Below are 56,326 nucleotides of genomic sequence, written 5' to 3' on the forward strand. Positions count from 1 at the left end.
TTACTGCGTTGATAACGCTTGGGCTCATCGCCACGATGTCAGCAATACTGTTCTATTTGCATCCTCAGGCACTGGTATGGCTGTGGTTAGCAGTAGCCATTTGCTCGCTTATTTTTCTCTACGGTGGCATTACTGGTCCGAAATATGTCGGGCGCATGACGGCGTTCGGCGGTGGACCGAATGTCTTTGCCCGTTTCATGCTGTACGGCATCGCGGCAGCTGTGTTTTTCATGCTGTGGCGTAAGTTCATGTGGGCAGTTCTCTTGTTCGCTGCACCATTTGCTTACGGTCTCGTTGCGTCGGGAAGCCGCGGTGTACTGGTTGCTACCACCGTGGTAGTCCTCTTTACCGCAATAGCTGTGTTTTTTCACTGGGGTTGGAAGTGGGCGACTGTTTTTTACGTCGCAGTCGCCGCAGCGGTCGCGTATGGATACTCGCGGTTCATCGCAGGTACCGAGATTGAAGAATACTTTAAGACGCGCTTTATCCAATTGACCTTCGAAAAAGAACATGATTCCGGACGCGGTTATCTCCATGATGAAGCTTTCCGAATCATGAGTGAACACCGCATCTTTGGTGGAGGCCTGCATAGCTTCGTTGTGCTGTCGACACCGAGGTCTTCACGTCCACTGGAGCATCCGCACAATATCTTCTACACAGTCGGATCTGAAGCGGGTGTCATAGGTATCGGCCTGTTTGTGATTGTGCTGGTTGTGCTGGCAATCGCCTGTCGCCACCTATTCAAGTTTCTTCAAGCTGGTCTGACCGCAGCTGTGGCGTTAGCGGTTCTTGTGGCACAGGTTTTTTCCGGCTACTACTACGATTCCCGTTCGCTATGGCTATTTGGCTTTGCAGCAGCATTTACAATGCTGAGCCTACGGCGCAAGGCCGCAGCATCGGCAGAACCAGAGCTGGAGCCGCAACCAGAACCCGCAGCCGAGCCCGAACCAGTCATGGTCACCGATACCGCGGAGCCGGTTGTGCCGGAGCCGGAGCCAGCGGTGGCCGTCGTCAAGCAAAGTGCGTCTGACAACAAGAACGACAACAAGAAACTGCGCGTTGCGGCAGCGTCGTTTGCCGCGGCCGGTGCAGTGGGTGCGATCGGATGGCTGGTCAGGAACCGTTCCAATGCGGAAGTCGATGCGCGTGCCGAAAAGCTTCTGCGCGAAATGTTCAACGAAAAGTAGGAGATGACCAATGGATTCACCGAGCATCCGCGCGCAACGGGTAATTAAGCGTGGCATCGACATCGCGGCATCTGCAGCAGGCTTGATTGTGCTGTCGCCAGTTATGGGCGCTACGGCTCTGGCAGTGCGACTTTCGATGGGAAAGCCAGTCCTATTCCGCCAGGAACGCCCGGGCCAGGATGGTGAGCCGTTTAATATCCTCAAGTTCCGGACGATGCACCACGTCAATCCGGCAAAGGGGCTTGTCGACGATGCGTCCCGCCTCACCGAGGTGGGAAAATTCCTTCGGTCCACAAGCTTGGATGAGCTCCCGGAGCTCTTTAACGTTCTGCGTGGCGACATGAGCCTCGTTGGCCCGCGTCCGCTGCGCATGAAGTACCTAGAGCGCTATTCGCCGCGCCAAGCACGCCGCCATGAGGTGCCACCGGGAATTACTGGGCTTGCCCAGGTCTCGGGCCGCAATGGCATCACCTGGGAAGAACGTTTCGAGTACGACGTGCAGTACGTGGATAATTGGTCGCTACTGCTCGATGCAAAGATTCTGCTCGACACGATCTTGGTGGTGCTCAAGCGTGAAGGGATCTCGGAAGAGGGGCAAGTGACTATGACCGAGTTCACCGGTTCGTCGGAGAAGGACGTCTCGGCTAGCGCAGGTTCTTAATCACACTTGCAGGAACACCGGCGACAACGGTGTAGTCATCGACATCGCTAGTAACTGCGGCTCCGGATCCGATGTACGCTCCCTCGCCAACGGTGAGGCCGGGGTTGATTACGGAGTTGGCGCCTAGGGTGCAGGCTTCGCCAAGCGTGACAAAGCCCGACACGGCATTGAGCGGGAAGATTGTGCAGTAGTCCCGCAGCACCGCATCGTGGCCAATCGTGACATTCATATTGATTTGGGCGTGCTTGCCTACCTCAATATTGCAGGTCAGGCGCGCTCCGGGGCAGATGACCGTGCCCTCTCCGAGCGAGACCAGCGCGCCAATGCTGGTGTCTGGGTGGACCAGAGTCGCAGGCACGAGCCCCTTGGAATCTGCGTGCTGTGCAATCGAACGTCGAGCAGCGCCGTTGCCGATTGCGACTGTGTAGTAGACCCCCTCGGGCAAGTCCGCGAGGATTTTGGTTTTGCCCAAGAGTTGCACGCCCATTTTGTGGAAAAAGGTCATATCTGGGGTGCCATCATCAATAATGCCTAGGATTTCCCACTGCGGTGGTAGGCCGTTGGCTGCTGCGTAGTCGTTGATGTCCTTGATGAAGCTGACCACGTTTCGCCCAAAACCACCAGCGCCGACGATGACAATCTTTTCGGTCGTCGTGTTGTTAATCCACTGCTTTGGCATGAGTGTCATTATCCCACTGATAGCCGTATTTAGCCGGAGTGCGTGACCCCGAATCCACCTACCACCAGTATGTGGGATAGCGGAGGCCGCGCAGTCGATTTGCGAGGATGCCAAGCATCACGATCATGATCGACGAAGCGAAAATGAAGCCTATGAAGCGGAAATCGTTGGCAAGCCCATGACCGTGTGGCATCAGCACAGTGACCATAGCGGTAGCGGTGGCAGGGGAGTGCGCCGCGCGAGCAAGAAGCATGAGCGCGAAGGCGACGCCGGCGGCAACCGCTGCAGCAATGATGGTCGAACCCAACATGTGCAGAATTGCGATGCCAGTCGTGCAGCCGATGAGGTGTCCGACCACGACATTTCGTGGCTGAGCCAGAGGCAAGTTGGGCGCACCGACAATAAGCGCCATGGCAGCGCCAATAGGGGGCAAAAATAGCAGGTCAGAGACAGAAGTTGAGATGAGTGCCAGGGTCATCAGCGGCAGGCTCACGGCTACCGAGGCGGCGATAATATGGCGCAGCGGAGGGCGGGGTGGCGCTTCGCTGGCAATCCGGAGCCACTTCGGGGACCGTGAATTAGACATGAGAACGATGTTAGGGTGTGCTGCCTCATCCGCGTCGCGGTTCGAGGTTTTTATCGAAACAGAAGTTTAAATGGGGTGGCGCCCAGGTCTCCCAAGCCTCCAAACCCGAACCAGACCCGAACCAAACTCCGACCATTTTCACCGGGTATGACACACTTAAGGACATGGAGCCTATCGATGTCGCAATCCGGGACGAGTCTATCCGTCTCGGGCAATTCCTGAAGTTGGCAAACCTGGTGGAAACGGGCGGTCTGGCCAAGGAACTCATTGCCGAGGGCCAGGTCAGCGTGAACGGTGAGGTCGACACTCGCCGTGGCAAGGTGCTGCGTCCAGGGGACGTCGTCTCTGTTGCCGGTATGTCGGCACGCGTGGCCACCGCCGATGAAGTCGATGATGACTACTTTGATGAGGCCACCGCCGACGATGACTTTGATCCTGAAAAGTGGAGGAACTTGTAACTCATGCCCGCATTTCCCGCCGAATTTGGCATGCCCCTGCGCGTAGATCTGCTCTCCGCCGCACCGCGTAAGACCGAGCGCTTCTACCGCGGCGTTCTCGGGTGGGCTTATCGCAATACCGCGCCAATCCATGAGGATGCCCGCGAGGCATCCGCTGGTCGCCGCGTTGCCATGCTGTCCGGAATGCCGGTGTCGGTGCTGCTTGAGGCCGATAAGGACGCTGAGGATGCCTTCGTCAACCAGTGGCGCGTGAATTTCCATGTCGACTCCGCCGCTGGTGCCGTCGAGAAGGCGCGTGAGCTCGGCGCCGAGGTCTTCCAGGAACCGACCCCGCTTGTCGACGGATCCACGATGGCTGTCGTTTCCGACCCCGCCGGTGGCCTCATCGGGCTACTGGAACAGCCGGGTGAGCAGGCCTTCATCGCAGCGGGCGAGCCCGGCACACCAGTGTGGTTCGAGCTGGTCGCAGGCCCGGAGGAGACCTTCGAGCAGGTCGCGGACTTCTACCGCAACTTCTTTGGCTGGGAAATCGCAGTGCGCAACAAGAACGAGCACGGCACTTTCGCAGTTGCGATGGAAGACGGGGCGCCGTTCGCTGGCTTGGTAGCCAGCTCGGTTGCTGCACAGACCGATGCGGCAGATAAGAGCTTCGTTGGCTGGCTGGCCTACCTTGGCGTGGAGAACATCGACACCGCTGTCGCCAAGGCTGAGGAACTGGGCGGTTCCGTGCTCGTTGCCCCGCAGGCCACCGAGTTCGGCCCGCTGGCAACCGTGCAGGATCCGTGTGGTGCGGCAGTTGTGCTCTGCGAGGTGCCGCTGCCACCGGAGGAGGACATCCGCGAGTCCGACCCGCTGGAAGGCATTGACCTCAGCCAGTTCCAGTAGGGGCTAGAGCTCTTCTTCGTCGTCCTCAGGGTCCTGTTTTCCGGTGTAGTTAACGTGTAAAGGATCGTCTTCGTTTTTGGGTGGTTTGCTTACGCACTCGCGGATGCCATCAATGTGTTCGCTAAGGCTATCGGTAATCGGGGCCCACATCGGGTCGAGAATGAAATCTATCCCAGATCTGCGGGCATGTTTGGCTGCAGGGACGAAATCACTGTCGCCCGAAATCATGATGATTTGATTTACATGTCGTTGTTCAGCAAGAGAAGCGATGTCGAGACCGATTCGCATGTCCACTCCTTTCTGAGAAATATCAAGGGTGAAATCATTTTCGGTCAGCTGTGAAACATCGATAGTGCCACGGCAAAGCTTCTTGAGCGGAGCCTCTTTTAGGGTGTACCCACCTTGAGTTTCAAGAGGCTCTCCTCTTCTAATCGCAACCTTTCGTTTTTTAGCCAATGCAGCGAAGAAGTCATTGGTCCAGGTAAAAAGTTCACTTTTACCAAGGTTGACTTGCTGCTGGAGCAATGGGTGATAAACAACCCGCTGTGACGGTGGGCAGTCGTAGTAAAAGATTCGGTACAGTCCAGCGCGCGATTCACGTATATGGCGATGGCAGTACTTGACCAGTTCATCAGCGCGATCCTCTGCGGTCTTATGACCAAACAGTGTTGCCGCACGTTTGCGGTAAAAGCCACCATCAACAAGCACTGCTGTAGTGATCTCGCGTAAAGGCACAGCTCGCGCAGCACTATATCTGTTTCTACTCATATTTCTTGGCCCTCCCCCTATGAGTAATCCCAGTCATCGGCGCTCTCCTTATCGGCGGAGGGTCAACGGCTGGGATTGATAGCAACCACTTTAATTGCGCTTCGTAATCGAGTCAATGCCTACAACCCCAGCTCCGCCCGCACTGCAGTCACAAACTCGCTGGTAGTCGCGGTGCCGCCGAGGTCTGGCGTCGGCGCGGTGCACTTGGCGGCGTAGACGGCCTCGCGCAGCTTGGCTGCGGGCGCAAGTTCCGAGGTCGGATGCCCAAGGTGCTCCGCGCACATTGCCGCAGAGAGCAAAAACGCAGCCGGGTTGGCGATGCCGCGCCCGGCAATGTCCGGTGCCGAACCGTGCACCGGCTCGAAAACCGCGAAGTTGTCGCCCACATTCGCCGATGCCGCCAGCCCCAGCCCGCCAATCAGGCCTGCGCCGATGTCACTGAGGATGTCACCGATGAGGTTCTCCGCGATGATGACATCAAAGCGCGCTGGGTCGGTCACTAGCTGCATTGCGACGGCATCCGCATTGGCAAAATCGAATGTGACCTGCGAATACTCCTCAGCCACCTGCTCAACTGCCCCGCGAATCACACGCGCAGAGTCCCGCAGGATATTCGGTTTGTCCGCCACCGTCACCGTCGGCGTGGCCTCCGAATCGGGGTTTGCCGCCTGCCGCGCGAGAGTCAACTTGGCCGCCTGTCGCGCAAGGCGGTGCCACGCAAAGGACGTCGTCACGCGCAAAGAAACCGCAACGTCGCCACGCTTATCGACGGCGCGGGCCACCGTCGAGTCCTCTGCCACCTCTGCCCACAGGTGGTGGTGCGGGGAGTCGGCCGGGGCGTCGTGAGGCGGAAGGAGATAGTCGTGGCTGTAGAGGCCCTCGGTGTTTTCGCGAACGATGGTGAAGTCGGCAGTCGCGCCGGGCAGGGTGACCGGGCGGATGTTGGCGAAGAGATCGAGGCGCTGGCGCAGCTGGAGAACAGGGGAGCGGTAGATCAGGCCGGTACCGCGCAGATGCGGTGCTAGTTCTTCCTCGGCCTCGCGAGCAGGCTTCGAGGTAATCGCCGCGAGCAGAGCGGCGTCGCTGCGTCCGAGTGTTTCCCAGGTTTCCTGCGGGACGGGATTGCCGTGCGCGCACCACTGGGACCAGCCAATTTGTGCCTCTGTCAGCTCCCAGTGCGGGAAGACATCGGCGATGAGTCCTCGGCAGGCATCGGTGATTTCAGGGCCGATGCCGTCGCCGGGCAGGAGTGTGATGCGGCGCGGTGCCGCTTCTAAAGCAGTCGCAGGCTGGTCGGTTTCCATGGCTCTTAGCCTAGGACTGCGACGCCTGCGCGTGTGTGGTTTGGCTACTTTGCGAAAGTAACCGGGATCTCGGTGATGTCCTCGAAGCCCTCGCTGTGGTCACCGAAGAGCTTCAGCACGCAGTCCTGCTGGGTGCAGTCCACGGCCTCGCCGCTGGGCACGACGCTGAGCTCGAAGTGTGCGGTGTTGTCGTCGGCGATGGTGGTGGTGCCGCCGGACTTCTTGGTAATCCACTGCTGCGACTGGGTGCCGGCACTGCGGTCACCGGTGCAGTCCGGGACGGGGTTGCCTGGAGCCTTCTCGGCGGCGCAGAGTGCGGCGTAGTAGCCGTAGTCGGGGTCGAGACCAGACAGGTCGACGGAGATGACATCGCCCTCGGAGAGGTCGTTGACCGGCTCGGCCTCCATGGTTACTTCGCCGGCGCTGGCGTCGGTGTCGGTTTCTTGATCTGCAGCCGAGCTGGTGGTTTCCGAGGCGTTGGCAGCATCCTGCGCGGCATCGGACGCGTCATCTGCGCCACAGGCGGCGAGAAGTGGAAGTGCGGCGACGGCCGGAATAGCCAGGAAAGCCGCGCGACGCTGGAGTGTACGAGTAGTCATAGGAGGTAACGTCCTTCCGAAAAACTGTAGAAATTACTATCTTTATTTAAGGGTAGGCTAACCTAGAACTAAAAGATAGCCTAAGATTCTTTGGGTGAGTAGAGCAAAGTCCTTTTTAAGCTCTTTGTTACTAGTGTTAGTCGTTATTTAGTCATTCTTTTTGTCGTCTATCTCCGTGCAGCGTCAGCTCACAGAGGGGGAATATGTTCACCGTGCCTGCCTGTCGCGTTCGCAGTCTTGCCGGAACACTGCTGAGTGTTGTCCTAGTCGCAGGACTAGTCGCCTGTGGTTCCGATGATGCCGCGAGGGAGGGGGCATCGTCGTCAAGCGCTGGCGTGACGACGGTTCCGCGCGCCGACAACATTTCCGCTCACGGTGCCGCGCATGCGAACCTGCCTTCGGAAAACCCCGAAGTGCTGCTGAAAGACCCGAAACCGGCGGCGGACAAGGACTACCAGCGTATTCTCACGCTTGACCGGGCGGGAGCACTCAGTCGTGCGGTCTACACGCTTGGTCTCGGAGACCGTCTGGTGGGGCGCGACGCCACCTCCGATTTCCCGGCGGTAAAGGATTTGCCGAACCTCACCATCGGCGGGCATGCGGTCAATGCTGAGTCGGTGATGAAGCTGAAGCCGGAGCTCATCATTACCGATGGCTCAATCGGCCCCAGCCGCGTGTTCGACACGTTTGAAAAAGCGGGGATCACCGTCGTCCATGTGTCGGACGAGCGCACTCCCGAGACCATCAACACGCTTATCGACGAAGTTGCGGGCGCAGTCGGCCTGGCTGACCAAGTTCGCCCGGTGAAGGAGCACCTGGACAAGGAGCTGGCGGCTGCGACCGAGTACGCGCAGGCCAAGGCCGATGGCCGCAAGATGATGATCCTGTATGTGCGCGGAACCGGTGTGGCCATGATTGCGGGACCGGATTCTGGTGGGCGTTCTCTGATCACTCGTCTCGGCGGTGTTGATGCCGGTGAGGGCGTGGGTATTGAGGGTGCGTTCACGCCTATTACTCCGGAGTCCCTGATTGCTGCGGCTCCCGACACCATCCTGGTTATGTCTGGTGGCCTGGAGTCCGTCGGCGGGATTGAAGGCTTGAAGGAAATCCCGGGTATCGCACAGACCCCGGCGGGCCAGAATGAGTCCGTTGTGGACGTGCCCGATTCGCAGCTGCTGTCCTTTGACTCGCAGTCGCCGCGTGCGATTCGCGCCATTGCGGATGCTCTTTACGGTGGCGGTGCTGGTGATGGTGCAGGTGATGGCGCTGGTGCAGGCTCCCGTGTGAGTGCTGATAAGACTGCGGGGAAGTGACTGGCTGAGCAATGCAGACAACCGCGAACAAAACTAGTCCGTTCAGACAGGTGGCCGTTTTCATTGGACTCGCCCTAGCGCTGGTGCTGGCAATAGGTTGGTCGGCCTCCGTGGGGCAGTTCGGCGCCACCATCGGCGAATCACTGAGCTCAATGGTGAGGCTAGTGTTCAATGGCGGTCTCGGTGACACGCCAGAGCCCATCGATACTGTGCTGTGGCAAGTGCGATTGCCGCGCATCGCGCTGGCCTGCCTCGTTGGTGCGGGACTAGCCCTCGCGGGTGTGGCGCTGCAAGCGGTGTTCGGCAACCCGCTTGCCGAACCCGGCCTCATCGGCGTTTCCTCCGGCGCCGCCGTCGGTGCTGCCACCGCCACAGTTTTGGGCACCGCCGCCGGGCTTTTCGGAGTGCTCGGCGGAGTGTTGAGTGTCTTCGCCAGCAGCTGGGCCATTGCGGTCTCAGCTTTTATCGGTGGTGCGGTGGCCACGGCTATTGTGGCCGCCAATGCGCACGGTGGCCGCGATATCGCCCGAATCATTCTGGTCGGTGTGGCTGTGAACTCTATCTGCGGTGGTCTGGTGTCGCTCCTGACATTCGTAGCCTCCACGGCTGCCCGCGACCGCATTGTGTTCTGGCAGATGGGCTCGTTTGCCAGCGCCACCTGGACGCAGGTTGTCATCATTACGCTGGTGACAGTTCCGGCCGTAATTGCCATGTGGGTCAGCTACCGCAAGCTGGACATTCTGAGTCTTGGTGAAGCGCAAGCCCGCCACCTGGGTATTAACGTCGTCACGCTGCGTCGCGCCATCATTTTTGGCACGTCCCTGGTCGTGGCGGCTGGAGTGGCATTTTCCGGCATCATCGTCTTCATCGGCCTGGTCGTGCCGCACGCTGCACGACTGCTGCTGGGACCAGCGCATCGCACGCTGATTCCCGCATGCATCCTCGGTGGCGCGCTAGCCACAACGCTGGCCGACCTCGCGGCCCGCACCATGATCACCGGTGCGGACCTGCCGCTGGGAATGCTCACCTCGATCGTCGGTGGACCACTGTTCTTCTGGCTGCTCCTGCGTTCGAAGAGGGCGGTGCACTAATGGAAATTCACTCTGGCCTGGGTATTTCTGCCGAAAATGTCAGCATCACCCTGGACGGTCACCGCATTCTCAACGATATTTCCGTGGTCGCCGAGCCCGGAAAAGTCACCGCGCTGGTCGGCCCGAATGGTGCTGGAAAGTCGACACTCCTCGCAGCGCTTTCCGGCGACCATGAGCTCAGCGGCGGCGACGTCCGGATCGGCGAGCACTCCATTACCGAGCTCTCCATCGCCGACCTGGCCCGCTACCGCGCCGTCCTGGTACAGAGCCAAGAACTGTCCGTGCCATTCACCAGCCGCGAAGTCATCGACTTCGGACGCAACCCCTGGGGCGGCCCGAACGAAGAGCTGCTCGAGGAAGTCATCACCGAATGCGACGTCGCGCACCTCCTTGACCGGGAAGTCCCGACCCTCTCCGGCGGCGAGCGCGCCCGCGTCCACAGCGCCCGCGTGTTCTACCAGGACACTCCCGTCGTGCTTCTCGACGAACCGACCGCGGCCCTGGACCTCCACCACGCCGAAAAAATCATGGGAATGATGCGCGCCCGCGCGGCGGCGGGCAAAGCCGTGGTCGTGGTCCTGCACGATTTGTCCGCCGCAGCGGCGTATGCCGATCACGTTGTGGTGGTGGCGCAGGGGCGCGTCGTAAAGCAAGGTCTGCCTGCGGAAACCCTGGATGCACAGACCGTCAGCGAAGTCTATGGCATCGGTGTGGAAGTGCTTCAGGACTCCGCGGGCAACCCCGTGCTGGTGCCTCAGCGCGGACAGTATCTCTCACCCCAGTCTCCGAACCTCACAGAGAAAGAAGAAAATCATGGTTGAAAACACGATTAAAGAAGGTGACAAGCAGGCTGCTCAGCCCCTGGCAGAGCGGCTCAAGGTGGAGACTGCGGGTGTCCACAGTGAAGCGGAGAACTCCGACTTCATGTCGAGGCTGCTTGCGGGTGAACTGAATGCGCAGGCGGCCATCGATCTAACTGGTCAGCTGTACTTTGTGTACGAAGCGTTGGAGCAGGCCGTGCGGTCCACTGCGGAGTCGCCGCAGGTCAGCGCGGTCTACGATGCGCAGCTGGAGCGCCTGGAGGCTCTGGCGGCCGACCTTGAACATTTGGTGGGGCCTGATTGGCGGGAAAAGATCTCGCCTGTGGAGGCGACAAAGAACTACGTGGCCGAGCTTCGTGAAATCGAAAGCAACGGCAACGCCAACGCCGCATTGGCACACCATTACGTTCGCTACCTGGGCGATCTTTCTGGTGGTCAGGTGATTGCGTCCATGCTGGCCAAGCATTACGGCATCGGTGCGGAGGGAACCCGATTCTATGACTTCTCCGCGATCGGAAAAATTAAGCCCTACCGCGACGGCTACCGACAGAGTCTGTCTGAGCTGGGCATTTCGGATGCCGACAAAGATGCCGTGGTTGACGAGGCGAAAAAGGCATTTCGTCTCAACCGGGCCATTTTCCACGACCTAGCTGGCGGCCTAGACGACGCAGTGGCGTAGGTCGCGGACTGGAGTGCTGTGACCGTGGCGGTGGGCGGTATGCGTTAGCCGATGTACACCACTGCGTTACGGCCGCCCGTGCACTTGATGTTGCCGCCAGCAGGACGGCACCACATATTGTAGGTCAGGCCAGTCGTTGGGCTGTAGGCCGTGATGGTGCCGGATTCCGCACCAGTGGAATTGCGATAGCGGACGTAGGCGCTGTGTACATTTCGAACGAACGGATCGCTCGTTGAGGACGTGCCCTTCCATGCGCTGGAGAGGTTGCCGCCAGCCAGGCCCGATGAGCGAGACGAGCCCGAATTACCGGATGAGCCACTCGAATCTTGAACAACCACGGTCTCAGTCTGCGTGACCGGTGGGTTGGGCTGGCTCGAAGCATCGGCAGCGGCCTGTGTAGTGGCAGCCGTCTGTGTGTCGGCCGCAGTTACCGAGTCATCTTTACTCAGGGTGACATAAAGTACCGCGCCAACCAGGCCCAGCAGGACCACGACCAGCACTGAAATGAGCGCAATCATTGCGCCGGAAGTACCTGATCTTTGCTGCGGATACGCCGGGGCTGCGTAAGCGAAAGTTGGTGCCGGCTGCGCAGCGAATTGGGGCTGCGGCTGTGGTTGGGGTTGAGGTGCCTGGTTCGGGTACACGGGGCCGAAAGAACCGGTGGAAGGATTCGAATTGTAGTTGGGGTCTGAGCTGGGGAACTCGTTATGCGACATGCTGGACGTACCAATCACGAGGAGGAAGTGTTCCCCCCTGTGATGAGCCCAACCCGCGTAGCGAATGGTGCTCCATCCCCTGGGGACACGGTTAACGGCTTTTATTGTATTACTGGGAAAACTGTAAAGCATGTTAGGAGACGCATGTCGTCCGCAAAATGCGGCCAGAACGGGTTTAGCTAGACCCGAAATGAGGTGGTGAGCTTCAAATGAGGCTGTGACCATCGAGAAACTGCCTAAGTTTATGTCAGTTTCGGCACTAATTTCTGCTTGTTTTTGTCATAAACCTAGTCAGTAACTCATGAGCCGGTCCAAGACTCCGGGCTGCATATGTGAAACTGGGGCGCGCGTGAAACCCCACGGCCATTTTTCGGCCGTTTCGTTCATGCGCACCCCAGTTTGTTGCGAGGTGTAGCTGGTAGCTGGTAGCTGCTTAGTGGCTACATCCCCAGGATTTCCTTGAGCTCGGCCTTAATCTGGTCGAGCCGCTCGGCCGCGGCCACGTGTGGAATCGCGGACGAAGCGACCGGCAGCACGACTTCCAGGTAGCACTTCAGCTTCGGTTCCGTGCCGGAAGGCCGGGCAATGACGCGGTCGTTGGCCTCGGTGAGGATGAGAATGCCGTCGGTAGGAGGGATGTGATAGCTCTCGCCCTTGGCATCGACCATGTCTAGGCCATCATTCATGTCCGTGACCTGCGTGACCTTCGAACCAGCCAGTTGTGCAGGCGGGTTGGCGCGCAGAGTGTCCATGCCCTTGGTGATCAGCGAGCGGTCCTCGACACGGAAGGTCAACGGTGCGGTCTTGTAGAGACCATGGGCACGGGCGACATCATCCAGAAGGTCCTGGATGCCAAGACCCTGGCCCTTCAGTCGCGCCACCGCGTCGGCGACACGCACCGCCGCAGATACGCCGTCCTTGTCTCGCACGACTGCCGGGTCAGTGCAGTAGCCAATGGCCTCCTCGTAGCCGAAGACGAGCCCGTCCACACCAGCAATCCACTTAAAGCCGGTCAGTGTAGCGCGATAATTCAGTCCGTGACCTGCGGCAATCTTGCCCAGCAGGCGTGAGGACACAATCGAGTTAGCCATTGTGGCCGGAAACTCTGCGCCCTCATCATTGGTCACGGTCGCAATCCCACGGGCCTCGGCATCCGCAGCGATGACTTCACCCAGAAACGCACCGATGTCGTCGCCGGAGAGCTGTCGCCAGCCGCCATCGACGCCGCTGTCCGGAATAGCTACCGAGCAGCGGTCCGCATCCGGGTCAGCCGCGATGATGACATCCGCGTCTTCGGCACGTGCCAGCTCAAACGCAAGATCCAGCGCGCCGGCTTCCTCCGGGTTCGGGAACGATACCGTCGGGAACTCCGGATCCGGCGCGAACTGCTTTTCGACCACGCTGACATTCGAGAAACCTGCCGCGTTCAGTGTGCGCACGATGGTCTCGCCACCGACACCATGCATCGGGGTGAGAACAATCTTCGCTGCCTGCTTCTCTTCGCTTGACGACGTCGTTGCGAGCGCAGCCGCCCGTTTCACATAGGCGTCCAGTAGTTCAGGACCAACCTGCTCGACGGCATCGAAGTCACGCGGGACCTCATCAGCCGGTGGAGCAGCGGCGATGGCGTCCGCAATTTGCTTGTCATGGGGCGCGATGATTTGGACGCCTCGGCGGGAATCCGACTCCACCGCGCGGCCACCGAGGTAAACCTTGTAGCCGTTGTCCTTCGGTGGATTGTGGCTGGCCGTGACCATGATGCCGGCATCGGCATTGAGGTGGCGCACGGCAAAGGCGGTCACCGGTGTGGGCAGCTGCTGTGGCAGAGCCAGGGCCTTGCCACCGGCTGCGGCGACAACCGCGGCGGCATCGCGGTGAAAATCGGCGGAGCCGTGGCGGGCATCGCAACCAATGACCACGGTGAAGTCGTCGCCCACAATGTTCTTCAGATGCGCAACCAGGCCAGCGGTGGCACGGATGACCGTGGCACGGTTCATGCGAGACTGACCAGCGGCAACGACACCGCGAAGACCTGCAGTGCCGAATTCGAGTGGCCCGGCGAAACGGCTTTCCAGCTCGGCAATCGCATCGGGGTTGGCGGCCTTGGCTTCGTCGTAAAGCGAGGAGAGCTCAGCGGCGGTGGCCGAGTCCGGATCGTGGGCGATCCAATCGGTGATGGTGGCTTGTAGCTGTTCGGAGAGCATCGGGGTTAGCCTACTTCAGACCGTCGAGGACAGCGGCGGAGGAAGAAAGGCCCAGGCGAGAGGCGCCAGCGGCGATCATTTCCTCAGCGGCAGCGGCATCGCGGATACCGCCAGAGGCTTTGACTCCAAGGCGGTCGCCCACGGTTTCGCGCATGAGTTTCACGGCGTGAGCGGAAGCGCCGCCAGCTGGGTGGAAACCTGTGGAGGTCTTGACGAAGTCTGCGCCTGCGGACTCGGAGGCCTTGCAAGCTGCGATGATTTCCTCATCGGTCAGGGCGGCCGACTCGATGATGACCTTCAGAACCTTGCCCGGAATGGCATCGCGAACAGTCTTGATTTCGGCCTCAAGGTCGTCGAAGCGGTGCTCCTTGGCGAAGGCGATGTTGATGACCATGTCAATCTCTTCGGCACCATCGACCACGGCGCGGGCGGCCTCGGTGGCTTTGACCTCGGCCTTCACCGCACCGGAGGGGAAGCCTACGACAGTGGCGATGTGCAGGCCCTCAGGCACCTCGACTGGGAGCTGCGAGGGGGAGATGCAGATGGAGTAGGTGCCGAGCTTGGCGGCCTCGGCGATAAGAGCCTTGACCTGGTCAGAGGTGGCTTCTGGCTTGAGCAGGGTGTGGTCAATCATCTTGGCAACATCAGCGCGGGAAGTCATGGGAGAAATCAAGTCCTTTCGGAAATTTGGGAGAGAGCGTCAAAGTAGGGAGATGGCGGGCTCGGGGCGGGGAAGTGGCGCCGGCGCGAGCCCGTCAGAAATTTTCTAGGACACGCGATCGAGGATAATCTCGCGCTCGGCTGTCGGCGCGGTGTCGCCGATTTCAATGCCCGGCTCGATGGACTCGAGAGCGCGCTCGAACTTATCCGGAGTTTCAGTGTGCAGCGTGAGCAGCTTCTGACCCTTGACCACCTTGTCTCCCGGCTTGGCGAAAATCTCAATACCGGCAGTGGCCTGCACCGGATCATCCTTACGAGCACGTCCTGCGCCCAAGCGCCAGGAACCAACGCCGAGAGCCAGTGCATCCAGCTTGGTCAGGTAACCGTCAGCCTGCGCAACCACATCGTGCGTGTGAGGTGCCACCGGCAACGCGGCATCCGGATCGCCGCCCTGAGCGCGGATCATCTTCTTCCACGAATCCATTGCGCGGCCGTCCTTCAGAGCCTGCTCCACGTCAGCATCGTGTACGCCGGCCAGCTCCAGCATGTTTCGGGCCAGCTCACAGGTCAGCTCCACGACGTCTGCGGGGCCGCCGCCGGCGAGAACCTCCACCGATTCGCGGACCTCGAGGGCGTTGCCGATGGTCAGGCCCAGCGGCGTGGACATGTCCGTCAGCAGCGCGCGGGTGTTCACGCCCGCGTCGTTGCCCAGGTCAACCATGGTGCGGGCCAGTTCGCGGGCCTGATTCAGATCCTTCATGAAGGCGCCCGAGCCGACCTTGACATCCAGCACCAAGCTGGAGGTGCCCTCCGCAATCTTCTTGGACATGATCGACGAGGCAATCAGCGGAATGCAGTCCACCGTCGAGGTGATGTCACGCAGCGCGTAAATCTTCTTATCCGCAGGTGCCAGGCCCGCACCGGCTGCTGCGACGACCGCGCCGGAATCCTCCAGGACCTGCATCAAGCGGTCATTCGGAACATCAGCCTGCCAGCCCGGAATGGATTCCAGCTTGTCCAGGGTGCCGCCGGTGTGGCCGAGGCCACGGCCAGACAGCTGCGGGACGGCCACGCCGTAGGAGGACACCAGTGGGCCCAGCGGCAGTGTGATCTTGTCGCCGACACCACCGGTGGAGTGCTTGTCCGTGGTGGGCTTGCTCAGCGATGCGAAGCTCATGGTCTCGCCCGAGTCAATCATCGCCTGAGTCCAATCCACAATCTCGCGACGGTTCATGCCGCGGATGAAGATGGCCATGTTCAGCGCCGCCATCTGTTCATCGCCCACGACACCGCGAGTGTAGGCATCAATGACCCAGGAAATCTCTTCCGGACTGAGCTCACCGCCATCACGCTTTACCTTGATGACGTCAACTACATCGAACTTTTCAGCCATTGTTCGCTCCTTTTATAGGCGATCGTGCTTAGCGATATTGGTCTTGTGAACTCTGCTGATTCCGATTATCATCAGCACTAGAACAAATGTCAATAGGCAACTTTCCATTTGTACCCACATAAGTATGTTTGCATAAACACCTCGAACAGGCTCGGGGAGGGAGAGCACAATGTCCTACATTTCAGACGAAGAACTACTGGCTAAGGCCTACGCAGCCACGGAAAACTCGTACGTCCCCTATTCAGGTTTTCCGGTCGGTGCCGCACTTCTGCTTGACGACGGCACGGTGGTCACAGGCTGCAACGTGGAAAATGCGTCCTATGGGTTGACCAACTGCGCAGAGCGTACAGCCGTGTTCCGCATGGTCGCGGAGCACGGCGGCAACCATAAGATTGCGGCCTGTGCCATTGTCGGGCGAAAGGCGGCACCGTGCCACCCCTGTGGTGCCTGTCGGCAGGTCCTGCACGAATTTGGGTGCAAGCGTGTCATTGTGGAATCCGAGCGCCCGGAAAATGGTGGTTTAGGCGCTCCGGCCAGCATTGACTTTGAAAAAATTCTCCCTTACGCCTTTGGTCCCGAGGACCTGTAGGCATCATCACCACAGCCTCTTTTATCAAGAAAGAAGACCTTAGTCATGGATAGACTGCAAGGCTTACTGGGCATCATCCTCGTCATCGGATTTGCCATTGCTATCTCAAAGAACAGGAAAGCCATTAACTGGCGCACACTCGGCGTTGGCCTGCTGCTGCAAGCGGTGTTCGCGCTGGTAGTGCTGAAGTGGGAACCCGGCTTCCAGGCGTTGAAGAGCGTGGCCGGTGCCATTGAGAAGATGATCGACTTTACAAATGAGGGCACCTCGTTTGTCTTCGGTAATCTTTTCGACGGCACGGGTAAAAACTTCGTCTTCGTGCTCAACGTGCTGCCAGTGATCATCTTCCTGGGCGCGGTCCTCGGCGCCCTCTACTACCTGCGGGTAGTGCAGTACTTCGTTGAATATGTCGGGTCCGCACTGAAGTTCATTATGGGAACCTCGAAGGTGGAGTCCGTCTTCGCTTCCACGGTGATTTTTCTCGGGCAGTCGGAGGCTCCGCTCGTCGTTAAGCCGTATATTCCGAAACTGACCAAGTCGGAGCTGTTCGCATGTATGTCGGGCGGTTTTGCGTCGGTGGCCGGATCGACGTTGATTGGTTACTCCCTGCTCGGTGCGCCATTGGAGTACCTGCTGGCGGCATCGGTAATGAACGCGCCGGGCTCGCTGCTGATTGCGAAGACTTTCTGGCCGGAGACGGAGGAATCCGATCTGGATGCGTCGGTGAAGGATGTCCGCGACACTGAGTCGAAGAACGTCATTGACGCGCTTGGATCGGGTGCGTTGGCCGGTGGTCGTATCGCTGTGGTTGTGGCATGTCTGTTGATTGCGTTCATCGCTGTGATTGCGATGCTGTCGGCCATGATTGGCGGCATCGGCGGCTGGTTCGGTCAGGAAAACTGGTCACTGGAGGGGCTGTTCGGCCTGATCTTCGCGCCGATTGCCTGGTTGATTGGTGTGCCGTGGGAGAACGCAGGGCTGGTCGGTAGCTTCATTGGTGAGAAGACGATTCTGAACGAGTTCGTCGGCTACACCTCGTTCTCGGAGCACGTCGACTCGCTGGATCCGAAGTCCATCATGCTGGCGACCTTCGCCCTGGCTGGCTTCGCCAACCTGTCTTCCATTGCAATTCAGATCGGTTCCTTCGGTGCGCTATCGCCGGAGCGTCGCGGTGAGATTGCCAAGAACGGTCCGCTGGCGCTGATTGCGGGCCTGTGCACCAACCTGCTCAACGCTGCAATTGTGGGTGTGATTGCGCTATAGCTAGGTGCTGTGTGGTTAGTTACTGGCCCTGCTAGTCGATCCTCTTGAACGGATCGGTAGCAGGGTCAGTCTCAGCAGCAGGCTGCGAGGAAAAATCTTCAGTTGCTTCTGCTGGCATTTTATCCAGGCGGTCGGGTTCCTCAGTTCGGAATTCGGCCGCCTGCTTTTCTAGATTCTGATGGATCTTCTGCTCACCCTCGGCGGCCGCGGTAGCTCGGGGTGGAAGCTGGATGTATCGCTCTGCGGGCAGGCCGGCGCGCAGTTGGCGCATCCTCTCAACCTCGGCATCCAGCTTAAAGCCGAAGACCACGACGACATTAATGCCCCAAAGTGCAGTCATGAGAGCAATGACGGCACCCATGGCGCCGTAGGGGTTTGAAGCCGCAAAGTTGAACAGGTAAAGCTGCAATGCCTTGCCAATAATCAGCGAGCTGATAATTGCCAGTGCCGAACCGGTACTGAGCCAGCGGAATTTGCGCATGCGCACGTTCGGTGTGAAGTAGTACAGCGAGCCAATCAGGATCATCGACATGACGATAATGATCGGCCAGCGCAGCCAACTCCAGACGGAGATGCAGAAGTCAATGACCTGTCGCGTGGTCGATTCAATGCCCAACGGGCGGGCAACCGGTTCGACGATGGTGATAACTAGCTGGTCATTGACAATAATCGCAATGAGCAGCACCACCGTGCCAATGAGTAGCAATAGCGTAATGGCGACCATGAGCAGGTGGTAGCGAATAAGCGTGCGGCCTTCGGACACGCCATAGATGGAGTTAGCCGTGCGCGAAAATGCGCGCGTGTAGGCCGACGACGAAATCAGCGCAAAGACAATACCGATAGTCAGTGCGACGAGACCGCCCGTGGCGGAGCCGATAATCGTTGAGATGACATTGCGAATCGGTTCGGCATACTCAGCTGGAATGTAGCTGCGGATGAAATCCTCGGTCAGTCGGTTGAGGTCATCGGTGTAACCGGCCAACATCAGCGTGGCAATTGAGTAAATCGCAAGCAGTGCGGGTGCGAAGGTTAGCACCGTGTAGTAAGTCAACTTCGCGGCGGCGTCGAAACCGAGCTCCAAGAAAAACTCGATACCCGCACGCTTGAGAGCGTAGAGCGCACCTTTCCACCCCACGGGTGGCAACTTCTTCGCGGACTGAGCAAAAGATGCGTCCGCCGACTCGTAGGCCTGGAGTGTGTGCTTGATCTGCTGTGCTGGTGACACCTAAAGAATCGTCCTCTCCGACCGGACAGCGGCTGCAACATATATGCGGACATCTGCGCTCGCTTAAGTCTATCGGTCGAAGAGGGCAGAGACGCTTCTCGGGCCCGGGTGTCAGTTCTTTGTACTGATGCGTCCCGAGACAGCTAATCCGTGGCAGAGGGAGGGGTGGAGCTAGGGGGTGAGTCTGGCGAGCCCAGTGAGTCCGATGAGTCGAGCGAAAGTAGGCGCTCGGCGGTGGCATCGTCAATGACCAAGTGAGTGGCCAACTTTGTTCGAAGGGCCACATCGATAGCCTCGGCCTTGTGTGCGCCACCGGCCACAAGTACCCGAGTGGGGATCCGGCGCAGGTCAGAGAGGCTGATACCTACCGTGCGGGCATCGACCTCTGGCAGCGCAATGCCACCGTCCGGGCGGTAGAAGCGTGAGAAGGCATCGCCCACTGCGCGCTCCACGAGTAAGTCCTTTTCGGTTGCCGACAGCTGCCCCAAGTTCAAGGCCAGTGAATCATGGTCGACTGCGCCGACAGTGAAAACGGCAATGTCCACCGTCCGGCCAAGCGCCAATACGCTGGCGATGAACCGATCCTGTTCCACGATGCGCTTGGTCTCGACCGAATCGAAAATCACCGGCAGCGGCAATGTGCGGGCATAGGCATGGAAAGCGTGGCAGAACCCGCCAATAGTGCGGATGTCATTCGTCGACTTATCGGAATGACTCATTCCGCCCTTGAGCTGCACAATTTCCACGCCCGAGACATCCTTGGACTTCAATTGCGTGGATACGGAGTACATGGTCTTACCCCACGAAACACCGACGAGGGTACCGTCGACCACCAGCTCGTCGAGAAGCTCGGCGCCCACACGCCCCAACTCGCGGAGCAAGACTGCGTTGCCAGCGCGTGCCGGTTGCGCCAGGCGCACATCGTTGAGCTGGTAGCGATCCCGCATCTGCGTAGCGGTCTCTGAGGCTTCCTCGCGCGGATCGTGGATTTCAATGCGCACGTAACCGCGCTCACGGCCAAGGTTGAGCAGCTTAGAGACCGTTGGACGGGAAACCCCGAGTTCGGTTGCAACCTGAGACTGTGTGAGCCCCTCGCCGTAATAGAGTTTGACGGCGGTGAGTGCTTGGATGTCGCGAGTGTCCACAGCGGCCTCCTCCAGCAAGAGCACTTAGCAAGCGCACATGTAACAGGAACCTCGCTTGATTGGGCCCTGCCCGACTTGATCATCGGGAAAGCGTGCGCCTCACCTGTGATTTTAGTTCCACGTTTGCAAAAACAAAAAGTCAGCTTTTGCATTTGTAGTAAACGGTGAGGCGTTGGCTGTCCCCGGAGGCTGCGGAAGGCATCGGAGAGCCCGGAAAGCATCGGAGGATAAGGCAGCGCAGGTTGGGTTCCCGCAGAATTACCAGATATTCACGCGCTCATTCGGCTCACGCCACATGCCGTCCCCCGCTGAAGTGCCGAAGGCCTCATGGAACTCATCGATGTTGCTGGCAATGACGTTGCAGCGGAACTCCGCTGGCGAGTGCGGGTCAATGGCAAGCAGCTGGCGTGCAAACTCCGGACGAATCTTGGAACGCCAGACCAGTGCCCACTGCTTGAACAGGTCACGGTAGGTCTCGGGGGTGTCCTCCAACCCGAGTTCCTTTCCGCGGGCAGCGAGGAAACGGCGGAAAGCGACGACAGCAATACCAAGCCCGCCCAAGTCACCGATGTTCTCTCCCAGGGTGAAGCGACCGTTGACACCGGGCAGGTCAGCGCCCTCCTCGGCCTGCTCGCGCAGAGCCTGCGGAACCAGGCCCTCGTACTGGTCCACCAGTGCGGAGGTCAGCTTCTCAAAAGCTGCGCGATCCTCATCGGTCCACCACTGGTGAAGGTTGCCGTGACCGTCATACTGCGAGCCCTGGTCATCGAAACCATGACCAATCTCATGGCCAATCACCGCACCGATACCGCCGAAGTTCTCCGCCGGGGAAGCGTCCGGTGAGAAGAACGGAGACTGCAAAATCGCAGCCGGGAACGTGATGTCATTGACCACTGGATTGTAGAAAGCATTGACCGTCTGCGGAGTGCCATGCCATTCATCGCGATTGGCCGGGGTGCCCAGCTTTGCCACCTCATAATCATGCGCAAAAGCGCTGGCAGCGCGAGCATTGTCCATCAGTGAATCCCCGAGCTCCATCGCCGAGTAGTCACGCCAACGCTCCGGGTAACCAATCTTGGCCTTAAACAGCGACAGCTTCTCCAGTGCCCGCTCCTGCGTCGCCTTCGTCATCCACGGCAGCTGCGAAATGCGCTCCCGGTACGCCGCCAGCAGGTAGTCCACCAGTTCCAGGACCTGCTCCTTGTACTCCGGAGGGAAATGCTTTTCCACATACAGCTTGCCGACGTCATGCCCAACCGCCCCGTCCGCAAAGGCAACACCACGCTTCCAGCGTGCACGCTGCTCGGTCGAACCCTGCAAGGTGCGGCCGTAGAAGTTAAAGCTCTCCGCGGAGAAGTCATCCGACAGGTAGGCGGCACGCTGGTGGAGGACGCGCCACAGTGCCCACAGGCGCAGATCTGCCAGGTCAGTGTCCTGCCACAGCTTGCTTAAGTGCTCGAAGTACGACGGCATCATCACCACGATGGTGTCGATGGCAGTCTGGTTCGTCTCATTGACACCGGTGGCCGCGAGCCACTCCGCGACCGGGAAGCCGGTGGGGAGGTCAGCAATGGCCGTCTTGTTATAGGTCTTCAGTGCATCGCGGGTATCGACCACATTCCAGTGACCAGCGGCAATTCGCTTTTCAAAAGCCACGATGCGCGCCGCCGCAGCGGCCGGGTCCACCAACTCGAATGCAGCAAGCGCGGTGGAGAGTTCCCCCGCGCCGTCGTCATGCGAGGAGAGGAGCTTCAACATAGCGGCAACATGCTGTTCATAGGCAGCGAGGGTGTCGGCGTGACCCGGCTCGCGGTAGTAAGCCTCATCCGGGAGGCCGAGACCCGACTGCAACAGATAGAGAGCGTCCAGGTCCGAGCCGGAATCCTTCTCCACCCAGTACCCGAGCGCACCACCGACACCGAGACGGTCGAGGTGGCCGAGCGCCAACGCCAGCTCATGTGCGTTCTCGGCGGAGGCGATCATTTCTAAATCCTGCGCGAGTGGAGCAGCGCCGGCGTTATTAATAGCGGCTTCGTCCATAAAAGAGTTGTACAAGCGAGCGACGCGGGAATTCGGATCCGCATCGGCGGCAGTGGTGATGAGCTCGCGGACGTTTTCCTCCGCCTCATCCCTCAGCTTGTAAAAGGCGCCATCGATGGGGCGGTCAGCCGGGATGACGTGATTGTTAATCCACTCACCGTTGGTGGCCAAGTAGAGGTCATCCTGCGGGCGAGGAGTTGTTGAGAATTGGGACGTTGCGGACTGGGTCTCAGTATTAGTGCTATTTGTCATGCCGCCAGTCTAGGGGCAAGGGCGGATTGAAGCTGTGACTGGAGGGGTGGAATAAGTTTAGGCTTACGAATGGGGCTGAAGTGGTTTAGGGGGTAAGGTGCAAACCATGAAATTTCTTCCACTTTCCGCGACCGCGGTGCTGAAGCGACGCCCGGGACGCGCCACTTTGGCAAGTATCGTGGCCGTTGCGCCGCTGACCTTGGGTGTTATTGCACCGGCAGACGCACAAACACAGGACGCATCTGCACACTCCAACCCGTCCGCTGCTGATTCCAAGGGCTCGCTCGACTTCTTGACTGTTCAGGAGTCGCAGGACTCTGGTGCCAACGGTTCGTCCACTAACTCTGAGTCGAGCGCTGAGTCTCAATCCACCGAGAATGCATCGTCTAACTCGGCGCGCACCGGCTTCCACATGGGGCCGACCGGCGTGGACGTCTCCAAGTGGCAGCGCCCAGGTGGCGTCGCGCTGAAATGGGACGAGGTCGCAGCCAGCGGCCAGAAGTTCGCTTTCATCAAGGCCACCGACGGTGTCGAAGGTGACCAGAAGTACTTCCTCGAGGACTCCATCGCCGCAGCGAAGGCCGGTCTGTATGTGGGCAGCTACCACAAGGCACATCCGGATCGCTCCGCAATTGCGCAGGCTGACCAGTACGTAGAAGCACTGCAGCAGCGCGATGAGCAAATCTCCACGGACAAGACATTGCCACCTGTGCTGGACATCGAGCTGGACAACGGCCTCAACCCGACCCAGCTGCAAAAGTGGACCAAGGACTTCCTCGAGCGCGTCGAGGAAAAGACCGGCGAAACCCCGATGATTTACACCTACCGTTGGTTCTGGCAGAACCCAATGGGTAACTCGACCGACTTCACCGACTACCCGTTGTGGCTCGCCGCCTACCAAGACAGCGCTCCGACCTCGCTGCCGGGCGGTTGGGAGAGCATGACCTTCTGGCAGCGTTCCTCCACCGGCCGCATCGATGGCATCCCGACCATCGTGGACGAGGACGTCTTCAACGGCACCGAAGCTGAGCTGCAGCAGCTGGCTGCCGCTCACTAGCCGTGTGTTGTGGGGCCTGGGGGCAGGCTAAAACTTCGTCCGCCCCGCACGCCACGCAATCAACGCAGGCAGGAGCTTGTCGACGTCGTCGACGACAATAAGCGCATCGAGAAGCTCCGGTCGCACAAACCCCGCATCCACAACGTTGCGGAGCAGAGCCAACAGGGGCTCCCAGAAGCCCGAAGGTCCCAGCAACGCCACTGGCTTGGCATGAATCCCCAGGTGCTGCTGGGTCCACACCTCGAAGAACTCTTCCAGTGTGCCCGCACCGCCGGGGAGTGCAACAAAAGCATCGCCGAGCTCATACATGCGCGACTTTCGATCGGCCATAGTCGCAACAGTTTCCAGGTGAGTCAGCCGCGGATGGGCAATTTCCTTCTTGACCAGGACCTCGGGGATGACACCGGTGACACTGCCGCCGTCGTCAAGCGCTGCGTTAGCAACCGTGCCCATAAGGCCAATCGCCGCGCCACCGTAGACGAGCTCCACCCGATTTTTCGCGAGTGTCTGGCCGAGGCGTTCGGCGGTGACGCGCCAGGCGAGATCGTTGCCGAAGCCGGAGCCGCAGAAAACAGTTAGTGACGACAGTGCGCGCTGTGGCTGTTCACGGCCAGCGGCAAGCTGCGGCAGCTCTTCGCGGAGTTTCGGCAGAGTGGTCTCGGCCAGCATAGGGGCGATTTTCCCGGTCGGCAGCCAGGGGTCGAGCCAGCGGACCTCTTCAATCTCGGCATGGGGCTGAACGTTTGCCAACTCATCGGTGAACTCTCCGACATAGCGCACATGGTGGCCGACGACCTCGAAGCCCGCCTCGTTGGCGGCGGCTGCGCGGGCGATATTCCACGGACGCAGTTGCGATAGCTCGATGTCCACGCCGAGCTCCTCGGAGACCTCGCGCGCGGCGGTGACCTCCGGGTTATCGACGGACTCACCCGGCTCGAACTTGCCGCCGGGCAGCATGAACGTATCCGTACCTCGCTTACGAACGCACAAAACCCGCCCCACCGGGTCAGTCACAACCATTGCGGCGACAACGATGGAACGGGTTTGTGCAGTCACTCGGGCTCCTTAGGTGAAGGAAGCGCCGAGGCTCTTTCGCCTAAGGATCCTTCACAATCATCTTCCCGGGCGAGTATAGACCCGAGCGAGTGATATCTTCATACTCAATTTCGGCGACATCCGGCTTGACCTTGTCTTTATTCGGACGCGGCGAGAGCTTCTCGACGGAACCCCAGTCGCGGCGCCAGTCGTTCTTGAGGTAAGTCGGTACGGACGTAGCCTCATTCACAGCGTCGGAGAATCCGAGCGGACCACCGCCATCGACCGACTGCCAGACATCTGCGCCGACGACCTTCAGGCCACGGTCCGGAGTGATGCGGTACTCCGGAAGTTCCGCGACACCGGCGTAGTGGTCGAACGGACGCTGGCACGGGAACTGGAAGGCAACCGGCCAGTCCGGGATAGTCGCAGTTTCCGGTGAGATGACATCAGTCATCGACTGCAGTTCGGCCAGGCGAGGCGGGGTCAGCGCCAGCCACTGATCCTCGGAGACATCATTGTCCTCCGCGACCAGTCGCACAGCGGTGGCTCCCTCTGGGATCTCCTCGGTCAGGAAGCGCAGGTTACGCCAGGTCGGAGCAGGGCCGATATCAATCGGCTCCGACTCGGAGAGGACCTCGAAGCCATCCTCGTCGCCGCCCTTGCGACCATACTGTGCCACCAGCTTGCGACCCGGCTGAGCCACACCGTTGATGTCGTGGTGGAAGATACGGCCGGCCGCCGATACGACGAGTAGCGGGTGGTCCTCGTCAATCTCAGGCAGCTGGAACCAGGAAGTTTCCAGGCTTGCCGGACGCTGAATGTCCTCGGAGTAGGAGCCAAGCACCGGCACCTTATCCGGATTCAAGCCAAATGGCAGCTCGACCTGCGAGCCGTTGATACCCTTGTCGGCGCGCTTACCGCCGTCGGTGCCCGACGCGGAACCGCCCTCAACTGTGGCTTCCGGATCAGAAGATTGATCATCAGTGTCGGCAGTACTTGCCTGGCTCTGGCTGGTGTCCACAGCTTCGGCCTTCATGTTTGACGGGACGCCGTTCGGGTCGAAGCCACGGCTCTTGCCGCCACCGCGCAGCGATTCCGCTAGCGGCTTGCCATCGACGGTATTCAGGAAGCCATCGTTCGGATCGGTTTCCATCAGCACATCGCTCGCCAGATTACATGTCTGACCAGCCAAGGAGCGGATATTACCCGCGGCGACCGAGTAGGCCGGGTACTGCGATACTGCGCCCTTGCCCAGCGAAGCCACCATGAACATCGTCACCAACAGTGTCGTCACCGCAATCGGGGACGATGCAACTGCATTGATGCGGCGCACGCGTGCCGACTTTTCCTGCGACTTCGGCTTGGTGCGGAACTCCTGGACGAAGTTCATTACGGCACCAGCCAGCAGCAGTAGCAAGGCCAGAGCCAATACTGCTGAACCCAGCTGGTGGCCGCGCAACTGAATGGTCTTGTCGAACCACGGCACACCGTAGGACGACACATACCACCAGCCGTTAATACCCATCAGCGAGAAAGCGAGGATGAAGGTGAAACCACCGGCAAAGAACAGCTGGTTGCGCGGGTTACCTGCTACCCAATGGCTAATGGCCATAGCGGCAAGTGCTGCCAGGGAAGCCGCGATGCCCGCGTACACACCGAAGTGGTGCGTCCACTTTGTCGGCGTGAAGGTCAGGAAGAACATGGTGCCGATGAACATGAACACCAGGCGTGCCGACGGACCGGCCAGAGCCCCCGGAACGGTGCGGTGACGAAGCAGCGCGGCAATCGTGATGCTCAAGCACGCCAGTGCAATCAGAACCGGGAAACGACGCGGGAAGGCGCCGTCGACTGACTGCAGCACCAGCCAGTAGTAGCGGACGTACTCGTTGTACCAAGGCTCCGACGGGCCGATGATGCTGCGGACACGAATGGACTCGCGGACCGTGGCCAAAGTCTGGTCGCCGAAGACACCGACCAAGATGGCGGTGCCCGCAGCCAGGAACGGTGCAATCTGCATCAGTGGGGCCTGCCAACCACCACCGAGAGCCTTATGGCGCTCAACGACAATGCGCACCAGCATCGGGATGCCTGCGAGCAGGGCAGCAACTGCCATTAGGCCCGTTGGGCCCGAGCCCAGTGCCAGCGTGGCGATAACCACTGCGACTGCAGCTGGCAGCAGGCGTCGAGTCAGAATTGCGCGCTCGATGAATACCCAGGTCAGCAGGGATCCCAGCGCAATGACCGGCTCCGGGCGCAGTCCGTTGTTGTACGGCAGCCAGAAGGCCAACAGCACACCAGCAGCAGACCAGTAGGCCACCCGGCGCTGGGCAATCTTGTCGCCGAGGCGCGGGATAACCATTCGGGAGATAATGAACCACACCAGCAGTGCGGACAGCAGCGCCGGTAGTCGCATCCACAGAGACGAGGTGGACACCTTCACCATCAGCGACAGCAGGTCGTAGTAGGGGCTGCCGAACGGTGACTCAGGAGCGCCGAACCAACGGTAGTAGTTCGCCATGTAGCCCGACTCGTCGGAGACGCGCGCCATGGTGAAGATGTAACCGTCATCGGAGGTGTTGCCACCGATGAAGTGCCAAACAACCAAAATCGTGCCGACCAGGATGTCCAGCGGAGTTGGCTTCAACGCACCGCGCTTGAACAGCGGAGTGAAGGGGGAACCATCAATACGGTCAATGCGAGCCAACGCGACCAGGGAAGCCAGCGTCAGAAGCAGACCCAAGTACATGACGATGTACTTCACCACTGTCGGGTGTGAGGTGTAGCGGGAGTCGATGTTCATGTGGACATCGAGTCCATCGGCTACGGCCTTGGCCGCGTCGCCGTCAGCGGGCAGGTCAGTGTAGATACCGGTGACCTGCGGACGGTAATCGCCGTGTGTGGTGGCGGTGAGCTTCTCACCATCTGAGTTCTTGGCGCCGTCGATGTTGACGGTGGTCTCATGCTCGTTTGAGCGGATCTCCAGGATCTTGCCCTTGTTGCTGGCAAGCTCCTTCTTATCCAGGCTCATCACCACGCTGTCGCGCAGAATGACGTCGAGGCCGTCCTTGCCCGAACGCACCATCAGACCCCGTTTGGTCGGCTTATCCGCGGTCGGGGGGATAGTCGACAACAGGGTTGTCCGCTTGTCGGAGAGTTCATCCGTCAGGGACAGAGGCAGATCGACGCTCAGATCCAACGGTGCCTGCGCCATAAGCGGTGCATCCACTGAGTTCAGTGTGTCGCGCTGAGGCCAAGACACGGAGGACTGAGTATTCACGACCGGGAGGAACGGTGTGATGACAAAGCAAATGAAACCGACGATTCCAGCGATAATCGCTGTCCAACGAGTCAGTGTCGTAGGAGAGGGGCCGTCCATAGGCGGTCTCTCCACGCGGTCGATGGTCACTTCGGGTGAGCCGTCGACACTTTCTTTGATTTCTTTAGTTTCGGCAGTCACAAGGAAAGATACTACGGTAATTGGCGTTTTTCTTTGAGTTTGCAACGCGAAAGTTACATCACAGTTTCCACATTAGTAACAGGAATCACGTTTATAGCAGGGGATAGCCGCCCAATACCTACTTGCCAATACCTACTTGCGAACCGCCACTACGAACGGGCCGACCTGGTTTAGCTCCCAGTGCTTCTCAAATGCAGAGCGGGCAAAATTCAGGCTCCGGAAGACCACATTCGGATTGTTCGGATAGATATCATCCGCGATGTCCAACGTCAGTGGAGCGGCATCCTCGCCAACAGGTGTCTCAACCTCGCCCCGCAGCACAATGGCATCCGGTCCGCGCCACGGCGTTTCATCCATGGCCTGCACGAGCTCATCGGGGTCGCGAATCTCCGACCATTCCTCCAATGCCTGATTACGGCGGTCGAACTCACCCAGAGGGTTAGCGTAGTGGCTGGTCAGCGCCTGGAATCCGTACCAGGGATAGAGTGCTTGGAAATTCTTCTCATCCGTCAGCACCACTGTCTGGGCCGGATCGAGCCCGGCCTCCTTCAGCGTTTGGTCCACCGCTGAGTACCACGCCCCGGCATTCGGTGGGAAGCGGTCCGCGCGCTCGCCGTTACCGTCGGTGTCGGTATGCGCCAAGTCGATGGCACCATGCAACTTATTCGGAATCGACTGCGCGTAGCCAATGCCCGCCAGCAGCAAGACTGCCGCCATTACCGCGGAAACACGCTTGGCAATGTGAGCTGGTGCCGCCTGCGGCCAATACTTCTCGATGCCGTTGAGACGGGCGTCGGCAAGCGCGACCACACCAGCCGCAATCAACATAAACGTAATCGGTGCGGTGAGGCGGAACCCCAGCAGCGTGCGTCCGAGCAGCGTCGCCACCATCGAGGCCACTACCCAGCCATAGAGCACCAGCGTGCCCAGGCCGAGCGCGCGGGCATCCGGCTCCGTGGCGCTGACCAGCATGCGCACGACACCGATGAAACACAGCACACCGATTACGCTGGCGGCGAGCATCGGCAAAGGCAGCTGCGCGCCCTCCGGGGGCAGGTAGTGCGTCGCTGTCGCGCCCGAGCGCGGTGCCCCCGTCGCAACCGCCAGCATGTACGGCCCCCACACCGTCGCCGCAATCAGCATCGATCCCACGCCCATAATGATCAGACGCACTACGGGCATCCAAGAGCTTGACGACGTCCACGCGACCACGGCCAACACGACCACAATAAGCGCGCCTACGGCAGTGTAAAGAGTGTAGAAAGTCGCAGAAATACCCAGGAAGACGAGCACGCCAAACATGGCGGACCAGGCGCCGGTGAGACCGCGCCAGGCCATCACGGTCATCGCCGGAAGACCCATAGCAACGACTGCGGCGTAGGGCTCATCGGCGACAGTCGCCAGGGCGACCGCCGTGGTTGTCAGCGCAATGCCAGTGGCCACGGGCAGGGAGCCACTCAGGCGTTGCCACACCGGGACCAAAACACAGCCAGCGGCAGCGAGTGTAATCAATGCCCAGGGCTGGAAGACCTCCCAGCCGGCAATGCCCAGGATATTGGCCAGGCGTCCGCCCAGGAAAAACCAACCAGCGGGGTAGAAAGACGGAATGTCGATGTACGACATGTCATGCAGGCCAGGCTCCGAGGCCATCCTGGTGAGGTATTCAGTGCGGAACTCCTGGTCGACGGACAGACCGTCCAACCACAGCCTGGTCGAGCCCAGTGGCAGGCCGACGGCAGAGACCGCCAAAATGGCCGGTGACATGTAAGCCATCAGGTACGTCAACCACGTTAGCCACCGGGGGCGATTATCTTTGCCCTTGGTGGCGAAGAAATACAGCAGGACGGTGGTGAGCGTCAGCGTGATGACAATCAGCGCTGTTGCGACTGCCCTGGTCAGCTGCGAGCCGCCAAAGGCCGGCAGCGACAGGCGGTGGAACACAAACCAGGACGCTAGAGCGATAACCGAACCGCCCACAAGCGCTGCGAACAGGTAGGTCAGAGCAGCCTTGAGGGAGAGCTGGTCATCGTTGAAGATTTCGTAGCGATCTTCGTCAACCAGCTCACTGTAGGATCGTGCGCCCGTTGTGTTGGCGCTAGTGTTGTCGGCACCCGTGGTGTCAGCGCTCGAGGTTTCGGCCTGCTTGTCTACCATGCCCTCAAGTTTTGCACAGGAACCGGACTCCGACGAACGGCGGAGCTAAAGGTGGGTACGTCAGCCCGTCAAGCCCCGCTGAGTTCTATCGAGTCCTTCGAAACCCGCTCTTAAATCGGCAGCTTCTTGAAGATCGGGCGCGGAATGTGCTTCAGCACCATCATCACCAGCTGGAATGCCGGCGGAGCCCAGACCAGTGTCTTACCGGCCTCGACGGACTTCACCGCGAGCTTGGCGACATCTTCCTTGTTCACAGTCAGCGGGGCCTCGTCCACGTCAGCGGACATACGGGTACGGACCTGACCAGGGCGGATAACCAGGGTCTTGACGCCGTACTCCTCCAGGGCCTCGCCCAGGTTCAGGTAGAAACCATCCAGGCCGGCCTTAGTGGAACCGTAGACAAAGTTGGAGCGGCGCACGCGTTCACCAGCGACGGAGGACATGGCAATGAACTGGCCATGACCCTGCGCCTTGAACTTCTGACCAACCAGAACACCCATCGACATCGCGCCGGTGTAGTTGATGTTCGCAGCCAGGACGGCCTTGCGCTGGTTCTGCCAGAGCTCCTCGGCGTCGCCAAGCATGCCGAACGCGACGATGCAGATGTCCACGTCGCCGTCGGCAAATGCCTTATCGACGACCTCCGGGTGGGAGTCGAAGTCCGTTGCGTCGAAGTCGAGGGTGACCACCTCGGAAGCGCCGGCGGCCTTCATCTTTTCAGCGGAGGCCTCGCGCAGCGGATCGTTCGGCAGGGAAGCCAGGATGACCTTGGCCGGGCCCTTCTTCAGGAACTCGGCGGTAATGGCCAGACCGATTTCACTAGTGCCGCCGAGCAGCAGGATGGACTGGGCAGCGCCTACAGCATTAATCATTGGGGCTTAAATCCTCTCGGTTGTCTTAGTGCAGTTCCAGTCGACGAGACATGTCAGAGGCGAAGACACCGTGTGGGTCAATCTCATTGCGGGTGTCCAGCCAGCTCTGCATCTCGGGGTACATCTGGTGGAAGTTAGCGGCGGAAGTGCGCGACTCCTTGGCCAGGTAGAGGCGGCCGCCGAACTCCATGACGCGCTTATCCAAATCATCGAGGAAGGCGCCGAGACCCGGTTTGATCGGGAAGTCCACGCAGACGTTCCAACCCGGCATCGGGTAGGACAGCGGAGCGCGGTTACCCTCGCCGAACAGCTTGAATACGTTCAGTGCCGAGTAGTGGCCGGAGCGCTGGATATCGCGGACAATCTCCTTGAACGGCTCGACGGCCTCGCGCGGAACAACGAACTGGTACTGCAGGAAGCCCTTGGAACCATATCCGCGGTTCCACTCGCCGATGAGATCCAGCGGCTGGTAGAACTGCGTGAGGTTTTGCACCTGGTTGCGGTAGGTACCGGACTTCAGCCACCACAGCTCACCAATGCTGATCATGGTCAGCTTGTTCATGGTGAAGGACGGGAAGATATCCGGCACAGTCACCAGCTGCGGAGCGTTGAACTTCAGCGGATCTTTGGCCAGCTTCGGGGCGTATTCCTCCAGCTGAGCCAAGGTTGCCAGCGAACCGCGGGAAATTGCGGCGCGTCCCAGCTTCGGCTCCGGTGAGATGGCGTCGAACCACGCGGAAGAGTAGGTGAAGTTCTCCTCGGAGCCATCGGAGTGGAACTCGATGGTCTCGTCCAGAGTGTGGGTCATGTCGCCGTCGGCGATGAAGTAGGCTGTCTCGGTCTTGGTCATCTTGATCCGAGCGCGGACAATAATGCCGGTCAGGCCCATGCCGCCGACGGTTGCCCAGAACAGCTTGCCGTCCGGGTCGTCTGCAGAGCCCTCCGGCTCAAGGTGCAGGATACGGCCGTCAGCGACCAGCAGCTCCATCGACAGCACGTGGTTGCCGAAGGAACCTGCGGAGTGGTGGTTCTTACCGTGAATATCCGGACCAATGGCACCACCGATAGTGACCTGGCGAGTTCCCGGCAGCACCGGCACCCACAGGCCGTAGGGCAGTGCGGCCTTCATCAGCTGGTCCAGCGTGACACCGCCGTCGACATCAACAATCGCCGACTCCTGGTCAATGGAGTGGATCTTGTTGAGCTTCTGCATGTCGATGACCAGACCGCCCGAGTTCTGGGCGGGGTCGCCGTAAGAGCGGCCCATACCGCGGGCAATTACACCGCGGCGCAGGTGGGCAGGCTTGTCGGAGTTCTGGTCTGCGACAGCCTTGACGGCGTTAACGATTTCATCCAAGTCCGGCGTCGACAGCACCTGGGACTTAGCGGGGGCGGTACGACCCCAACCGGTCAGGGTCCTGGCTTCTGTGTGTACGGCTCCGTAGGCACCGTTCGAAGCATCGGTGCTGGACTTGCCGTTAGTGTTAGTGGACATCAAGGCTAGGCTACCCCTTTGCACCGGCTCCGTCGCCCGTGACGCTCCGAGGTGTTGGTCACGCTTGAGGTCGCGCACGGGCCGTCGGAAAGCAAGCGAAATATACGGAGAGACTATAGATCCATAATTTTTCGGATCTCTTCCGGCAGCATTTCCTGCGAGGTGATCTGCGGGCCGTCGTACGCCTCGAGTGCGCGGTAGACCTGTGCGCGTTCCTTGCTGTCGAGGATGGGCAGTTCCTCGGCGAACAGCATGACCATCTGGTTCGACAGCGGGGTGTTGGTGTACTCGGCGGCCATGTTGATGGTTTCACGCGGCTTCTTCTTGAAAAAGTCGAACATGCGATAAAGGCTACCCCGCGTGGGATCCGTCACTCGCGATACCATCAACCTCATGACTTCCACGCCTGCTGCTACTCCGCAGACCCTTGCCGTATGTAGTTCCACATCGCCCGTTGTCATTTGGCATGTGGAGCTCTCGCCGTCCTTTGCAGGCGAGAGGTTGTCGGGTGCATGGCTGGTGGATCCGCTTGACGACGGAGCCCTGGAGACCGCCACCAATCTGCTCACCGGTTGCTTTGTTGCGTCTGTGACCGCGGGCGATGGTGACGGTGACGCTGCGGCAGAGAGTGCAGAGAGCGCTGAGGGGGCGGACCTGCTATCGCATGCGATTGAACAGGCAGGGGCCACGGTGGTGGACCTGCCGGCATCGGTGGCTGGCATTCGTGACCACATCGGACAGCTGCGCGCCGCCGCGAAGGAAGAGAAGGCCAAGCCCGGCAAGGGAAATCTGACGGAGCCGCGGTTCCCCAAGGTCAACGACGTAGAGGTGATTGATTTTCCGCATGTAGGCGAAGAAGTCGCAGGGCCGGTGCTGGGGCTTGCCCGCGGGGTAGAAGAGCTGGTGGCGCAGTGGACCGCGGTGGAGTCGCAGCGCCTGCGTCGCAAGTACTTGGTAGAGCCGTGGGGTGCGGAGCCGCGCCAGATTCCGCTGGTAAAAACGCGCGCATTGTAGCGAGTTTTTGCCATCCAGGCCACATTGTTTTTCCTGCGTACGCTGTGAGGTATGGCAGCACAGACCGATAACGTAGTCGCCTTCCCAGGCGTTCGCGTGGCCACGGAACCGGCCACGCTCATTATCGGTGCCTCTTTAGAGGAAGAACCGTGCAGTGCCCACCGCGTCTTCGGGGTCAATGACCAGATGGATCTGCGAAGCCTGTCCCGCGTGTTAGCGGTCATCTTTGGGTGGGGCGAGGAAAGCGTGCCGACGAAGTTCCATTTGCCCGGCTCTGCGGTGGAGTCTGCGGCGCAGCTGGTGACTGGCGGCAGACCCGCAGCGGTCGGAGTCGTCGATGTTCCCCTGTCCACCACAGTTGCCGAGGTGCTGCAAAGTCCCGGCGATACCCTTATCTGGCAGTGGGGCTTGTGGGAACATACCTTGCAGGTCAGAGAAGCTTTTGCCCGCGATGAGGCCACCCCGGATGCCCTGTGTATCGGTGGCTCGGGCTCTATCCGCGCACTGGGAGATGTGGACGCGGAGGAGCCGGTAGATATTGCCGCAATCAATAGGGAATTGACCGGACGGGACTCTATTCAAAATACGTTGGCCACCGCTCGTGCTGATGTGGTGGACATCATCGAGCGGTCGGGGGTGTTTGAATTCGTGCCCCTGTTACAGGCTCTGGACCTGCAGAGGTCGGAATCAACCGCGCTGGAATTGACCGGGGAGGCGGGGGAGAGCGTCGTTAAGCGATTGCGCGCATTGCCTATAGAGGACGCCGAGAAAGACCCGGCCGGGCACGATGCGGCGTTGGTGGAGCTGCTGTGTTTGGCGGCGCTGACCTCGGATGAGCTACGGCATGATGTGGCGGCGCATGTCATGGAGCGCCTCGGCTGGGAGAGCGACGAGGGCATCCCGCTATCCGGCGAGGACGTGGAGGAATTGGCAGCGGCTAGCTGGGCGGAGATGAGCGCGCTGGGGCTAGCTGGGGAGGATACGCTCTCGCCGGTGGAGCGGCTGGATCTACTGCGTGAGGCGCTGCGACGTTAGATTTTTCTCCTCTTTATTGCCTGTTTATGTTCGCGCTGGCTGTTTGTTAGCTGGCCGGTGGCCTAGAATTCCTAGGCGTGTCAGCGAATGAAACAGCAAATGAAAACCCGAACCGCGACAACGGCAAGCTCGGAAACGGCTCCCACGAAAACGGATTTGTCGTAGAGGACTCGGCCGCAGTGCCAATGGCGACGGAGACCAAGGACGAGCACGGACTGAAAGTGCAGATGATGCGCTTTATCATCTCCGGCGTCATCGCGGCGGTGGTGGACTTCGGCCTGACGTTCATCATGCTCAACGCCTTCGGGGCGACCAACTTCTGGGGTAAGACGGTCGGCTGGGTTTTCGGCACGATTACGGCGTACATCATTAACAGCCGCTGGACCTTCAAGTCGAAGTCCTCGGCGAAGAAGGTGCTGGCAGTTGCGGTGCTGTACTTGATTACTTACGCCACACAGGTCGGCATCTTTAATGTGTTGCAGCCCTGGCTTGTCGAGGCCTGGGATTGGAACGCGCAGTGGGCACAGTTCGGCGCATTCGTCGTCGCACAGGGCGTTGCGACGGTAATTAACTTCATCATTCAGCGTGTATTCATCTTCCGTGTGAAATAGCGCGATACGCTGGGGGACGTGACTTCGACTGCTTCTAATAAGGAATCCACTCAGCTGACCGCCGAAACCGATGTTGACATGCTGACTATTCAGCGCGTGCTGTTTGCTCCGCCCGCAGACTGGGTGGAGCCGGATTTGTACTACCGAGTCGAAGGCGTTGGCGCCTACGACAGCTCGGTGCAGGCCACCCGTAACTCGATCACGCTCGGTCGCCACACCGTGGTGCGCACTGACACCTACTTCGGTCGCTTCCGAGCTTCTTACTGGCAGCGCTGGACCTCAATTAAGCAGGTCGAAATCCGTGCGCGCGTGGTCGGTTCCGCGCGTGTGCTGGCCTACACCGAAGATATTGGGGGCCACCTCCGCTTGGAGGATTCCTGGGCAGCGGGCGGCTCGGATGCCGACGGCAACTGGACCGGTGAGCACTCGCCGATGTCAGGTTCTGCCAATGAAGAGGTGCGCCTGACCGTCCCGCTGGACCGCTTCGCCGATGGCGGTGCCATTCACTTGCGCTTCGACACCGAGGACGCAGGCGCAAAGATTTCCGATGTCCGCTATGTTGTGCCCAAGTCGGCTATCAAGCGCGATATTCCGACTGACCTGGTCATTTGTTCTTATAACCGACCGGTTGACTGTGCTCGAACCGTCGCCACGCTGGCTGAGGACCTGCCAGCCCTTGAGCGCGTTCGCACCATCCGCGTCGTTGACCAGGGCGAACAGCACCCGGCCGACGAAGCTGACTTTATCCAGGCCAAGGAGATCCTCGGCGAGCGTCTGAACGTTGTCCACCAGCCGAACCTCGGCGGCGCCGGCGGTTTCTCCCGCGGCATGCGCGACGCCACCGCTGCGGGCGACTGCATGGTTCTGCTTACCGACGACGACATCCGCCCCGAGCCCGAAACCACCCTGCGCCTATCCGCCCTGGCCGTATGCGCGGAAAAGCCGATGCTGCTCGGCGCGCAGATGCTCTTCCTGTTCAACCCGACCAGCCTCTTCCGCACCGGCGAGACCTACAACTGGAAGGCGCTGACCGTCGAGGAGAACGACCCCAAGTTCGGTTACGCCGACGTGGACGTGCGCAAGTACCACCAGCTGCGTCGCCTGGGCGTTGACTACAACGCCTGGTGGACCTGCCTGGTGCCGTCCGAGGTCATTAAGAAGATTGGCCTGGCGCTGCCGCTGTTCTTCCAGTACGACGACATCGACTACGGCTTCCGCGCCGCCAAGGCCGGCTACCCGACTGACACCATTCCGGGTGCCGCCGTCTGGCACGCCGATTTCTACTGGAAGGACATCGAAAACGCCGCCCAGTACTTCGGCCTGCGCAACTCCCTCATCGCCGCCACCATGCACGGCGATGTCACCGCAAAGGACATGGTCAACGTCGCTTCACGACGAATCCTCTCGAACCTGGTCTCCATGCGCTACGGCCTGGCCTGGACGCAGATGGAAGCTGTCCGTGATCTGCTGCGTGGCCCGGAGGTGCTGAAGAACGCATCGCAGGGCGACTTCGCTCGCATTTCCGCTGGTCGAAAGAACTTCCCGGAGACCGAGCTGCTGCCGATGCACGAGATGCCGGGTGGTCTGACCCCAGTTCGCCCGCCGTCACACGAGATCTCCAGCGAAAACAAGACGATGGCCAAGCGTTTGGCTTATACGCAGATGGGTAAGAAGCGCCCGGGTCCGGTGGCTGTGGCCTTCGAGGACTCCTTCTGGTGGCACATTTCGACCTTCGACGATGTCTGGGTCACCGATGCCTCCCAGAATGGAGTGCGCCACCTGGTCCGCGACCTGGATAAGGAAAAGTCCATGCGCGCCGAGACCATCAGCCTCATGCGCGAACTGTCCTCCAGGTGGGACGACCTTGCGAAGCAGTGGCGTGCCGCCGTGCCATCTTTGACCAGCGAAGACAACTGGGAAAAATTCTTCCAAGGCGAGTAGTTCTTCAATCATGACCACGCACACACCCACGCCTTCGACTAGCTCAGGTGGCAAAACCCGCAAGCAGCTCATCGCCATTTTGGTGCTATTGGTGCTGATTATCCTGTTGCTGGCTCTGTTCCTTTTCCTCCAGGTTTCTGGGGATCGAGGTGGCGATTCGGCGGCTGCCGAGGGCAGTGTGTCGTCGTCAAGCGAAAATGGCGATGCGCAGGTGCAGGCGCAGGCGGAGAAGGCCGTCGTAGTGTACAAGCAGGTGCTGGCGAACCCGGCGCCGCTGCAGACTTTTGTCGGTGAAGTTAGTCCTGGTGGGGCGATGAAATATGCGCTCGTGCATCTTGATGATGGGTGCGTGCCCGAGCTGGTGTTGAACTATGGCACAAGTGCGATGAGCGCCGAAATTGATGCGATTGGTGTCTACGGCGTTGACGAGAATGGTCAGGAAATTCAGTTTCAGAATTCCTACCATGACGGCGTGACTTCTGTGGGCGGTGTACGTCGCGCCCTTCAGCGAGCTACTGGGCAGCCGGGTATGTTCTCGTTTTCTGCAGAGAGGATGGGGCGCGATCAGGAAGATTTGCTGGTGACGCGCCAGGGCGATGAGCTGGTGGAAACGCCTGCGAATCCGGGTTCTGGGGAGTTCGAACAGTTTAACTGGATTCCGGCTGACAACCTGGATGTCGTCGAGGCCATTGCTGCTGGTAATGACTGCGCGCCGGGCTCGGGCTCGGGCTCGAATGGTGCTGGCGCTGATGGTGGTAACGGTGGCAACGGCGGCCCGAATCCGACGGCGGGGCGGTCGGCTTCGGGGTCGGGGTCTGGTTCGGGTTCTAGTTCTTCGTCAAGCACGTCTGGAACCAATTCGATTACGGGAACCGTGAAGGTTTTCCAGACCAAGGCAGATGTTCTAGCCTATGAGCAGCGCCAGGATCCTAACCCCGGTTCACCGGACAGGGGACCTTACGCAATCTTGATTCTGGACCAGCCAACCGAAGTTACTGCACAGCTGTCGGGGCAAAACGGACCGGAGACGCGCACGATTGAACAGGCGATCGTCAATCCGGCACTGCACAGAGATGGCGAGCGCGCCACTATTACCTTTTCGGATGATGAATACTATTGGCCCTCTGATCCCGGAGTTCCTTTTGGTATCCGTCTCGAGGATGCACCAAGAGGTTAACGTTTGACAGTTATCCACAGCCGCCAAATTGTCCACAGAAACGGGCAATTCGGCGGCTTTTCTGCTGCCAATTTCCGCGGGGTCGACCATAACTAAAGGCACTAATTCCAATGCGTGAATTCCTGTAGCCCACCTCGGGGAGCGTGCCTAAACCAATGCCTAACTGGACTTACGATTCCGATGGCCTCATCCACGCGGCTTCGCAGAAACAAATCAAGCATCCTTGTGAATATGTCAGTGCCAAGTCAGAGCTGGATAATCTGCACGGGCACGTCGGAAGCGCAAATATTCGAGATGGATCCCTGCTCAGACTGGCGTACGGCACCTACATCGAGTGCTCTCGCTGGAATGCGCTGTCAGCATTCGAACGTTTTCAACTACAGATAAAGGCACTGGTCAAGCCAGGTTCCGGGACAATCATTACGGGCGAAGCAGCCGCTGCGTTGCATGGCATCCCGTTGCTTGTTCGAAATGCCACAATCGCGCTTGCCAATTCCGGCCTGCGCCGACCTGGCGGCGGATTGCGCCATGTCAGTGGCAGAATCCTCGAACAAGACATCGTTCGCATTGGTGGGCGCTGCGTTACAGATGTGCCGAAAACCGTCATCGATATCTGCCGCACCGCCGAGTCCGAAAACGGGCCAATCATCGTTGACACCGCACTGCGACAGTGGTGTGACCTCGAAGAACTGCACACCGTCCTCACAAATTACCCACGTTCGCCGGGGACCCGTCGCGCCCGCGAGCTACTTCGAACTGCCAGCGAACACAGCGAAACCATCGGTGAGTCGATCACAAAGAAATGCATAATCGACTCAGGAATTGCCACGCTTTACGACGAAAAATGCGTGCTCATGCAGCAAGTCGAGTTCTATGACAGTGAAGGATTCATTGGGCGCGTCGATTTTTATGTGCCTCATCTGAATTTGATCATTGAGTTCGATGGGCTGACTAAGTATTCCGGTGGCGGGGTAGCAGCCACGGAAACTGTACTTCTGAAAGAGCAAGCTCGCGAGAAGCGTCTGAGGAACCTCCACTTAGATGTACTCCGCTTCCAATGGGCGCAGGTCATTAATGGGGACTGCGTGGAGGTCTTGCGACAGTTTGCTATTCGGCAGAGGCAGCGCATTCAGGCAGGTGGGTTGGTATTTTCGTCCGAAGTTGGGCGTTTTCGTCAAGCCACTGTCCCGTATAAAGATCGGCAGCTCCGTGATTCCAGAATCCAGGAGCGTAAGCAGCGTTTGCAGCTTCTGGAAAATGCACCGGCCTCGCGCGACTCAGGCTAAGTTCAGCTGCTGACCTATTGCAATTGTGCTCACCGGACTTGGAACGATTTCGAGCGGACTGGCTCGGATTTCCAGCGACTTATGGCCAACTTTCCGCCACTTGTCGATGACTTTTCAGGACTTATGGCCACGCTGTTGGCCTGGCCCGCGCACTTATCGTAGGACTATTCACTTATGCGCAGGCTGTAGCGCATCGATGAGTGAATACCTCATCGATATGTCAGTGGAGGAGAAGGGAACCAGGGGTTAGGTAACACTTTTGCGCACTGAGCACTCGAAATGCGGACTACACGACCCGGGCGAGATCAAATATGCAGGCCAGTGCCACAGCCTCAGCCCCACCAGCCGCAACGCCAGCCCGAACTACTTCGACTTTGGATCGAAGCGCTCGAAGTTCTCCGCGCGCCCCTGCTTCAGTAGCTTGAACCAGCGGTAGAAGCCGCGGACATCGCGGCGCTGGACCAGGAAGAACCAGCCGAAGCGCAGGAACTCCTGTGGCATGAGCTTGCGCATGCCGGGCTGGCTCATCAGGTAGCCGCGGTTGCGGTAGGTGAAGTAGCGCTTGAAGTCATTGGTCGGGTACTGCGTGTGCATTTTGCCGCCGAGAATGGGCACAAATTCACCCGAACCGGAGGGGTGCAGGTAGGCCGTCGTCAAGCATGTGCCGAACCGGAGGCCGGAGCGGACCAGGCGGCGGTGGAATTCGACCTCGTCGCCGCGGATGAATAGGCGGTAGTCGGGAACGCCGAGCTGTTCCAGCGAGCGGGCGCTAAACAGTGCGCCGTTAAACAGGGATGCGATGCCGGGCAGGAGGTCGTGGTTGCCGTCGATGGTTTCGAGGTCGCTAGGCAGTTCGAGTCCGGTCGCAGCCTTCTGATCTGCGAAATTGGTGAACCATCTCCGCCCCTCAGAGTCGTTCACTGCCGGGAGTTTGGGGTTGATTCCGCTTTCGAAAAGCTCCTCGCGATGACGACGCCACACCAGCCCGCGGCGCAGGGGGAATGCCAGCTTGTTCGGAGCCTTAATATCGCAGACCACCGGCGAGACAGCGTCGAGCTGGTGGCGTCGCGCGCAGCTGTGCAGCGCCTTCAGCACGTAGGAGTCCTCCGGGCGCCCGTCGTCATCGGCGCACCAAATCCACTCCGCGCCCAGCGACAGCGCAGTCAGCATGCCCAGTGCGAAACCACCAGCGCCGCCCAGGTTCGTCTTAGAACCGACGTAGTGAATCTCCGGCGCCGATCCGCTTTCCGACGACTGCTGCGCCGCTACCTGCTCAGCGAGTTCCTTGACCTTCGGGTCGTTGCCGTTGTCGACGATGATGAGCCACTTCGGCATGTGGGTCTGGCTGGCAACGATGGGAAGCGATTGGCGCAGGTCCTCGATGCGGTTGTGAGTCACCACGATTGCGGCCGTTGCTGCCTCATCGTGATTTGGGTGGTCAGCCGAGTTTTCGCTCACTTCGTTCTCCATCGGGGACGTACCGTTTATTACTGTTTTTATTGCTGTCTATCTTGCCATGTTGCTCCGGGTGAGCAATTCCAAGCATCCGTGCCGCCCGCCAGCCGCCGGCCGGCTGCCCGCGAGCCGCTCGCTCGGCCACGATGGGGGAACCGCGCCCGGACTCCCGGCGAAGCTGCTACCGTCGCTGCGCGAGCACGCGGCGCACCTGGTCGGCGGCCTCTTTACCTTCGTAGGCTTCGACCACTTCGTCGACAAGCCCTGCCTGTCGAACCGTACCGTGATCAATCCACAGCGCCGTGTCGCACAGCTGCGCCAGGAACTCATTTGAGTGCGACGCAAACACCAGCAGACCGGAGCGGTCGACCAATTCGGTCAACTTCGTCCGGGCCTTCGCCATGAATGCGGCGTCGACGGCTCCGATGCCTTCGTCGAGAAGCAAAATCTCCGGCTCAATGGACGTGACCACGCCGAGCGCCAGTCGCACGCGCATACCGGTGGAGTAGGTGCGCAGTGGCATGTGCAGGTAGTCGCCGAGTTCGGTGAACTCTGCGATTTCGTCGAGCTTGGATTTCATCTGCTTGCGCGTCTGCCCCAGGAACAGACCGCGGATGATGATGTTTTCCAGGCCTGAGATCTCCGGGTCCATGCCGACACCGAGGTCGAATACCGGAGCCACACGGCCGCGCACATCGGCGGCACCGCGCGTGGGCTCGTAGATGCCCGACAGTAGTCGCAGCAGCGTGGACTTACCCGCGCCGTTGTGGCCTACTAGGCCGACGCGGTCGCCCTCACGCAGGTGGATGTTGATGTCCTTCAGCGCTTCAATGACCACGACATTGGAGTCATTGCGGCCAATCGCACCACCCGCGGCGCCGAGGAACGCCTTCTTCATCGACCGCGATTTGGCGTCGAAAATGGGGAAGTCAACGCACGCGTTGTAAGTATCAATGCTGACCATGCTTATCCCTTGCTAGTTCTATTCGCTTAACGACGGCCTTTGCGGCCTAAACCCAGTAGCTCACGCGGGAGCGCCACAGGCGCATGGCTCCGAGTGCCAGCAACAGGCCGACTGTGGTGCAGGCGAGGACAATCCACCAGTGGTAGGTATCCACCGGCTGGCCGGTCAATGGGGCGCGGATGATTTCCAGGTAGTGGAACAGCGGGTTGATCTCTGCGATGCGTGCGCGTTCGGCGACGGCACCGCCCTGTTCCTCCAGCGTCTTGGTGGTCCACACAATCGGAGTCATGTAAAACACCAGCTGAATTAGGGAATCCAGCAGTGGTGCCACGTCGCGGTAGCGCGTAGCGATGATGCCGAAGAACATCGTCACCCACACACCGTTGACCACCAGCAGCGCCATCGCGGGGATGACCAGGAAGAAGTTCCAGCCCAAATCCGGACGGAAGACCAGCACGAGAATCAGCCAAATCACCATGTTGTGGGCCAGGAAAAGCAACTGACGCCACACCAGCCTGTGGACGTGAACGCTCAGCGCACTGGGCAACTGTTTGATGAGGCCTTCGTTTTCAATGAAGACGGTTGCGCCCTCGCGCACGCAGCCGGAGATGAAGCCCCAGATAATCAGACCAACGGTCACGTGCGGCAGGAAGAATGCCAGGTCCTGCTGGAACAGCAGCGAGTACAGCAGGCCGAGAGCCAGGGCCATCGCGCCGGTGGCAATGGTGATCCACAGCGGGCCAAGCGTGGAGCGACGGTACCGCTGCTTGATGTCCTGCCAGCCCAGTTGCAGCCACAGTTCGCGCTGGCCAAAGCCGGTAGCCAGATCCCGCCAGGCAGCGCCCATGGTACGGGAACGCGACTTGAAAGCCGGTGCCTCACCCGTTGCGTCAACCATTCGCGCAATGTCGCGACGGAGAGTTTCCTCCGTGCGGATAGCGGAGCCATTGCGCACAGTATTGGCCGACTGGTCGGCTGCAGCTGCGGATTGGCGATCATTTTCTGCGTTAGTCACGTCTCCAAAATACTAGCTAGGGCGGTTTAGATTGAATACCGACGGCACTGGGCGAGCCATTATTCCATGTCGTGACAGCGAACAACGGTCGCGTGGGACGGTCGTCATTGGTGGTGACGTGGTGCTTCTGAGGCTGTTTCCACGGTTGGTTATGTGACTGGTTATGTGACCCTGGAAAACTTACATACAATCGCCGCTGTAACTGCTTTATGGCATGCAGCTGGTGCATATGGTTCACGCATCGGGAGTGCTTGCGCATGGATACAGGCAGGAAAAGTTCGGCCAATTTTAAGCAACTGCTAAAAAGGGATAAAGATTATCCTATATGGGGTTGCTTCGATAGAATTGGCTCCAACTAAGATGTGCAAGCGATACACGGTTCGGGGCATGGATGCTCGATTCGTGGGTGATTGCACAGTTAACTCTGAAATAGATATCGCAGCTTGAATTCGAAACCGGGAAAGGGTTTTCATGGCCTTCGATGTGCCGACAACCAGGGGTGCTTACTCGTCGCTTTCCGACGGGTGGACATACCTCAATGCGGGTCAACGCACCCAGGTACCCGAGCGTGTCCAGGCTGCGATGATTTCTGCATTTCGCAATGCGCAGAAGTCCCTTCCTGGTGAGACTGGGGCGGGGGCTCATGGCCAGTCGCGCAGCTCGGGCGTTCCCGCTGCAGCGGAACTAACCGCCAGTGCGCGCCGGGCTTTTGCCGATCTCACTGGTGGCCCGGTCGCCGGCGTGGTGTTGGGATCTTCGCGTGAGGTGCTCATGGAGCAGTTCACGTCCGCAATGAGTCGACGCTTGACGCTCGGCTCTAACCTGGTGATTTCTCGCATTGGTTCGCAGGTCGTACACGCACCACTACGCCGAGCAGCCAATCTCTACGGAGCTCAAGTCCGCATTGCTGAGGCTGACTTGTCCTCGGGTACGTTGCCGTCCTGGCAGTTCGACGAGCTCGTAGACGAGCACACTCGCCTCGTTGTCGTCCCGGCCGCGGATCCGTTCATTGGCACCATTGCCCCGGTAGCTGACATTTCTCGGCGGGTGCATGAGTACTCCAACGCCTGGGTTTTGGTTGATGCCTCGGATATTGTCGCCTACCGCGATGTGTCGATGAGCAAGCTGGGCGCCGACATCATGCTGGTTGATGCCTCCGTGCTGGGCGGGCCTGAGGTCGCAGCATTGGTGTTCAAGGATCCCGAGATGTTCGAGCGCATGACGTCGTTAAGCTATGTGCCGAATGTGCGCGGCGTCGAGCGGATCGAGGTTTCCCCGGTGTCGCCGGCATTGCTCGGCGGAGTGTCGGAATCGGTGCTGCACCTGGCATCGCTGGATAGCACGGCGAGGGGGTCGCGTAGGCACCGCATTGAAACGGCGATGCCGCAGGTTTCTCGCTACTTGACGACGTTGTCGGAACGCCTAATTGCGGCGTTGATGACCCTGCCGCGGGTGTACATCATCGGCATGGATACCGAAGATGATTCTTTCGCGAGTGTGTCGCGGGCACAGCACATTCCGCGCGTTAGCTTCCTCGTCGATGGGGTGTCGGCGAAGGTGGTCGTGGATAGGTTGCTGGATAATGGCCTCGTGACCAGCATTGTTGATGCATACGAATCGCCACTGCTGGAGGCCATGGGCATCGATGAGGCTGGAGGCGCCGTGGGAGTTGGCCTCCAGCCGTTCAATACGCCGCACGACATTGACCAGCTCGTGCGCGCAGTTGCCTCGCTCGGTTAACTAGGTAGTCAGCTAACTAGACGGTCAGCACAATCTTGCCGCTGACCGCGCCGCTGTCGAGCAGTTCGTGGGCCTTGGCTGCGTCGCGCATATCCATGACCTCATGAATTTGAGGGGTGACGGTGCCGTCGGCAAGCATTGGCCAGATGGTGTCCTCTGTGGCGTTGACGATGCGAGCCTTGTCAGCGAGATCGCGGTAGCGCAGGCCGGTGGCGGTGATGGAGCCGCGCTTGCTCAGCAGGCGGCCGATGTTGAGCTCGCCCTTAACGCCTCCCTGCATGCCGATGATGACCAGGTGGCCGTCCTTCGCCAGGGCCTTGACGTTTCGGTCGAGGTACTTTGCGCCCATGATGTCCAGAATGACGTTGGCGCCACCCTCAGCTGCAACGATCTCCTCGAAGTCCTCTTCCTTGTAATTGATGAGGATGTCGGCGCCGAGCTCCTTGCACTTAGCCAGCTTCTCCGCCGAACTGGCGGTGACTGCGACGCGAGCGCCGAGCCGCTTGGCCATCTGAATAGCGAAAGTGCCGATGCCGCCCGCGCCACCGTGGACCAGCAGCAGGTCACCTTCCTTGAGGCCGGCAATCATCACGACATTCGAGAACACCGTGCAGGCAACCTCGACGATAGATGCGGCCTCGGTGAAGGAGTAGCCATGTGGCAGGGGGAGAATCTGGCCGACCGGGACTGCGACCTTTTCGGCGTAAGCGCCACCGGAGAGAAGGCAGCAGACCTCGTCGCCGACTTTCCAGCCCTGGGAGTCCCCCTTGACCTCTTCAATGACACCCGCGCACTCCAGGCCGAGGGTGTCGGTCACGCCTTTCGGTGGCGGGTAGTGGCCAGCGGCCTGCAGTAGGTCAGCGCGGTTTACGCCAGCGGCTTTGACCTTGACCAGCACCTGCCCATCCTCGAGAGTCGGTTCCGGAGCATCGGCCCATTCCAGGGCGCGGGGGTTGGAAAGATCAGTCTGAATGATTGCCTTCATAGTCTTCAAAGGTAATGCAAAAACTGGTTATGCACGCGGTATTTCAAGCTCTTTTGCAATTAGCAAAAATAGTTATGTCTGTAGAGGTGGATGCTTGGGGTGTGGTTTCCGATGAAGGGTTTGCGAAAGGTGCTGGCAAGGGGTGTTATGAGGGCGTTTGCTGCCTTACGGCGGTATGCGGTTATGATGTTGGCGTTGGAAGTATGGCAGAGCGGCCGAATGCACTGGTCTTGAAAACCAGCGAGGGTCACACCTCCGGGGGTTCAAATCCCTCTACTTCCGCAGATGAAACCCTCGGTAGATTTTCTACCGGGGGTTTCTTCATTTCTCTTAAAAGTTGGCGTATGTGCTCAGGTCCGCGACGGATAGTCGGACCTTTGGGTGGTTTCCGTGGTTAACCCCGTTATGGGGTGGTCGGACGGGCATGTAATTGGGCTCTTTGGATACCCCTGAACAGCGTTACAGGGGGCAGGCTGGGGTGTTTTGTCGCGGGATGGAAAATGGGGGCAATTTTGGCAGCGGTGGGGAACAGCTATTTCAGGGCAGTGCGTATTTCTATAGTTAAAAGTATTCCAGCCGGCCCAAACCTGTAACGCATGTGCGGACATGTGACTGGTGTGACTGCTGTGGCGACATGGTTTTCGATTTTTAGGTTGATGTTCGAAAAATGGCTACTTGTTGCCGCCGTCGATAGGTGTCGTATTAACTATCGCCAAGTGAATCGCACGCCGATGCATCACGCGTGCATTCCTACTGGAGAGCCGCCATATTTGGCCTACTCCGACCGCAAGTCTTCGCATCGTTAAAAGGAGCCCGTGACAGATGGCAACTCGCACCGTACGTAACCGCAGCATTGCTCGCATTGCTGCACTCTCTCTAGCCGCAGGTATGACCTTTGCGGGATTCGGTAATACCGCACATGCTCAGGACCTGCTGAGCGTTGATTCCATCACTCAGACTGTCACCGACGCCATTGGTGAAGTCACCGGTACTGGTTCCTCCAGCGCGACGCATAGCTGGAAGAACTCCAATGTGACGCGATCCGTTGAGGTCAATGGTGTCGCGGGTGCCGTCGTCAAGCCCGGCGATGTCGTGACCTTTACTCTGACCTACACGGACAACAACATCTGGGGTGCGAAGTCCTACATTCAGCGCATGACCGATGTCATTCCGGATGGCCTGCAGTACGTGGCCAACTCGGCGACGTACAAGGTCGGCGACGATGAGTGGGCAAACCAGAACGAGTCAGACAAGTGGCTGGAAATCGTTAACAACGGTGCGGTGGAGTTTGCAGCCGACAGAATCACACAGGCATGGGGTTCCCCGACCACGTCGACTGTGAGTTTCAAGTGGAAGTACCGCGTCACGGACGCAATTGCCGACGGTGCGTTGAATACCGGAACCGAAATCCACTTCAACCCGAGCAATTCGGTGGAGAAGCTGCATGACATGGGGCCGAAGCTCACTGTGAAGCGGGAGGCGCCAGCTCCGGATATTCCGGGTATTCCGGATGTCCCAGGTGGCTCGCTGGGCTCCCCGAGCTTGCCGTCACCGGGCTTCCAGTCCCCGGGGCTGCCGTCGCCGGGCATTAACCGCTAAGTAATTCCAGCTTTTCCACCGCGCCTGTTTTCAGGTTTTCACAGAAAGTTTTCCCATCATGCGCAATATGCACTCCAAGAACATCGCGGCCTCTCGTTCGCGACGTCGCTCCCGTACCGCCATTGCCGCAGTTACCCTCGCAGCTGGCTTGACCTTCGGTTTCGGCGCTCCTGCCATGGCGCAGTCCCCGGGTCTGCCCTCGCCGAGTCTGAACTCGCCAGGACTTAATTCGCCTGGTCTGACCCTGCCGGGCTCGAGCGCCCCGAAGAAGAAGCTCGGCACCATCGGTGGCCCGGCATGGTCTGCTGATGTTTACTCGCAGATTATCCGCGGTAAGGAGGTCCGACCGGGTGACGAGGTCACGATCCGTATTGAGGTCGTCGGTGTCAACGGCAACGCCAAGCTGCGGGGAATCGGCCACAACATCCCGGCTGACTTTGAGCTCGTTCGTGTGACTCGCCAGTCGCAGGACAATATCCTCGGCGGCGGTATTTACACGCTGAAGGAGGGGGAGTACGTCAACACCGAGCGCAACGGTAATCGTCAGGTGCGCCTGTCCTGGACGGAGGGCGGCTTCCTCGGTGCCTTCAAGGACAACCCGACTGTCAGCAGTTCGAAGTCTGTCTCCGTTGACTTCACGTACCGGGCTCCGGACTACGAAGGTGAGTTCGACAACGGCGGCTACGCCCACGTGGGCGCGCTTTTGAGCCCCAACGAGAACTGGGTTGTCGGCGGCGAAAAGGTAGTCGTGAACAAGAATGCGAAGCCGTCGTGGTGGCCGTTCTAACGACTGTTCTAGGTCGCGATTAGCGGCAGTTCTCCAGGGATGAGTAAAAACTTCCCCAGATAGAGAGCGAATTGCAGAACGTAACCCCCGGTCGCATGCGGTCGGGGGTTTCGTGTGTCCGAAATCTGCCACAGGTAATTTTGCGGAGGTAATTTAATTGCTCCGACCAACGTGTACTGTGGCCTGAAACAATACGGGCAAATTGCCAAAACCGGTAAGCTCGGTCTTGCTGTAATACAAACCCAGCGTCATACTGGCGGACGGTATTGAGGGAAAAGGTCGAACAATGGCAACGAATCGGAGCAACCACTCGGACGACTCGTTCGGTGAGTGGAGCATAAATCCGGGCACGTCAGATGATCAACCCTCCGCTGATACGCCGGCAAATGCGTGGAGCGCTGTGGATGGGTCACAGTGGGAGCAGCCTGAGGGGCAAACCCAGTATCTGCAGCAGCAGTATCCACAGTCCCAGCAGCCTGAACCATACCGCCCTGCCCCCTATGTTCCAGGTCCGCAAGCTGGTCCGGCTGCTGCGCCGCGCAATGACAACAAGGGGCTGACCATCGCGGTTATTGTCCTGGCACTCGTTGCGGTCGCTCTCTTCGTCGGCGCAATGGCTTACTTCTACTTCTCCGATTCGAAGGGAGTGAATTCGGCCGGCAGCAACTCGCCCCAGTCGGTTCAGTCCGCTAGTGCTGAGGGTTCCTCCACCTCGTCGACCGCTGAGCAGAAGCGTCGCGCTGAAGGGTTCCAGCCGCCATCGAACTGGCGTCACTGCTCCGGCTCGGGCGATCCGGGTGATTTGAACTTGGTATATGCAGAAGATGTCGGCGGTAACACGACGACCTGTCAGTTTGCCACCAACGTCCGCAATTCCTTCGTTGAGCAGTACCAACTTACGAAGAAGCTCAACGGTACTGTCACCGCTAGCAGCCCAACAACAGGCAAGACATACAGCATGACCTGCCGCGATAACGGTGAGGTTGTCACTTGTACCGGCGGTACGAATGCGACGGTGCACATTGTCTAAACGTCTCCGAGCGGCTCTGGCCGCAACCGCCGTCGTCACGCTCGGCCTTAGCGCCTGCACCATTGGCACCGATTCGGCGGGCATGCCGTCGCCGACGCTGTCCAATCCGCTTGACGACGGCCCCGGCGGCGCATCCTCCGACGGGAAAGTTGTGCCCGGTGAGATGCCTCGCGAAGTTGTCGAGGCCGTGAAATCCGCGCAAAAGGAACTCGGTGGTTTGGCCGGCGCCGCTCTGGCAACGCCGGATAAGGATTCCGAAGTGGTTTCCACGGGTGACTTCAAAACGGGTCCGGCCTGGTCGACCTCCAAGGTGCCGATTGCGGTGGCTTATGTGCGCCAATCGGGCGTGGATTCCCTGGTCGAAGACGCAATCACGGTTTCCGATAACGATGCGGCTGAGTCCATGTGGTACTCCCTGGGCGATGACGCGACCGCGGGCGCGACCACCGACGAGATTCTCCGAGAGGGCCACGACACCCGCACCGTCATGGGCACTGACCGCATCCGTGCGGAATACACCGTCTTCGGGCAGACGCAGTGGGATTTGCGCGACCAGGCTATTTTCGGCGCCAATTTGCAGTGCATCGAGGCGGGCCCAAAGGTCGCTGACCTCATGGGACAGATTGCCGACGAGCAGTCCTACGGCCTCGGACGCATCCGCGGCGCCCACTTCAAGGGCGGTTGGGGCCCAGATGATGAAGGTGTCTACCTTGTGCGACAGTTCGGCTATCTGCCGGGCAAGAAGCCGGGCACCTTCGTTGGTGTCGCTATCGCAGCCCAGCCTGACGACGGCACCTATGAGACCGGCCAGCAAATGCTTGACCGCATCGCAAAGGCGATTGAGCGCAGCGGTGGCGCGACCACCGGCCGCGCCGGTAGCTGCTAGCTGAGCGATAGCTGTTAGCGCTCGATACCGAGCGCAGCTAGCAGCTGCGAGGTCTCTTCCTCAGTAGTGATGGTGATGCGAGCACCTTCGCCGGCAAAGCAGCGGATGAGAATGTTGCGCTGCGCCAGGAAGTCACCGAGATCCGTGGTGGTGGCCACCGAGACGTCGTCAAGCAAAGAGAGATTCGCGATCCGACCCTCGTCAATCCAAATGAAGTTGGCCTGCGAATTCGGCAGCACCGTCTCGCGGCCGGTGGCGGCGTTGATGGCCTCGGTGACGGCGACGCGCTGTGCGCGGACCTCAGCAATGCGGGCGGTGAGCTCTTCCTGTGCGTCGAGCGAGGTGAGCGCGGCAATCTGCGCGAGAGTGTTTATGGAGAAGGGGATAGCGACCTTATTCACGGCCTCCACAAGCTTCTCCGGGCCGAACATGTAGCCCACGCGGAGCCCGGCCAAACCGTAGACCTTGGAGAATGTGCGCAAACCGACCAGGTTGGGGTAGGTATCCAGCAGCTCATGCGCCAACGGGGTAGCGGCATGAGTGGCCTCGTCCACCAGCTCGATGTACGCCTCGTCGAGAGCGACCACAACATCGCCCGGAACCTGCGCCATAAACTCCGCGAAAGCCGCGAGAGTGATGGTCGTGCCCGTCGGGTTATTGGGATTACAGACGAAAACCAGGCGTGTGCGGCCGGTGATAGCGGCAGCCATTGCCGAAAGATCATTGCGACCCTGCGCATCCAGCGGCACCGGCACCGGAGTAGCCCCGGCGACGCGAGCGAGAATGGGGTAGGCCTCGAAGCTGCGCCACGGGAACACGACCTCATCCCCATCCTCACAGGTGGCCTGCACGAGCTGCAGGCACAGAGCGGAGGAGCCGCAGCCGACCGCGACCTGCTCCATGGGCAGACCCAGGTGCTCGCCGAGCTTAATGCGCAGGTCAACCGCGCCCATGTCCGGGTAGCGGTTCGGGCTGGTGGTTGGGTCAGCGATGGTCTGCGAGATGGCCTCCACCACCGAGGGCAGTGGCGGTTGGGTCATTTCATTGGACGCGATCTTCAGCGCGCCGGGCACAGCCTTGCCCGGGACATAGGCCGGAACCTGCTCGAGGTCGGCGCGGGTTTTGGGCTGAACTGAAGATGCATCGTTGGTCATAGGCCTAACTGTAGAACATGGCCCGGATTGGGCAGTACAGAATCCCCGCAAAATCCCAAGGTGTGGTCGCTATTTGTGGCGCCGTATTTGGTGGCTCCGCGGGTGTTTTGCTTTTCAATTCTTGTGTTCTGTAGGATTGGCTGCGGTTATTTGGTCTCGTCCACGCAATGGCGAACAGCTTTGCTGAAGCGGGACCGATGCCAGTGGTTTTGGAGGCGTGCCAGAGCGGCCGAATGGGGCTCCCTGCTAAGGAGTTGCCTGTCTTGCGACGGGCCGGAGGTTCGAATCCTCTCGCCTCCGCCACACGCGCCCGTAGCTCAACGGATAGAGCATCTGACTACGGATCAGAAGGTTAGGGGTTCGAATCCCTTCGGGCGCACCATGTAGACCCGCACCTTGTAGGTGCGGGTCTTTTTGTTTTATTACCTGGCAGTGCAGCGCGAGCCGGGGCATTGCGGGGCGGGGCAGCGCGGTCCTTCACTTGTGGCCAGGGTTCGGTCACTTATCGATGGTTTCTCGTGGCCTGTCGATGGTTTTGCGCCACTTATGCGCGCGCTGTGGGTGCTACGTGTGCACTTGTCGATGCGTTGTTCACTTGTGGCCAGGCTATAGCGAATCGATGGGTGAACTATGCATCGATAAGACAACGAACCAGCTCCCTTGCTTCAACAACGCGCAGCAACAGGTAGCAAGGTGCAACAACAGGCACCAACCCGGACCTGCCGACCGACTCGCCACCTCCCTGAGCCGCCACGGCCGTACCTCCAACACCCCCGCGCAGCCTTTGCCCGAACGAATCCGATTAGCCTGGCCTTGTACTTGGTCAATCGGGGCTTCCGCCCCGCGCCGCCCCGCGCCGCCCCGCGCCGCCTCGCACACCGGGGGACATTTTCCTATCCTGAACAGTTGCAATAGACTTAGACCCCGGTTGCCCTCCCCGTATTTCGATAGGAGCCTTGATGGACGCCCGTCTAGCCGTTCGCCGTAAGCCCGAGTTCCGCAATGAGGAAGCTACGCTGCTGTCCTCGATCGGCCAGGACGGCGAGGTGGCAATCTACTATCTCTACGATGCTTTCGATGCGACGGAGGAGGATCTTGTCGCGCTGCGTGAGTCGGTAGTTGCTGATTCGCGTGTCGACGAGCTGGTCGAGCTCCCGGCCCCCGCCGAGCTGGGGAACTACCTTGCTGTCGAGCCGCTGCCTGGCCAGTACGACCAGCGTGCCGATGCCGCCGAGCAGGCCCTGCGTCTGCTCCGCCCGGAAACGCAGGCGCAGATCACCTCGGCAACGCTGTATGTTTTCGATGCTCCGGTGAATGACGCCGTGCGCTCCTTCCTCATCAACCCGGTCGAATCGGGGGAGAAGAACCTGAACGTCCTGCGCCGTCCGAGCATGGGCGAGATTGAGCCGCTGAAGGAGTACCCGGGCTTCACCGAGCTGGATGACGAAGGCCTGGCCGAGCTGCTCGCAGCCGACGGCATGGCCATGTCGCTGGCCGACCTGAAGACCATCCAGGATTACTTCCGCTCCGAGGGCCGCACTCCGACCGAGGTAGAGCTGTCCGCGCTGGATACCTACTGGTCGGACCACTGCCGCCACACCACCTTCAACACCGAGCTGACCTCCATCGAGAACAACGAGCCGCGCTTTGCCGCGCAGTTGGATCGCGCGCTGCGTCGCTACGACGAGCTGCGTGAGCTCAACGGTCGCACGCACAAGCCACGCTCCTTGATGGACATGGGCACCATCATGGGCCGCGAACTGCGTCGCACGGGTGTCATGGATGACCAGGAAGTCTCCGAAGAAATCAACGCCTGCTCCGTCTACGTCGACGTCGAGGGCGATGACCGCAAGTGGCTCCTCATGTTCAAGAACGAGACCCACAACCACCCGACCGAAATCGAGCCATTCGGTGGCGCCTCCACCTGTCTCGGTGGCGCTATCCGCGACCCGCTGTCGGGTCGCTCCTGGGTCTACCAGGCCATGCGTCTGTCCGGCGCAGGTGACATCAACACTCCGCGCGAGCAGACCCTCGAGGGCAAGCTGCCGCAGCGCGATATTTCCTCCCGCGCCGCAGCCGGCTACTCCTCCTACGGCAACCAGATCGGTCTGGCCACCACTGGTGTGCGCGAGCTGGTCCACCCGGGATACGTCGCTAAGCGAATGGAACTCGGTGCCGTCGTCGCCGCTGCCCCGGCAGACAACGTCAAGCGCCTCGAACCTGCGCCGGGCGATGTGGTGATTATGCTCGGTGGCCGCACCGGCCGTGACGGCGTCGGCGGTGCGACCGGCTCGTCCAAGGCTCACGATGAGGACTCGCTGGGCCGCTCCGGTGCCGAGGTGCAGAAGGGTAACCCGGTCAACGAGCGCAAGATTCAGCGCCTGTTCCGCCGCGAGGACGTCGCCACCAAGATTGTCCGCTGTAATGACTTCGGCGCTGGTGGCGTGTCCGTTGCGGTCGGTGAGCTGGCTGACTCCATCGACATTCACCTCGAGCGCGTGCCGCTGAAGTACGCCGGTCTGAATGCCCGCGAAATCGCAATTTCCGAGTCCCAGGAGCGCATGGCGCTGGTCGTGCGCCCGGAGGATGCGGACTTCATCATCGCCGCCGCTGCCGAAGAGAACATCGAGGCCGTCGCGCTGGCAGACATCACCAACACCGGTCGACTGCGCATGTTCATGGGCGACGAGGTCGTCTTCGACCTCTCCCGTGAGTTCATCGACACCAACGGCGCCGACCGCGCCCAGAACGTCGAGATGGTTGCTGCGGAGGGCGGCGTCGTAAAGCAGGCTCCGACGAGCGTACTGGAGTCGCTGCGTGCGGCGACGGCGGGCTCCCAGGAGGGCATGATCGAGCAGTTCGACTCGACCGTCGGCCGCTCCACCGTGCTCATGCCGTACGGCGGTGCGACGCAGAAGACCGACGAGCAGGCGTCGATCCAGACGCTGCCGGTCGATGGCGGCACGAGCACCGCATCCATCATGACCTGGGGTTACTCGCCATCGCTTGCCGACGAGTCCCCGTACCTCATGGGTTCCTACTCCGTCGTGGAGGCACTGGCTAAGCTCGCAGCGGCCGGTGGCAATCCGCGCGGTGCCTGGCTGAGTGTGCAGGAGTACTTCCAGCGCCTGGACCAGGATCCGAAGCGGTGGGGCGAGGTTGCGCAGGCTCTGCTCGGTCTGCTCGAGGCTCAGGACGGCTTCCAGGTTGCGGCTATTGGCGGTAAGGACTCCATGTCCGGCACTTACGGCGAGGACCTGCACGTGCCGGCGACCCTGGTGACCTTCGCAGTTGCCGCGATGGACGAGACCGACGCTGTCTCTGCCGCAATCCCGGCCGGTAACTTCGACCTCTACCTGTTTGCGCACAAGCCACTCGAGTCCGGGGAGCCGAACTACGAGCAGCTCAACGAACTGTTTGCCGCTGTGCGCGAGCTGCGTCCGGCTGCGGCCTCGGCTGTTACCAATGCGGATCTGGCTGCGACCCTGGTCAACATGGCTGTGGGCAATGGCGTGGGCCTGGAGGCATCCCTCCCGGAGGCTCCACTGGGTTCCATTGTTGTGGCTGTTCCGGCTGGTCAGGATGTTGAGGGTGCTGTTGAAGGTGCTGTGAAGATTGGTACCACCGACGAGTCGGGCACGCTGCGCTTCGGTGAGGAGTCCTTCACTGTCGCCGAGGCTCTGGAGGCAATGGAGTCCGGTTACCGTGAGGTATTCCCGCTCAATGACTACGAGGGTGAGGCCCTGCCGGAGTTCGCTAACCAGGTCAGCGAGACCAAGACCGACCTGCAGAGCCCGGGCAAGAAGGATGTCCACGTGCTGCTGCCGGTCTTCCCGGGTACCAACTCCGAGTACGACATGGCCGAGGCATTCGTCGCTGCTGGCGCTACCTACGAGTTCCACGTAATCCGCAACCTGACCCCGGCAATGCTGGCGGAGGACACGAAGGCGTTCATCGAGAAGCTTCAGGACTCCGACATCCTGGCATTCTCCGGTGGCTTCTCCCTGGGTGATGAGCCGGACGGATCCGCCAAGTTCATCGCCGCGTTCCTGCGTTCCGACGATGTCGCAGCCGCCGTCAAGGAGTTCGTGGCCGACAACGGTCTTGTGCTCGGTATTTGTAACGGTTTCCAGGCGCTGGTCAAGTCCGGCTTCCTGCCGTACGGCGACCCGGCGCAGCTCCGCGAGGACTCGCCGACCCTGGCCCACAACCGCCAGCTGCGTCACGTGTCCCGCATCGCTACTACTCGCGTCGCGACCGTGGATTCCCCGTGGCTGCGCGATTTCGAGCCAGTCCAGACCCACCTCATGCCGGTTTCTCACGGTGAGGGGCGTTTCGTGGTTTCCGAGGATGAGGCTCGCCGCCTGTTCGAGGCCGGCCAGGTCGCTTTCCAGTACGTCGATGCCGACGGCGTGCCGACGATGACAGCGCCAGCCAACCCGAACGGTTCTTCCTACGCCATTGAGGGCATTGTCAGTGCTGACGGCAGGATTCTGGGCAAGATGGGCCACCCGGAGCGTTTCCGCGAGGGCCTGATGCGCAACATTCCGGGCATTGGTGAGCAGGACATCTTCGGCAACGCTGTCCGCTGGGTCCGCGGCGAGTAGGACTGGTCTGGTGCTGTGCGGCGGATAGTCTCCGCCGCGCGTACAGCTTACGCTGCCACCCGCAGCTATAGCGGGTGGCGCAGTTGCAGCCTAAGACTCTTCCCGGGTTGCCCGGATTATGCCTCTGAACAGCGGATTTTGTAAAACTCCGCAGGATGAGTAAAGTATCTATTCGTTGCAGGGGCCGAGGGAATTACCCCAGAGTCGCTGAATAACAACAAAATGCGCCCGTAGCTCAACGGATAGAGCATCTGACTACGGATCAGAAGGTTAGGGGTTCGAATCCCTTCGGGCGCACAACGCAGACCCGCACCGGTAAGGTGCGGGTCTTTTTGTCTGCCCGACTTATCGATGGTTTTCCGGCACTTATGCGGGTTAAGTAAAGAAAAGTGTGTCTTTTCCGGGCGTGTTGCGGTTATTTGATCCAGCCTTTTTGGATGCCGAGGTTG

Annotated in this window: 46 protein-coding genes and 4 tRNA genes (1 of these 50 running past the window's edge); 27 read left to right on the plus strand and 23 right to left on the minus strand. The window is 60.0% G+C overall.

The window, feature by feature from the left end; all coding sequences use genetic code 11:
- Nucleotides 1–1,187: the 3' portion of an O-antigen ligase family protein gene (locus tag QP978_RS06625; protein WP_284856991.1), read on the plus strand. Its footprint begins 370 nt before the window's first position; 1,187 of the gene's 1,557 nt are visible here — the last part of the coding sequence; its start codon lies beyond the left edge, outside the window; the stop codon is at nucleotides 1,185–1,187.
- Nucleotides 1,188–1,197: 10 nt separating this feature from the next.
- Nucleotides 1,198–1,848 carry a sugar transferase gene (locus QP978_RS06630; RefSeq protein ID WP_187400639.1) on the plus strand — a complete coding sequence of 217 codons (651 nt, stop codon included), beginning with the start codon at nucleotides 1,198–1,200 and terminating at the stop codon, nucleotides 1,846–1,848.
- On the opposite strand, the gene QP978_RS06635 is transcribed toward QP978_RS06630, so the two are convergent.
- A complete protein-coding gene (locus tag QP978_RS06635) occupies nucleotides 1,832–2,527 on the minus strand; it encodes a NeuD/PglB/VioB family sugar acetyltransferase (RefSeq protein ID WP_187400638.1) in 696 nt (231 codons plus the stop codon). The two genes, QP978_RS06630 and QP978_RS06635, sit on opposite strands and share 17 nt — an antisense overlap.
- A gap of 58 nt (nucleotides 2,528–2,585) precedes the next feature.
- Nucleotides 2,586–3,113 (minus strand): HPP family protein, encoded by a 528-nt coding sequence (locus QP978_RS06640; RefSeq protein ID WP_284856992.1) that lies wholly within the window; start codon nucleotides 3,111–3,113, stop codon nucleotides 2,586–2,588.
- A gap of 164 nt (nucleotides 3,114–3,277) precedes the next feature.
- Between QP978_RS06640 and QP978_RS06645 the strand changes: the two genes are divergently transcribed.
- Nucleotides 3,278–3,571 (plus strand): RNA-binding S4 domain-containing protein, encoded by a 294-nt coding sequence (locus tag QP978_RS06645; RefSeq protein WP_005510922.1) that lies wholly within the window; start codon nucleotides 3,278–3,280, stop codon nucleotides 3,569–3,571.
- Between the two features lie 3 nt (nucleotides 3,572–3,574).
- Complete coding sequence (locus QP978_RS06650; protein WP_147719268.1) at nucleotides 3,575–4,456, plus strand: VOC family protein; 882 nt, start codon at nucleotides 3,575–3,577, stop codon at nucleotides 4,454–4,456.
- Between the two features lie 3 nt (nucleotides 4,457–4,459).
- Here the strand turns inward: QP978_RS06650 and QP978_RS06655 are convergent, their stop codons facing one another.
- The 3 genes from QP978_RS06655 to QP978_RS06665 all read right to left on the minus strand — a co-directional run bounded on the left by QP978_RS06655 (nucleotide 4,460) and on the right by QP978_RS06665 (nucleotide 7,127).
- A complete protein-coding gene (locus QP978_RS06655) occupies nucleotides 4,460–5,224 on the minus strand; it encodes an NYN domain-containing protein (protein ID WP_070652688.1) in 765 nt (254 codons plus the stop codon).
- Between the two features lie 119 nt (nucleotides 5,225–5,343).
- The gene (locus tag QP978_RS06660; protein WP_101687983.1) at nucleotides 5,344–6,528 is read right to left on the minus strand and encodes an isocitrate/isopropylmalate family dehydrogenase; all 1,185 of its coding nucleotides are present in this window, start codon (nucleotides 6,526–6,528) and stop codon (nucleotides 5,344–5,346) included.
- A 44-nt stretch (nucleotides 6,529–6,572) separates the two neighbouring features.
- The gene (locus QP978_RS06665) at nucleotides 6,573–7,127 is read right to left on the minus strand and encodes a neocarzinostatin apoprotein domain-containing protein (protein WP_197915117.1); all 555 of its coding nucleotides are present in this window, start codon (nucleotides 7,125–7,127) and stop codon (nucleotides 6,573–6,575) included.
- Nucleotides 7,128–7,330: 203 nt separating this feature from the next.
- On the opposite strand from QP978_RS06665, the gene QP978_RS06670 reads away from it, so the two are divergent.
- From QP978_RS06670 to QP978_RS06685, 4 genes are read left to right on the plus strand one after another with little or no spacing between them, the layout of a single operon-like run.
- Entirely contained in the window at nucleotides 7,331–8,440 is a 1,110-nt protein-coding gene (locus tag QP978_RS06670) for a heme/hemin ABC transporter substrate-binding protein (protein ID WP_284856993.1), read from the plus strand.
- Between the two features lie 11 nt (nucleotides 8,441–8,451).
- Nucleotides 8,452–9,531 carry a FecCD family ABC transporter permease gene (locus QP978_RS06675; RefSeq protein ID WP_070652691.1) on the plus strand — a complete coding sequence of 360 codons (1,080 nt, stop codon included), beginning with the start codon at nucleotides 8,452–8,454 and terminating at the stop codon, nucleotides 9,529–9,531.
- A complete protein-coding gene (locus QP978_RS06680) occupies nucleotides 9,531–10,352 on the plus strand; it encodes a heme ABC transporter ATP-binding protein (RefSeq protein WP_284856994.1) in 822 nt (273 codons plus the stop codon). Before QP978_RS06675 ends, QP978_RS06680 begins: the two co-directional genes overlap by 1 nt.
- On the plus strand, nucleotides 10,345–11,031 hold the full coding sequence (locus QP978_RS06685) for a biliverdin-producing heme oxygenase (protein ID WP_070642739.1): 687 nt from the start codon (nucleotides 10,345–10,347) through the stop codon (nucleotides 11,029–11,031). The genes QP978_RS06680 and QP978_RS06685 overlap by 8 nt, the downstream gene beginning before the upstream one ends.
- 44 nt (nucleotides 11,032–11,075) lie before the next feature.
- Here the strand turns inward: QP978_RS06685 and QP978_RS06690 are convergent, their stop codons facing one another.
- The 4 genes from QP978_RS06690 to QP978_RS06705 all read right to left on the minus strand — a co-directional run bounded on the left by QP978_RS06690 (nucleotide 11,076) and on the right by QP978_RS06705 (nucleotide 16,004).
- Nucleotides 11,076–11,765, minus strand: a complete 690-nt coding sequence (locus QP978_RS06690; RefSeq protein WP_232623131.1) for a hypothetical protein — start codon at nucleotides 11,763–11,765, stop codon at nucleotides 11,076–11,078.
- Between the two features lie 422 nt (nucleotides 11,766–12,187).
- A complete protein-coding gene (locus QP978_RS06695) occupies nucleotides 12,188–13,951 on the minus strand; it encodes a phospho-sugar mutase (RefSeq protein WP_284807352.1) in 1,764 nt (587 codons plus the stop codon).
- Between the two features lie 10 nt (nucleotides 13,952–13,961).
- On the minus strand, nucleotides 13,962–14,612 hold the full coding sequence (gene deoC / locus QP978_RS06700; protein WP_016421813.1) for a deoxyribose-phosphate aldolase: 651 nt from the start codon (nucleotides 14,610–14,612) through the stop codon (nucleotides 13,962–13,964).
- Between the two features lie 105 nt (nucleotides 14,613–14,717).
- Nucleotides 14,718–16,004: a thymidine phosphorylase gene (locus QP978_RS06705; protein WP_049172492.1), complete on the minus strand. Its 1,287-nt coding sequence runs from the start codon at nucleotides 16,002–16,004 to the stop codon at nucleotides 14,718–14,720.
- A 169-nt stretch (nucleotides 16,005–16,173) separates the two neighbouring features.
- Between QP978_RS06705 and QP978_RS06710 the strand changes: the two genes are divergently transcribed.
- Both QP978_RS06710 and QP978_RS06715 read left to right on the plus strand, forming a co-directional pair.
- Nucleotides 16,174–16,593, plus strand: coding sequence for a cytidine deaminase (locus tag QP978_RS06710; protein ID WP_048732021.1), 420 nt, complete (start codon nucleotides 16,174–16,176; stop codon nucleotides 16,591–16,593).
- A gap of 45 nt (nucleotides 16,594–16,638) precedes the next feature.
- Entirely contained in the window at nucleotides 16,639–17,856 is a 1,218-nt protein-coding gene (locus tag QP978_RS06715; protein WP_048732023.1) for a NupC/NupG family nucleoside CNT transporter, read from the plus strand.
- A gap of 31 nt (nucleotides 17,857–17,887) precedes the next feature.
- Here QP978_RS06715 and QP978_RS06720 read toward each other — a convergent pair whose 3' ends face one another.
- The 3 genes from QP978_RS06720 to QP978_RS06730 form a co-directional block, all read right to left on the minus strand.
- Complete coding sequence (locus QP978_RS06720; protein ID WP_246818332.1) at nucleotides 17,888–19,081, minus strand: YihY/virulence factor BrkB family protein; 1,194 nt, start codon at nucleotides 19,079–19,081, stop codon at nucleotides 17,888–17,890.
- Between the two features lie 143 nt (nucleotides 19,082–19,224).
- Entirely contained in the window at nucleotides 19,225–20,226 is a 1,002-nt protein-coding gene (locus tag QP978_RS06725; protein WP_070439353.1) for a sugar-binding transcriptional regulator, read from the minus strand.
- Between the two features lie 258 nt (nucleotides 20,227–20,484).
- A complete protein-coding gene (locus QP978_RS06730; protein ID WP_070439295.1) occupies nucleotides 20,485–22,518 on the minus strand; it encodes a M13 family metallopeptidase in 2,034 nt (677 codons plus the stop codon).
- Nucleotides 22,519–22,624: 106 nt separating this feature from the next.
- Between QP978_RS06730 and QP978_RS06735 the strand changes: the two genes are divergently transcribed.
- Nucleotides 22,625–23,575 (plus strand): glycoside hydrolase family 25 protein, encoded by a 951-nt coding sequence (locus QP978_RS06735; protein ID WP_284856995.1) that lies wholly within the window; start codon nucleotides 22,625–22,627, stop codon nucleotides 23,573–23,575.
- 27 nt (nucleotides 23,576–23,602) lie between these two features.
- Here the strand turns inward: QP978_RS06735 and QP978_RS06740 are convergent, their stop codons facing one another.
- From QP978_RS06740 to QP978_RS06765, 6 genes are all read right to left on the minus strand, one after another.
- On the minus strand, nucleotides 23,603–24,631 hold the full coding sequence (locus QP978_RS06740) for a TIGR00730 family Rossman fold protein (protein ID WP_284856996.1): 1,029 nt from the start codon (nucleotides 24,629–24,631) through the stop codon (nucleotides 23,603–23,605).
- A gap of 40 nt (nucleotides 24,632–24,671) precedes the next feature.
- A complete protein-coding gene (locus QP978_RS06745; protein WP_284856997.1) occupies nucleotides 24,672–28,070 on the minus strand; it encodes an arabinosyltransferase domain-containing protein in 3,399 nt (1,132 codons plus the stop codon).
- A 132-nt stretch (nucleotides 28,071–28,202) separates the two neighbouring features.
- Complete coding sequence (locus tag QP978_RS06750; protein ID WP_070439308.1) at nucleotides 28,203–30,224, minus strand: galactan 5-O-arabinofuranosyltransferase; 2,022 nt, start codon at nucleotides 30,222–30,224, stop codon at nucleotides 28,203–28,205.
- Nucleotides 30,225–30,334: 110 nt separating this feature from the next.
- A complete protein-coding gene (dprE2, locus tag QP978_RS06755; protein ID WP_049189783.1) occupies nucleotides 30,335–31,096 on the minus strand; it encodes a decaprenylphospho-beta-D-erythro-pentofuranosid-2-ulose 2-reductase in 762 nt (253 codons plus the stop codon).
- Nucleotides 31,097–31,121: 25 nt separating this feature from the next.
- On the minus strand, nucleotides 31,122–32,591 hold the full coding sequence (dprE1, locus tag QP978_RS06760; protein ID WP_016421825.1) for a decaprenylphosphoryl-beta-D-ribose oxidase: 1,470 nt from the start codon (nucleotides 32,589–32,591) through the stop codon (nucleotides 31,122–31,124).
- Nucleotides 32,592–32,704: 113 nt separating this feature from the next.
- Complete coding sequence (locus QP978_RS06765; RefSeq protein ID WP_005510976.1) at nucleotides 32,705–32,932, minus strand: hypothetical protein; 228 nt, start codon at nucleotides 32,930–32,932, stop codon at nucleotides 32,705–32,707.
- A gap of 19 nt (nucleotides 32,933–32,951) precedes the next feature.
- On the opposite strand from QP978_RS06765, the gene QP978_RS06770 reads away from it, so the two are divergent.
- From QP978_RS06770 to QP978_RS06795, 6 genes are all read left to right on the plus strand, one after another.
- Nucleotides 32,952–33,605: a hypothetical protein gene (locus tag QP978_RS06770; RefSeq protein ID WP_049193890.1), complete on the plus strand. Its 654-nt coding sequence runs from the start codon at nucleotides 32,952–32,954 to the stop codon at nucleotides 33,603–33,605.
- 51 nt (nucleotides 33,606–33,656) lie between these two features.
- Nucleotides 33,657–34,640, plus strand: a complete 984-nt coding sequence (locus QP978_RS06775) for a hypothetical protein (protein WP_049193889.1) — start codon at nucleotides 33,657–33,659, stop codon at nucleotides 34,638–34,640.
- Between the two features lie 77 nt (nucleotides 34,641–34,717).
- Nucleotides 34,718–35,251, plus strand: a complete 534-nt coding sequence (locus QP978_RS06780) for a GtrA family protein (protein WP_053093006.1) — start codon at nucleotides 34,718–34,720, stop codon at nucleotides 35,249–35,251.
- An 18-nt stretch (nucleotides 35,252–35,269) separates the two neighbouring features.
- On the plus strand, nucleotides 35,270–37,192 hold the full coding sequence (locus QP978_RS06785; protein WP_187400633.1) for a glycosyltransferase: 1,923 nt from the start codon (nucleotides 35,270–35,272) through the stop codon (nucleotides 37,190–37,192).
- Nucleotides 37,193–37,202: 10 nt separating this feature from the next.
- Nucleotides 37,203–38,369, plus strand: a complete 1,167-nt coding sequence (locus tag QP978_RS06790; protein ID WP_187400632.1) for a hypothetical protein — start codon at nucleotides 37,203–37,205, stop codon at nucleotides 38,367–38,369.
- A 155-nt stretch (nucleotides 38,370–38,524) separates the two neighbouring features.
- Nucleotides 38,525–39,655 (plus strand): PDDEXK family nuclease, encoded by a 1,131-nt coding sequence (locus tag QP978_RS06795; RefSeq protein WP_049193885.1) that lies wholly within the window; start codon nucleotides 38,525–38,527, stop codon nucleotides 39,653–39,655.
- A gap of 363 nt (nucleotides 39,656–40,018) precedes the next feature.
- Here the strand turns inward: QP978_RS06795 and QP978_RS06800 are convergent, their stop codons facing one another.
- The 3 genes from QP978_RS06800 to wzm form a co-directional block, all read right to left on the minus strand.
- The gene (locus QP978_RS06800; protein WP_049193884.1) at nucleotides 40,019–41,125 is read right to left on the minus strand and encodes a glycosyltransferase; all 1,107 of its coding nucleotides are present in this window, start codon (nucleotides 41,123–41,125) and stop codon (nucleotides 40,019–40,021) included.
- Between the two features lie 166 nt (nucleotides 41,126–41,291).
- Nucleotides 41,292–42,074: a galactan export ABC transporter ATP-binding subunit Wzt/RfbE gene (gene wzt, locus QP978_RS06805; protein WP_005510871.1), complete on the minus strand. Its 783-nt coding sequence runs from the start codon at nucleotides 42,072–42,074 to the stop codon at nucleotides 41,292–41,294.
- Between the two features lie 46 nt (nucleotides 42,075–42,120).
- Nucleotides 42,121–43,089 (minus strand): galactan export ABC transporter permease subunit Wzm/RfbD, encoded by a 969-nt coding sequence (wzm, locus tag QP978_RS06810; RefSeq protein ID WP_284856998.1) that lies wholly within the window; start codon nucleotides 43,087–43,089, stop codon nucleotides 42,121–42,123.
- Nucleotides 43,090–43,560: 471 nt separating this feature from the next.
- On the opposite strand from wzm, the gene QP978_RS06815 reads away from it, so the two are divergent.
- Nucleotides 43,561–44,829, plus strand: coding sequence for an aminotransferase class V-fold PLP-dependent enzyme (locus QP978_RS06815; protein WP_049193883.1), 1,269 nt, complete (start codon nucleotides 43,561–43,563; stop codon nucleotides 44,827–44,829).
- Between the two features lie 16 nt (nucleotides 44,830–44,845).
- On the opposite strand, the gene QP978_RS06820 is transcribed toward QP978_RS06815, so the two are convergent.
- Complete coding sequence (locus QP978_RS06820) at nucleotides 44,846–45,814, minus strand: NAD(P)H-quinone oxidoreductase (protein WP_284856999.1); 969 nt, start codon at nucleotides 45,812–45,814, stop codon at nucleotides 44,846–44,848.
- Between the two features lie 197 nt (nucleotides 45,815–46,011).
- Here QP978_RS06820 and QP978_RS06825 point away from each other — a divergent pair.
- The 5 genes from QP978_RS06825 (at nucleotide 46,012) to QP978_RS06845 (ending at nucleotide 50,116) form a co-directional block, all read left to right on the plus strand.
- A tRNA-Ser gene (locus QP978_RS06825) sits at nucleotides 46,012–46,096 on the plus strand.
- A gap of 540 nt (nucleotides 46,097–46,636) precedes the next feature.
- A complete protein-coding gene (locus QP978_RS06830; RefSeq protein WP_284857000.1) occupies nucleotides 46,637–47,413 on the plus strand; it encodes a hypothetical protein in 777 nt (258 codons plus the stop codon).
- 58 nt (nucleotides 47,414–47,471) lie between these two features.
- Nucleotides 47,472–48,200, plus strand: a complete 729-nt coding sequence (locus QP978_RS06835) for a hypothetical protein (protein WP_284857001.1) — start codon at nucleotides 47,472–47,474, stop codon at nucleotides 48,198–48,200.
- Between the two features lie 286 nt (nucleotides 48,201–48,486).
- Nucleotides 48,487–49,230, plus strand: a complete 744-nt coding sequence (locus QP978_RS06840; RefSeq protein ID WP_049189773.1) for a hypothetical protein — start codon at nucleotides 48,487–48,489, stop codon at nucleotides 49,228–49,230.
- The gene (locus QP978_RS06845; protein WP_242451355.1) at nucleotides 49,223–50,116 is read left to right on the plus strand and encodes a hypothetical protein; all 894 of its coding nucleotides are present in this window, start codon (nucleotides 49,223–49,225) and stop codon (nucleotides 50,114–50,116) included. The genes QP978_RS06840 and QP978_RS06845 overlap by 8 nt, the downstream gene beginning before the upstream one ends.
- Nucleotides 50,117–50,130: 14 nt before the next feature.
- Here QP978_RS06845 and QP978_RS06850 read toward each other — a convergent pair whose 3' ends face one another.
- Nucleotides 50,131–51,270, minus strand: coding sequence for a histidinol-phosphate transaminase (locus QP978_RS06850; protein ID WP_284857002.1), 1,140 nt, complete (start codon nucleotides 51,268–51,270; stop codon nucleotides 50,131–50,133).
- A 211-nt stretch (nucleotides 51,271–51,481) separates the two neighbouring features.
- On the opposite strand from QP978_RS06850, the gene QP978_RS06855 reads away from it, so the two are divergent.
- From QP978_RS06855 to QP978_RS06870, 4 genes are all read left to right on the plus strand, one after another.
- Nucleotides 51,482–51,573: transfer RNA gene (locus QP978_RS06855), tRNA-Ser, on the plus strand.
- A gap of 3 nt (nucleotides 51,574–51,576) precedes the next feature.
- Nucleotides 51,577–51,652, plus strand: a tRNA-Arg gene (locus QP978_RS06860).
- Nucleotides 51,653–52,229: 577 nt separating this feature from the next.
- Nucleotides 52,230–55,877: a phosphoribosylformylglycinamidine synthase gene (locus QP978_RS06865; protein WP_284857003.1), complete on the plus strand. Its 3,648-nt coding sequence runs from the start codon at nucleotides 52,230–52,232 to the stop codon at nucleotides 55,875–55,877.
- Nucleotides 55,878–56,101: 224 nt separating this feature from the next.
- A tRNA-Arg gene (locus tag QP978_RS06870) sits at nucleotides 56,102–56,174 on the plus strand.
- The last annotated feature ends 152 nt before the right edge of the window (nucleotides 56,175–56,326 follow it).

Source organism: Corynebacterium sp. MSK035, from assembly GCF_030232615.1.
GTDB classification, from domain to species: Bacteria; Actinomycetota; Actinomycetes; order Mycobacteriales; family Mycobacteriaceae; genus Corynebacterium; species Corynebacterium jeikeium_D.

Bases quoted from the DNA above. Each gene is read 5' to 3' on its own strand.
- QP978_RS06630 (WP_187400639.1), top strand. From the start codon at position 1,198: ATGGATTCACCGAGCATCCGCGCGCAACGGGTAATTAAGCGTGGCATC.
- QP978_RS06635 (WP_187400638.1), bottom strand. From the start codon at position 2,527: ATGCCAAAGCAGTGGATTAACAACACGACGACCGAAAAGATTGTCATC.
- QP978_RS06640 (WP_284856992.1), bottom strand. From the start codon at position 3,113: ATGTCTAATTCACGGTCCCCGAAGTGGCTCCGGATTGCCAGCGAAGCG.
- QP978_RS06645 (WP_005510922.1), top strand. From the start codon at position 3,278: ATGGAGCCTATCGATGTCGCAATCCGGGACGAGTCTATCCGTCTCGGG.
- QP978_RS06650 (WP_147719268.1), top strand. From the start codon at position 3,575: ATGCCCGCATTTCCCGCCGAATTTGGCATGCCCCTGCGCGTAGATCTG.
- QP978_RS06655 (WP_070652688.1), bottom strand. From the start codon at position 5,224: ATGAGTAGAAACAGATATAGTGCTGCGCGAGCTGTGCCTTTACGCGAG.
- QP978_RS06660 (WP_101687983.1), bottom strand. From the start codon at position 6,528: ATGGAAACCGACCAGCCTGCGACTGCTTTAGAAGCGGCACCGCGCCGC.
- QP978_RS06665 (WP_197915117.1), bottom strand. From the start codon at position 7,127: ATGACTACTCGTACACTCCAGCGTCGCGCGGCTTTCCTGGCTATTCCG.
- QP978_RS06670 (WP_284856993.1), top strand. From the start codon at position 7,331: ATGTTCACCGTGCCTGCCTGTCGCGTTCGCAGTCTTGCCGGAACACTG.
- QP978_RS06675 (WP_070652691.1), top strand. From the start codon at position 8,452: ATGCAGACAACCGCGAACAAAACTAGTCCGTTCAGACAGGTGGCCGTT.
- QP978_RS06680 (WP_284856994.1), top strand. From the start codon at position 9,531: ATGGAAATTCACTCTGGCCTGGGTATTTCTGCCGAAAATGTCAGCATC.
- QP978_RS06685 (WP_070642739.1), top strand. From the start codon at position 10,345: ATGGTTGAAAACACGATTAAAGAAGGTGACAAGCAGGCTGCTCAGCCC.
- QP978_RS06695 (WP_284807352.1), bottom strand. From the start codon at position 13,951: ATGCTCTCCGAACAGCTACAAGCCACCATCACCGATTGGATCGCCCAC.
- deoC (WP_016421813.1), bottom strand. From the start codon at position 14,612: ATGACTTCCCGCGCTGATGTTGCCAAGATGATTGACCACACCCTGCTC.
- QP978_RS06705 (WP_049172492.1), bottom strand. From the start codon at position 16,004: ATGGCTGAAAAGTTCGATGTAGTTGACGTCATCAAGGTAAAGCGTGAT.
- QP978_RS06710 (WP_048732021.1), top strand. From the start codon at position 16,174: ATGTCCTACATTTCAGACGAAGAACTACTGGCTAAGGCCTACGCAGCC.
- QP978_RS06715 (WP_048732023.1), top strand. From the start codon at position 16,639: ATGGATAGACTGCAAGGCTTACTGGGCATCATCCTCGTCATCGGATTT.
- QP978_RS06730 (WP_070439295.1), bottom strand. From the start codon at position 22,518: ATGACAAATAGCACTAATACTGAGACCCAGTCCGCAACGTCCCAATTC.
- QP978_RS06735 (WP_284856995.1), top strand. From the start codon at position 22,625: ATGAAATTTCTTCCACTTTCCGCGACCGCGGTGCTGAAGCGACGCCCG.
- QP978_RS06750 (WP_070439308.1), bottom strand. From the start codon at position 30,224: ATGGTAGACAAGCAGGCCGAAACCTCGAGCGCTGACACCACGGGTGCC.
- dprE2 (WP_049189783.1), bottom strand. From the start codon at position 31,096: ATGATTAATGCTGTAGGCGCTGCCCAGTCCATCCTGCTGCTCGGCGGC.
- dprE1 (WP_016421825.1), bottom strand. From the start codon at position 32,591: ATGTCCACTAACACTAACGGCAAGTCCAGCACCGATGCTTCGAACGGT.
- QP978_RS06765 (WP_005510976.1), bottom strand. From the start codon at position 32,932: ATGTTCGACTTTTTCAAGAAGAAGCCGCGTGAAACCATCAACATGGCC.
- QP978_RS06775 (WP_049193889.1), top strand. From the start codon at position 33,657: ATGGCAGCACAGACCGATAACGTAGTCGCCTTCCCAGGCGTTCGCGTG.
- QP978_RS06790 (WP_187400632.1), top strand. From the start codon at position 37,203: ATGACCACGCACACACCCACGCCTTCGACTAGCTCAGGTGGCAAAACC.
- QP978_RS06795 (WP_049193885.1), top strand. From the start codon at position 38,525: ATGCCTAACTGGACTTACGATTCCGATGGCCTCATCCACGCGGCTTCG.
- QP978_RS06800 (WP_049193884.1), bottom strand. From the start codon at position 41,125: ATGGAGAACGAAGTGAGCGAAAACTCGGCTGACCACCCAAATCACGAT.
- wzt (WP_005510871.1), bottom strand. From the start codon at position 42,074: ATGGTCAGCATTGATACTTACAACGCGTGCGTTGACTTCCCCATTTTC.
- QP978_RS06815 (WP_049193883.1), top strand. From the start codon at position 43,561: ATGGCCTTCGATGTGCCGACAACCAGGGGTGCTTACTCGTCGCTTTCC.
- QP978_RS06820 (WP_284856999.1), bottom strand. From the start codon at position 45,814: ATGAAGGCAATCATTCAGACTGATCTTTCCAACCCCCGCGCCCTGGAA.
- QP978_RS06830 (WP_284857000.1), top strand. From the start codon at position 46,637: ATGGCAACTCGCACCGTACGTAACCGCAGCATTGCTCGCATTGCTGCA.
- QP978_RS06835 (WP_284857001.1), top strand. From the start codon at position 47,472: ATGCGCAATATGCACTCCAAGAACATCGCGGCCTCTCGTTCGCGACGT.
- QP978_RS06840 (WP_049189773.1), top strand. From the start codon at position 48,487: ATGGCAACGAATCGGAGCAACCACTCGGACGACTCGTTCGGTGAGTGG.
- QP978_RS06850 (WP_284857002.1), bottom strand. From the start codon at position 51,270: ATGACCAACGATGCATCTTCAGTTCAGCCCAAAACCCGCGCCGACCTC.
- QP978_RS06865 (WP_284857003.1), top strand. From the start codon at position 52,230: ATGGACGCCCGTCTAGCCGTTCGCCGTAAGCCCGAGTTCCGCAATGAG.